63 protein-coding genes and 1 tRNA gene (1 of these 64 cut by a window edge) are annotated in these 53,670 nt (G+C 62.7%); 30 read left to right on the top strand and 34 right to left on the bottom strand.

What is annotated here, in order from left to right; genetic code table 11:
• Nucleotides 1-71: 71 nt before the first annotated feature.
• The 5 genes from BM083_RS12610 to BM083_RS12595 form a co-directional block, all read right to left on the bottom strand.
• Nucleotides 72-359, bottom strand: coding sequence for a PadR family transcriptional regulator (locus BM083_RS12610; RefSeq protein WP_089870086.1), 288 nt, complete (start codon nt 357-359; stop codon nt 72-74).
• A gap of 629 nt (nt 360-988) precedes the next feature.
• Nucleotides 989-1,163 (bottom strand) — tRNA-Trp (locus BM083_RS23330).
• 42 nt (nt 1,164-1,205) lie between these two features.
• The gene (locus tag BM083_RS12605) at nt 1,206-1,427 is read right to left on the bottom strand and encodes a DUF5795 family protein (RefSeq protein WP_089869843.1); all 222 of its coding nucleotides are present in this window, start codon (nt 1,425-1,427) and stop codon (nt 1,206-1,208) included.
• Nucleotides 1,428-1,587: 160 nt separating this feature from the next.
• The gene (locus tag BM083_RS12600) at nt 1,588-2,538 is read right to left on the bottom strand and encodes a DUF5794 domain-containing protein (protein WP_089869842.1); all 951 of its coding nucleotides are present in this window, start codon (nt 2,536-2,538) and stop codon (nt 1,588-1,590) included.
• A gap of 6 nt (nt 2,539-2,544) precedes the next feature.
• The gene (locus BM083_RS12595; RefSeq protein ID WP_089869841.1) at nt 2,545-2,739 is read right to left on the bottom strand and encodes a DUF8099 family protein; all 195 of its coding nucleotides are present in this window, start codon (nt 2,737-2,739) and stop codon (nt 2,545-2,547) included.
• A gap of 321 nt (nt 2,740-3,060) precedes the next feature.
• Between BM083_RS12595 and guaB the strand changes: the two genes are divergently transcribed.
• From guaB to BM083_RS12580, 3 genes are all read left to right on the top strand, one after another.
• Entirely contained in the window at nt 3,061-4,569 is a 1,509-nt protein-coding gene (guaB, locus tag BM083_RS12590; RefSeq protein ID WP_089869840.1) for an IMP dehydrogenase, read from the top strand.
• 206 nt (nt 4,570-4,775) lie between these two features.
• The gene (locus BM083_RS12585) at nt 4,776-5,873 is read left to right on the top strand and encodes a TrmB family transcriptional regulator (RefSeq protein ID WP_089869839.1); all 1,098 of its coding nucleotides are present in this window, start codon (nt 4,776-4,778) and stop codon (nt 5,871-5,873) included.
• A gap of 92 nt (nt 5,874-5,965) precedes the next feature.
• On the top strand, nt 5,966-6,550 hold the full coding sequence (locus BM083_RS12580; RefSeq protein ID WP_089869838.1) for a HalX domain-containing protein: 585 nt from the start codon (nt 5,966-5,968) through the stop codon (nt 6,548-6,550).
• Between the two features lie 57 nt (nt 6,551-6,607).
• On the opposite strand, the gene BM083_RS12575 is transcribed toward BM083_RS12580, so the two are convergent.
• The 3 genes from BM083_RS12575 to BM083_RS12565 all read right to left on the bottom strand — a co-directional run bounded on the left by BM083_RS12575 (nt 6,608) and on the right by BM083_RS12565 (nt 9,033).
• Nucleotides 6,608-7,009 (bottom strand): DUF7970 domain-containing protein, encoded by a 402-nt coding sequence (locus tag BM083_RS12575; RefSeq protein ID WP_089869837.1) that lies wholly within the window; start codon nt 7,007-7,009, stop codon nt 6,608-6,610.
• On the bottom strand, nt 7,006-7,860 hold the full coding sequence (locus BM083_RS12570; protein WP_089869836.1) for a ParA family protein: 855 nt from the start codon (nt 7,858-7,860) through the stop codon (nt 7,006-7,008). Before BM083_RS12570 ends, BM083_RS12575 begins: the two co-directional genes overlap by 4 nt.
• Nucleotides 7,861-8,052: 192 nt before the next feature.
• On the bottom strand, nt 8,053-9,033 hold the full coding sequence (locus BM083_RS12565; protein ID WP_089869835.1) for an ornithine cyclodeaminase family protein: 981 nt from the start codon (nt 9,031-9,033) through the stop codon (nt 8,053-8,055).
• 75 nt (nt 9,034-9,108) lie between these two features.
• Between BM083_RS12565 and BM083_RS12560 the strand changes: the two genes are divergently transcribed.
• The 3 genes from BM083_RS12560 to BM083_RS12550 all read left to right on the top strand — a co-directional run bounded on the left by BM083_RS12560 (nt 9,109) and on the right by BM083_RS12550 (nt 13,452).
• Nucleotides 9,109-10,266: an NAD(P)/FAD-dependent oxidoreductase gene (locus tag BM083_RS12560; protein WP_089869834.1), complete on the top strand. Its 1,158-nt coding sequence runs from the start codon at nt 9,109-9,111 to the stop codon at nt 10,264-10,266.
• Nucleotides 10,267-10,327: 61 nt separating this feature from the next.
• Nucleotides 10,328-11,413, top strand: coding sequence for a PAS domain-containing protein (locus BM083_RS12555; protein ID WP_177197624.1), 1,086 nt, complete (start codon nt 10,328-10,330; stop codon nt 11,411-11,413).
• Between the two features lie 338 nt (nt 11,414-11,751).
• Nucleotides 11,752-13,452, top strand: a complete 1,701-nt coding sequence (locus BM083_RS12550; RefSeq protein WP_089869832.1) for a sensor histidine kinase — start codon at nt 11,752-11,754, stop codon at nt 13,450-13,452.
• Between the two features lie 175 nt (nt 13,453-13,627).
• Here the strand turns inward: BM083_RS12550 and BM083_RS12545 are convergent, their stop codons facing one another.
• From BM083_RS12545 to fer, 5 genes are all read right to left on the bottom strand, one after another.
• Complete coding sequence (locus BM083_RS12545; protein WP_089869831.1) at nt 13,628-14,761, bottom strand: pyridoxal phosphate-dependent aminotransferase; 1,134 nt, start codon at nt 14,759-14,761, stop codon at nt 13,628-13,630.
• A complete protein-coding gene (locus tag BM083_RS12540) occupies nt 14,758-15,246 on the bottom strand; it encodes an Lrp/AsnC family transcriptional regulator (protein ID WP_009374672.1) in 489 nt (162 codons plus the stop codon). The genes BM083_RS12545 and BM083_RS12540 overlap by 4 nt, the downstream gene beginning before the upstream one ends.
• Before the next feature lie 210 nt (nt 15,247-15,456).
• Complete coding sequence (locus BM083_RS12535; protein WP_089869830.1) at nt 15,457-16,065, bottom strand: HD domain-containing protein; 609 nt, start codon at nt 16,063-16,065, stop codon at nt 15,457-15,459.
• Between the two features lie 134 nt (nt 16,066-16,199).
• Nucleotides 16,200-17,612, bottom strand: a complete 1,413-nt coding sequence (locus BM083_RS12530) for an arylsulfotransferase family protein (protein WP_089869829.1) — start codon at nt 17,610-17,612, stop codon at nt 16,200-16,202.
• A 97-nt stretch (nt 17,613-17,709) separates the two neighbouring features.
• Complete coding sequence (fer, locus tag BM083_RS23980; RefSeq protein ID WP_089869828.1) at nt 17,710-18,426, bottom strand: ferredoxin Fer; 717 nt, start codon at nt 18,424-18,426, stop codon at nt 17,710-17,712.
• 114 nt (nt 18,427-18,540) lie between these two features.
• Here fer and BM083_RS12520 point away from each other — a divergent pair, with 114 nt between their 5' ends.
• Nucleotides 18,541-19,107, top strand: coding sequence for a thioredoxin family protein (locus tag BM083_RS12520; RefSeq protein WP_089869827.1), 567 nt, complete (start codon nt 18,541-18,543; stop codon nt 19,105-19,107).
• A gap of 12 nt (nt 19,108-19,119) precedes the next feature.
• On the opposite strand, the gene BM083_RS12515 is transcribed toward BM083_RS12520, so the two are convergent.
• Together BM083_RS12515 and BM083_RS12510 are read right to left on the bottom strand one after the other, a co-directional pair.
• Nucleotides 19,120-19,560 (bottom strand): RNA-binding protein, encoded by a 441-nt coding sequence (locus BM083_RS12515; protein ID WP_009374676.1) that lies wholly within the window; start codon nt 19,558-19,560, stop codon nt 19,120-19,122.
• Nucleotides 19,561-19,636: 76 nt separating this feature from the next.
• Complete coding sequence (locus BM083_RS12510) at nt 19,637-19,852, bottom strand: DUF1918 domain-containing protein (RefSeq protein WP_089869826.1); 216 nt, start codon at nt 19,850-19,852, stop codon at nt 19,637-19,639.
• A gap of 145 nt (nt 19,853-19,997) precedes the next feature.
• Here BM083_RS12510 and BM083_RS12505 point away from each other — a divergent pair, with 145 nt between their 5' ends.
• Complete coding sequence (locus tag BM083_RS12505; RefSeq protein WP_009374678.1) at nt 19,998-20,558, top strand: NUDIX hydrolase; 561 nt, start codon at nt 19,998-20,000, stop codon at nt 20,556-20,558.
• 28 nt (nt 20,559-20,586) lie between these two features.
• Entirely contained in the window at nt 20,587-20,781 is a 195-nt protein-coding gene (locus BM083_RS12500) for a hypothetical protein (protein WP_089869825.1), read from the top strand.
• 9 nt (nt 20,782-20,790) lie between these two features.
• Here the strand turns inward: BM083_RS12500 and BM083_RS12495 are convergent, their stop codons facing one another.
• A complete protein-coding gene (locus BM083_RS12495; protein WP_089869824.1) occupies nt 20,791-21,861 on the bottom strand; it encodes a phytoene/squalene synthase family protein in 1,071 nt (356 codons plus the stop codon).
• A 112-nt stretch (nt 21,862-21,973) separates the two neighbouring features.
• On the opposite strand from BM083_RS12495, the gene BM083_RS12490 reads away from it, so the two are divergent.
• The gene (locus tag BM083_RS12490) at nt 21,974-23,116 is read left to right on the top strand and encodes an acyl-CoA dehydrogenase (RefSeq protein WP_009374681.1); all 1,143 of its coding nucleotides are present in this window, start codon (nt 21,974-21,976) and stop codon (nt 23,114-23,116) included.
• A 3-nt stretch (nt 23,117-23,119) separates the two neighbouring features.
• Here BM083_RS12490 and BM083_RS12485 read toward each other — a convergent pair whose 3' ends face one another.
• From BM083_RS12485 to BM083_RS12470, 4 genes are all read right to left on the bottom strand, one after another.
• Nucleotides 23,120-24,076, bottom strand: a complete 957-nt coding sequence (locus BM083_RS12485; RefSeq protein ID WP_089870085.1) for a M14 family metallopeptidase — start codon at nt 24,074-24,076, stop codon at nt 23,120-23,122.
• A gap of 99 nt (nt 24,077-24,175) precedes the next feature.
• Entirely contained in the window at nt 24,176-25,003 is an 828-nt protein-coding gene (locus BM083_RS12480; protein ID WP_394327615.1) for a mechanosensitive ion channel family protein, read from the bottom strand.
• Between the two features lie 77 nt (nt 25,004-25,080).
• Complete coding sequence (locus BM083_RS12475; protein WP_089869823.1) at nt 25,081-25,332, bottom strand: YhbY family RNA-binding protein; 252 nt, start codon at nt 25,330-25,332, stop codon at nt 25,081-25,083.
• 78 nt (nt 25,333-25,410) lie between these two features.
• Nucleotides 25,411-25,689: a ribonuclease P protein component 4 gene (locus BM083_RS12470; protein WP_009374686.1), complete on the bottom strand. Its 279-nt coding sequence runs from the start codon at nt 25,687-25,689 to the stop codon at nt 25,411-25,413.
• Between the two features lie 235 nt (nt 25,690-25,924).
• Here BM083_RS12470 and BM083_RS12465 point away from each other — a divergent pair, with 235 nt between their 5' ends.
• Together BM083_RS12465 and BM083_RS12460 are read left to right on the top strand one after the other, a co-directional pair.
• Nucleotides 25,925-26,998 carry a glycosyltransferase family 4 protein gene (locus BM083_RS12465; protein WP_089869822.1) on the top strand — a complete coding sequence of 358 codons (1,074 nt, stop codon included), beginning with the start codon at nt 25,925-25,927 and terminating at the stop codon, nt 26,996-26,998.
• A gap of 25 nt (nt 26,999-27,023) precedes the next feature.
• Nucleotides 27,024-28,127, top strand: a complete 1,104-nt coding sequence (locus BM083_RS12460; RefSeq protein WP_089869821.1) for a glycosyltransferase — start codon at nt 27,024-27,026, stop codon at nt 28,125-28,127.
• Nucleotides 28,128-28,133: 6 nt separating this feature from the next.
• Here the strand turns inward: BM083_RS12460 and BM083_RS22805 are convergent, their stop codons facing one another.
• A complete protein-coding gene (locus BM083_RS22805; protein WP_143085723.1) occupies nt 28,134-28,346 on the bottom strand; it encodes a hypothetical protein in 213 nt (70 codons plus the stop codon).
• Between the two features lie 112 nt (nt 28,347-28,458).
• Nucleotides 28,459-28,905, bottom strand: coding sequence for a hypothetical protein (locus BM083_RS12455; protein ID WP_089869820.1), 447 nt, complete (start codon nt 28,903-28,905; stop codon nt 28,459-28,461).
• 98 nt (nt 28,906-29,003) lie between these two features.
• Between BM083_RS12455 and BM083_RS12450 the strand changes: the two genes are divergently transcribed.
• Nucleotides 29,004-29,531, top strand: a complete 528-nt coding sequence (locus BM083_RS12450; protein WP_089869819.1) for a hypothetical protein — start codon at nt 29,004-29,006, stop codon at nt 29,529-29,531.
• Nucleotides 29,532-29,535: 4 nt separating this feature from the next.
• On the opposite strand, the gene BM083_RS12445 is transcribed toward BM083_RS12450, so the two are convergent.
• Nucleotides 29,536-30,291, bottom strand: a complete 756-nt coding sequence (locus BM083_RS12445) for a DUF2797 domain-containing protein (RefSeq protein ID WP_089869818.1) — start codon at nt 30,289-30,291, stop codon at nt 29,536-29,538.
• Between the two features lie 157 nt (nt 30,292-30,448).
• Here BM083_RS12445 and BM083_RS12440 point away from each other — a divergent pair, with 157 nt between their 5' ends.
• Nucleotides 30,449-31,639 (top strand): S8 family peptidase, encoded by a 1,191-nt coding sequence (locus BM083_RS12440; RefSeq protein WP_245756888.1) that lies wholly within the window; start codon nt 30,449-30,451, stop codon nt 31,637-31,639.
• Between the two features lie 61 nt (nt 31,640-31,700).
• Here the strand turns inward: BM083_RS12440 and BM083_RS12435 are convergent, their stop codons facing one another.
• Nucleotides 31,701-31,901 carry a hypothetical protein gene (locus BM083_RS12435; protein WP_009374695.1) on the bottom strand — a complete coding sequence of 67 codons (201 nt, stop codon included), beginning with the start codon at nt 31,899-31,901 and terminating at the stop codon, nt 31,701-31,703.
• 95 nt (nt 31,902-31,996) lie between these two features.
• Between BM083_RS12435 and BM083_RS12430 the strand changes: the two genes are divergently transcribed.
• Nucleotides 31,997-32,326 (top strand): BsuPI-related putative proteinase inhibitor, encoded by a 330-nt coding sequence (locus BM083_RS12430; protein WP_089869817.1) that lies wholly within the window; start codon nt 31,997-31,999, stop codon nt 32,324-32,326.
• Here BM083_RS12430 and BM083_RS12425 read toward each other — a convergent pair.
• Nucleotides 32,323-33,255 carry an NAD-dependent epimerase/dehydratase family protein gene (locus BM083_RS12425; protein WP_089869816.1) on the bottom strand — a complete coding sequence of 311 codons (933 nt, stop codon included), beginning with the start codon at nt 33,253-33,255 and terminating at the stop codon, nt 32,323-32,325. The two genes, BM083_RS12430 and BM083_RS12425, sit on opposite strands and share 4 nt — an antisense overlap.
• Before the next feature lie 131 nt (nt 33,256-33,386).
• On the opposite strand from BM083_RS12425, the gene BM083_RS12420 reads away from it, so the two are divergent.
• Nucleotides 33,387-34,154 carry a DICT sensory domain-containing protein gene (locus BM083_RS12420; RefSeq protein ID WP_177197622.1) on the top strand — a complete coding sequence of 256 codons (768 nt, stop codon included), beginning with the start codon at nt 33,387-33,389 and terminating at the stop codon, nt 34,152-34,154.
• Nucleotides 34,155-34,178: 24 nt separating this feature from the next.
• Nucleotides 34,179-34,721, top strand: a complete 543-nt coding sequence (locus BM083_RS12415) for a tRNA (cytidine(56)-2'-O)-methyltransferase (RefSeq protein ID WP_009374699.1) — start codon at nt 34,179-34,181, stop codon at nt 34,719-34,721.
• A 61-nt stretch (nt 34,722-34,782) separates the two neighbouring features.
• Here BM083_RS12415 and BM083_RS12410 read toward each other — a convergent pair whose 3' ends face one another.
• The 3 genes from BM083_RS12410 to BM083_RS22800 all read right to left on the bottom strand — a co-directional run bounded on the left by BM083_RS12410 (nt 34,783) and on the right by BM083_RS22800 (nt 37,379).
• On the bottom strand, nt 34,783-35,148 hold the full coding sequence (locus BM083_RS12410; RefSeq protein ID WP_089869814.1) for a hypothetical protein: 366 nt from the start codon (nt 35,146-35,148) through the stop codon (nt 34,783-34,785).
• Nucleotides 35,145-35,846 carry a hypothetical protein gene (locus tag BM083_RS12405; protein ID WP_089869813.1) on the bottom strand — a complete coding sequence of 234 codons (702 nt, stop codon included), beginning with the start codon at nt 35,844-35,846 and terminating at the stop codon, nt 35,145-35,147. The genes BM083_RS12410 and BM083_RS12405 overlap by 4 nt, the downstream gene beginning before the upstream one ends.
• 195 nt (nt 35,847-36,041) lie before the next feature.
• Nucleotides 36,042-37,379: a DUF7282 domain-containing protein gene (locus BM083_RS22800; RefSeq protein ID WP_143085722.1), complete on the bottom strand. Its 1,338-nt coding sequence runs from the start codon at nt 37,377-37,379 to the stop codon at nt 36,042-36,044.
• 270 nt (nt 37,380-37,649) lie between these two features.
• Between BM083_RS22800 and BM083_RS12395 the strand changes: the two genes are divergently transcribed.
• The 8 genes from BM083_RS12395 to BM083_RS12360 all read left to right on the top strand — a co-directional run bounded on the left by BM083_RS12395 (nt 37,650) and on the right by BM083_RS12360 (nt 44,766).
• Nucleotides 37,650-38,174 (top strand): transcription factor, encoded by a 525-nt coding sequence (locus BM083_RS12395; RefSeq protein ID WP_089869812.1) that lies wholly within the window; start codon nt 37,650-37,652, stop codon nt 38,172-38,174.
• Entirely contained in the window at nt 38,174-38,845 is a 672-nt protein-coding gene (locus BM083_RS12390; protein ID WP_089869811.1) for a DUF2110 family protein, read from the top strand. The genes BM083_RS12395 and BM083_RS12390 overlap by 1 nt, the downstream gene beginning before the upstream one ends.
• Entirely contained in the window at nt 38,842-39,642 is an 801-nt protein-coding gene (locus BM083_RS12385) for a DUF5803 family protein (protein WP_089869810.1), read from the top strand. The genes BM083_RS12390 and BM083_RS12385 overlap by 4 nt, the downstream gene beginning before the upstream one ends.
• A 61-nt stretch (nt 39,643-39,703) precedes the next feature.
• Nucleotides 39,704-40,396, top strand: coding sequence for a competence/damage-inducible protein A (locus BM083_RS12380; RefSeq protein ID WP_089869809.1), 693 nt, complete (start codon nt 39,704-39,706; stop codon nt 40,394-40,396).
• A 267-nt stretch (nt 40,397-40,663) separates the two neighbouring features.
• Nucleotides 40,664-42,157, top strand: coding sequence for an Hvo_1808 family surface protein (locus tag BM083_RS12375; protein ID WP_089869808.1), 1,494 nt, complete (start codon nt 40,664-40,666; stop codon nt 42,155-42,157).
• A gap of 49 nt (nt 42,158-42,206) precedes the next feature.
• On the top strand, nt 42,207-43,271 hold the full coding sequence (locus tag BM083_RS12370; protein WP_089869807.1) for an ATP-NAD kinase family protein: 1,065 nt from the start codon (nt 42,207-42,209) through the stop codon (nt 43,269-43,271).
• A 121-nt stretch (nt 43,272-43,392) separates the two neighbouring features.
• Nucleotides 43,393-44,424 (top strand): phosphate uptake regulator PhoU, encoded by a 1,032-nt coding sequence (locus BM083_RS12365; RefSeq protein WP_089869806.1) that lies wholly within the window; start codon nt 43,393-43,395, stop codon nt 44,422-44,424.
• Nucleotides 44,425-44,499: 75 nt separating this feature from the next.
• Nucleotides 44,500-44,766 carry a hypothetical protein gene (locus BM083_RS12360; RefSeq protein WP_089869805.1) on the top strand — a complete coding sequence of 89 codons (267 nt, stop codon included), beginning with the start codon at nt 44,500-44,502 and terminating at the stop codon, nt 44,764-44,766.
• 13 nt (nt 44,767-44,779) lie between these two features.
• Here BM083_RS12360 and BM083_RS12355 read toward each other — a convergent pair whose 3' ends face one another.
• On the bottom strand, nt 44,780-45,172 hold the full coding sequence (locus BM083_RS12355; protein WP_177197621.1) for a DUF7528 family protein: 393 nt from the start codon (nt 45,170-45,172) through the stop codon (nt 44,780-44,782).
• A 168-nt stretch (nt 45,173-45,340) separates the two neighbouring features.
• Complete coding sequence (locus BM083_RS12350) at nt 45,341-46,477, bottom strand: LEA/WHy family protein (protein ID WP_089869804.1); 1,137 nt, start codon at nt 46,475-46,477, stop codon at nt 45,341-45,343.
• A 210-nt stretch (nt 46,478-46,687) separates the two neighbouring features.
• Between BM083_RS12350 and BM083_RS12345 the strand changes: the two genes are divergently transcribed.
• Genes BM083_RS12345 through BM083_RS12330 form a run of 4 tightly spaced genes read left to right on the top strand, consistent with a single transcriptional unit; the run spans nt 46,688 to nt 48,422 of the window.
• Nucleotides 46,688-46,873, top strand: coding sequence for a DUF7525 family protein (locus BM083_RS12345; protein WP_049893509.1), 186 nt, complete (start codon nt 46,688-46,690; stop codon nt 46,871-46,873).
• 39 nt (nt 46,874-46,912) lie between these two features.
• Complete coding sequence (locus BM083_RS12340; protein ID WP_009365792.1) at nt 46,913-47,137, top strand: DUF7123 family protein; 225 nt, start codon at nt 46,913-46,915, stop codon at nt 47,135-47,137.
• 38 nt (nt 47,138-47,175) lie between these two features.
• Entirely contained in the window at nt 47,176-47,610 is a 435-nt protein-coding gene (locus BM083_RS12335) for an SRPBCC family protein (RefSeq protein WP_049893510.1), read from the top strand.
• Complete coding sequence (locus BM083_RS12330; protein ID WP_089869802.1) at nt 47,607-48,422, top strand: carbon-nitrogen family hydrolase; 816 nt, start codon at nt 47,607-47,609, stop codon at nt 48,420-48,422. Before BM083_RS12335 ends, BM083_RS12330 begins: the two co-directional genes overlap by 4 nt.
• Nucleotides 48,423-48,971: 549 nt before the next feature.
• On the opposite strand, the gene BM083_RS12325 is transcribed toward BM083_RS12330, so the two are convergent.
• The 3 genes from BM083_RS12325 to BM083_RS12315 all read right to left on the bottom strand — a co-directional run bounded on the left by BM083_RS12325 (nt 48,972) and on the right by BM083_RS12315 (nt 52,707).
• On the bottom strand, nt 48,972-50,273 hold the full coding sequence (locus tag BM083_RS12325; RefSeq protein WP_089869800.1) for a polysaccharide deacetylase family protein: 1,302 nt from the start codon (nt 50,271-50,273) through the stop codon (nt 48,972-48,974).
• 165 nt (nt 50,274-50,438) lie between these two features.
• Entirely contained in the window at nt 50,439-51,110 is a 672-nt protein-coding gene (locus tag BM083_RS12320; protein WP_089869798.1) for a hypothetical protein, read from the bottom strand.
• Nucleotides 51,111-51,174: 64 nt separating this feature from the next.
• Nucleotides 51,175-52,707 carry an aldehyde dehydrogenase family protein gene (locus BM083_RS12315; RefSeq protein WP_089869796.1) on the bottom strand — a complete coding sequence of 511 codons (1,533 nt, stop codon included), beginning with the start codon at nt 52,705-52,707 and terminating at the stop codon, nt 51,175-51,177.
• Between the two features lie 137 nt (nt 52,708-52,844).
• Here BM083_RS12315 and BM083_RS12310 point away from each other — a divergent pair, with 137 nt between their 5' ends.
• The gene (locus BM083_RS12310; RefSeq protein ID WP_089869794.1) at nt 52,845-53,252 is read left to right on the top strand and encodes a DUF4112 domain-containing protein; all 408 of its coding nucleotides are present in this window, start codon (nt 52,845-52,847) and stop codon (nt 53,250-53,252) included.
• A gap of 14 nt (nt 53,253-53,266) precedes the next feature.
• Here the strand turns inward: BM083_RS12310 and BM083_RS12305 are convergent, their stop codons facing one another.
• A protein-coding gene (locus BM083_RS12305; protein WP_089869792.1) for an RIO1 family regulatory kinase/ATPase domain-containing protein crosses the window boundary here: on the bottom strand, nt 53,267-53,670 show its 3' portion. It continues 394 nt past the right edge of the window; 404 of the gene's 798 nt are visible here — the last part of the coding sequence; its start codon lies beyond the right edge, outside the window; its stop codon occupies nt 53,267-53,269.

Below are 53,670 nucleotides of genomic sequence, written 5' to 3'. Positions count from 1 at the left end.
GTCACTCGACAATCGTGTCAGTAGATCACCGTGGCAGTACCCCAAATAATCGCGTTCGTTGGAGACTGTACTTAACTCGTCGTCATTCCCGTCTGAACTTGGTTCTCCCACTCGCGCCGCTGCTCCAACTTCTGGCGGCCGAGTGACGTCAACTCGTAGTAGTTCGTCCGCCGGTCGATCTGTCCTTTCTCGACGAAGCCACTTTCGACGAGGTGGTCGAGATTCGGATACAGCCGACCGTGTTTGATCTGTTGACCGAAGTCTCGCTCGAATCGCTCTTTGATACTCTGCCCCGATGGATGGTCGAGTCCACTGATGACGTACATTAGGTCACGCTGGAACCCTGTAAGGTCGAACAGCATACTCTTACAGTACATCACGAGAGAGCATAGTAATTGTCAATAGTATAGTATATTCGGACCCTCTTTTTATCGATAGTGACAGCTCTATCGGAGATGCAGAAAATCCGACGACGCAGGCGAGTTCTACGTTACACCAAACCACGGATTTCGTTGATAGAGCCCGCACCACCCCAAGTTCAAGAAACGCACACGGAAAACAAATAGATGGGAAAATTGATACGATTCAGGTTCAAGCGTTGAGATACGACACGTGTCCTTCTGAGAGGGGCGTCGTGTCGTTATGTCAGAGGCACCCTCCCTCGTGAGTACACGAGGTGGAGTTCAGAATTTTGTGAAGTTGGTCTGTTTTCCCCCGCGTCTGTCGAAGACGTAGACTCGCCGCCGCCGACTCTCGCGACTCTTCGTGCGACGTGAGGTTTGTGTCGATGGCGTCACTGTTCGGGCGTGTTTCTCGCCGTCGTGGTCAACGATACCCTAGCAGTACCATTCAAATCGGGCGACACAGGATTCGAGCAGTTCGTCGATGGAGACGAACCTTCTGTCTCGAATTTAATCAGACTACACGCAAAGAACAACGAAAGAAGCGAACACACCTGATGCTCACCGTGTGAGTTCACGCAAGGAAGTGGGGTCGGAGGGATTTGAACCCCCGATCGACTGATATCTCCGGTTTGCCTCGGTACTCCAGAGGGTCGTCAACGCGAACCGATGATCAGTCGGTCGCTCGGAATATCAGTCTGGAGTTCGTCACCGGGCGTTACCTCTGGAGTCAGTCGCCATGCCGGGCTTGGCCACGACCCCTTGCATCTCCACGTATGGCGAATTGCCTAAAAGGGGTTTCGGTTATCGGTCGTCGTCGGCCCAGTCGCAGTCTTGGCATTTGTAGCCCGTGACGAACTCCGTCACGCTCGGCATGTAGCCGACCGTGAGGACGTTACCACCGCACTCCGGGCAGTCTCGGTCGGCGTCTTCGATGGGTTCGGCTTCCATCGGTCGCTCTCCTTCGATTAGCTCTGCGAGTCGCTTCGGCGTGACCATCCGCCCCTGCACGACGCGATTACTCATACGGGGACGAGTTTCGCCAGCCACCTAAGCCCTCCGTCAGCGTGACGACAGCCAAACGAAGTGTCTCAGTCACTCCCCATGGCGGGCGCTCGTCGCGTGTTGGAGTGGAAAGCTGAGAGAAGGGCCGAGCAGTCAGCGGCTCACTGCGCGGTTCTCGTGGTCAGAGCCACGGTGCGCGCGCGTCTTCGTCCTCGGGGTAGAGGTAGTCGTCCTCGGTAGCCGAGTCGTCTGCCTCGTCGAAGTCGACTGCCGCGTCGGAGCTCTCGTCGTTCTGGGAGTGCTCGGCGTCGCCACCACCGTCGGTGACGGCGGCAGCGGCGTCCGCGTCGGACCGTTCGCTCACGTCAGTCGCGTCGGCGACGAGCGTCGAGTCCGACGCCGGGTCGAACGCGAACAGCGCCGTCACACCGAGCGTGACGAGGGCGATGGGTGCGTCCTTCGGGACGCCAGGCACGCCCAGCACCGAGAGTGCGAGCATGCCGAGAGCGACCGAACTGCCGAAGCGGAACAGGTCGATGTCGACTGCACCGCGCAGTCGCGGAGCGAGCAGTGCCACCGCGAGGGCGAACGCGATACCGACGCCGACGGCGGCGACGGCGTTCGGGACGTTGGTCAGGTCGGGGGTCACCACGAGTTCCATGTTCGAGGGCTTCTTCAGACTCGCGACCAGTCCGAGAGCGATGATGGCCCCGGGACTCGGGAGGTACTCACCGACCTTCGAAGAGGCCGTCTTCGCCGCGATGGCGAGGATGACGATGCCCGCGAAGCGGTGGAACATGTCGAAGTTCAACACGCCTTCGAGCGTCATGACGAACGCCGCTTCTAGCGCCGCGACGGGCAGCAGGATGGCGGCCAAGAGTAGGATGGAGAGCACCTGCTCGCGGCGCGTGCCGTCCATCTCGGCGAGGATGACGGCCATCGTGGCCGAGCCACCGAAGATGAGGAGGCCAGCCTCGACGATGTCCGTCGGCGACTGGAGTGCGCCCGCGATGATGAGCGCAGGCAGTATGCCGTCGACGAGTGGAAGCCCCATGACCGTCGCGAGGAGCTTCGTCGCGCCGCCGACTTGCTGTTCGAGGCGGAGGGCGACCGGATGTTGTGAGACACTCATTCGGGACTAGCGGCCGTCACCATCGGCCAAACGGCGATACGAACGCAACTCCCCCAAACCTGCGTCGTTGGACCCGGAGAATCCGGTGAGTCCGAGATTCGACTCCGGTTTGAGTGTTCGCCACATCGCTGTAAAGGTAAAGCCGGATACGGGGGTCATCTGACCGGCAATACGCGATGCGGCGAAACTGTCGGAGTCCATAGTACAACTGTGTTGGAGAGAAGTAATAAACGTTGTGTGGGGCATGGCCGCATGTGCCAACAGATTCTGTGCTTTCGTATTTAAAGGTGGTTCGGAAGTATAGGCTATTGATAGACAACACCGAGAGAACGTCATTGTGAGAGAGTGACTAGGGTGATTATTCCTGCAGGATTTGACGATGGCGCGGCAAGTCGTCGCTACTTCGAGTGACACTCACGAAAGTATACGCAACCGTGCATAGATGCTTGCTCGTGTCTGTGAGTTGGACGCATAGACGTGCTGACTCGCAACGTTTTTGACCTGCGAGAGTTCACGATTTATATGGCGAACGACGTTCCCGAACGAGACGAGCGAGAACCCTTTTCGGAGAAACTGCGTGTACCCGAGTCACTGACGTTCGACGACGTGCTGCTCCGCCCGATGGAGAGTCGCGTCGAACCCGACGACGCAGACGTGTCGACACGCGTCTCCACGAACGTCGAACTCAACATCCCCATCCTCTCGGCGGCGATGGACACCGTCACCGAGAGCGGCATGGCCATCGGGATGGCCCGCGAGGGTGGACTCGGCGTCCTCCACCGTAACATGACCATCGAGCAGATGGTCGACGAGATCAGTCACATCAAGCGCGCCGACGAACTCGTCATCCCCCGCGACGACGTCGTCACCGCGAGTCCCGAACAGACCGTGAGCGACGTCGACGCGATGATGGAACACGCGGGCGTCTCCGGCGCACCCGTCGTCGACGACGAGGACACCGTGTTGGGTATCATCTCTGGCACCGACATCCGCCCGTACCTCGAAGTCGGCGAGACCGACGCCGTCCGCGAAGCGATGACCGACGAGGTCATCACCGCCGGTGAGGACGTGACCGCGCGCGAGGCGCTCGAACTGATGTACGACTACAAGATAGAGCGTGTTCCCATCGTCGACGCCGAAGACCACCTCGTCGGTCTGGTCACGATGCAGGGCATCCTCCAGCGCCGCGAACACGAGAACGCCGCCCGCGACGACGACGGTGCACTCCTCTGCGGTGTCGCTGTCGGTCCGTTCGACGAAGAGCGCGCTGTCGCCGCCGACGAGGCTGGCGCGGACGTCATCTTTATCGACTGCGCGCACGCGCACAACCTGAACGTCATCGACGCCGCCCGCGCCATCGCCGAGAACGTCGCCGCCGACGTCGTCGTCGGCAACATCGGGACCCGCGAAGCGGCCGAGGAAGTCGTCGACTTCGCAGACGGCGTCAAGGTCGGTATCGGTCCAGGCTCCATCTGTACCACGCGCGTCGTCTCCGGGTCCGGTATGCCACAGATTTCGGCCGTCGCCGAAGTCGCCGACGTCGCTGGCCCCCAGGACGTTCCCGTCATCGCCGACGGTGGGATTCGCTACTCCGGCGACGCCATCAAGGCCGTCGCCGCCGGTGCCGACGCCGTGATGCTCGGGTCGTTCTTCGCCGGCACCGACGAGGCTCCCGGCCGTGTCATCACGATGAACGGCAAGAAGTACAAACAGTACCGTGGCATGGGGAGTGTCGGTGCGATGAAGTCCGGCGGTGGTGACCGCTACCTCAAGGACGAACCCGACGAAGAGGAAGACTACGTCCCCGAAGGTGTCGAAGCCGCGACGCCGTACAAGGGCAGTCTCGCCTCGGAACTCCACCAACTCGTCGGCGGGATGCAGTCCGGCATGGGCTACGTCGGTGCCGAGACGATTCCGCACTTCAAGGAGAAGTCCAAGTTCGTCCGCGTCTCTGCGGCCGGCCAGACCGAAGGCCACCCGCACGACGTGATGATTACCGACGAAGCGCCGAACTACAGTCCGAACGAGTAGTCTCGTTCGCGCGCCAGTCTCGCTGTTCTCCCCCGCTCGACTCTCGTTCTCTTTCTCTCTCGACGCTCAGACCAGACAGTAGTCACCGCCACCGACGGCGCAGGAGTCGATGGCGTAGACTCGGCCCAGCGGAGCGAAGCGACCCGTGAAAACTTCTCGGGTCGAGGGGACGCATTAATATCCGTGTAGGTCGTGGAACCGTAATAATGGACTCTGCGGAGTTACGAGGCGCTCTGGAAGACGCGGGGCTCTCGCAGTACCAAGCCGAGGCGTACAATACACTGCTGCAGTTAGGAGCGGCGAGCGCGACGGAACTCGCCGACGCGTGTTCCGTGCCGACCGCACGAATCTACGACGTGCTTCGTGACTTGGAGTCGAAGGGATACATTGAGACGTACGAACAAGAGAGTCTTCATGCGCGTGCACGCGACCCGAAAGACGTTCTCACAGACCTCCGTGGGCGAGCAGAACTGCTCGTCGACGCCGCAGACGAAATCGAAGAGCGGTGGGAAGAGCCGGAAGTCGACCGCCACAAGGTGAGCATCGTCAAGCGTTTCGACACGGTGTTCGACCACGCGACAGCGGCGATTCGCGACGCCAAGTACGAAGTACAGGTGTCGGCGACGCTGGAACAGTATCGAGAGTTGAAGCCTGCACTCGAAGCGGCCTCTCGAAACGGAGCCATCGTGAAACTCTCGATTCACACGCCGCCGACTGGTGGTCCAGACCTCCCACCGTCGTCGATGTTCGAGGGCGCTACGACGGAGGTCCGACATCGCGAGCTTCCGACGCCGTTCGTCGCGCTCGTCGACCGGACCGAGACGTGTTTCGCGCCACACGCAGAGTCGCTGAATCAGTACGGCGTACTGGTGAACGACTACACGCTGACCTACGTGTTCCACTGGTACTTCCAGACGTGTCTCTGGGAGGTGTGGGACGTCATCTACGACGGGCGAGCGGACATGCCGCCGATGTCTTACGCGGACATTCGCCGGTGTGTACGCGACATCGAACCGCTGCTCAACGACGGTGTCGAACTCACTGTCTCGGTCGAAGGGTTCGCGACAGAGACGGGCGAGAACGTCTCACTCTCGGGAACCGTCGTCGACGTCCTCTACGAGGGGATGCGGTCGACGGAGGGACCGCCGCCGCTGTCGCAGTTGGCCGGACAGGTAGCTATCTACGTCGAGACGGGCGACGGCGTCGTCACCGTGGGGGGCTGGGGGTCCGTTCTCGAAGCCGTGGAGGCGACACGCGTCACAATCGAAGCGGTCGACGGGGACCGTCGTATCGTCGAGCGGTGAGAAACGTTTAATTGAGCACCAAGGGGTATTTTGATATAGCCGCACATAGCATTGCAGTGCGTGAGTGTTGACACGGCACCACTGACCGATAAATGAGTGACGCATCCCCGCTCGTCCTCGTGGTCGAAGACGAGCCTGACCTCGCCGATTTGTACGCGACGTGGCTGAGTAGTGACTACCGAGTTCGGACCGCCTACGGCGGACACGAGGCCCTCGATGCACTCGACGACGACGTCGACGTCATCCTCCTCGACCGCCGAATGCCTGGGTTATCCGGCGACGAAGTGCTTGCAGCCGTTCGTGACCGCGGTATCGACTGTCGAGTCGCGATGGTGACGGCCGTCGAACCGGATTTCGACATCGTCGCCATGGGCTTCGACGACTATCTCGTCAAGCCTGTCACGAAGGACGCGCTTCGTGAGACCGTCTCGACGCTATGTACGCGAAACGTATACGACGAGGGTGTCCAAGAACTCTTCTCGTTGGCGTCGAAGAAGGCACTCCTAGAAGCCGAGAAGAGTAGTACCGAACTGGAGGACAGCGAGGAGTATGCAGAACTGACCGCACGTATCGAGAAACTCCAGTCGGAACTCGACGAAACCGTCGGCGGTGTCGACGACCACGACTCGTTCGTCGGGTTCTATCAGGACCTCGACCGGAACTCGTCGGAAGACTGACCATCTCGGCCCGGCGACTCGCTGCGGTATCGAGACCCGGGAATTCGAACTATCGAGTCATCGGCGGCCGTATCCCCACGTCTCCATCACGTCGACGACGTCCTCGACGTTTCGCAAGCCTGCTTTTACCACCGCTTCGCGCACGTCGAGCGACATCACGTCGTCGCCGTCGAACCGGTCGTCGAGTTCTCGTTCGAGTTCGCCGATCTGGTCGGCAGTCGACGCACGGACGTAGACTGGAAGCGCGTCGCGGTCCGCCTTCACCGTGCGTCGCGCGAAGATGAACGGCAGGTCGGCGACGCCGTCGTTCGCCGAGTCGTCCGTCTCCGTCTCGGCGTCGTCCGCGGCAGCGCCAGCCGTCTCTGCACCAGTTCCGTTCTGACTCGGGGCGTCGTCGTACTGGTCACCGCTCGACCCGTACGTGTCACCGGCCGCACCGTACCGGTCGTCTTTCGTCATCGGGCCACCTCCTCTACCTCGGACAGTGTTGCGGCGTCGACAGACCCTTCCTCGATGATGCGTGCGACGGCCTCGAACTGGTCGAGCAGGTCTTTCTCGTAGTCACGCAGGTCACGTGTGTCCGGCGAATCGGCGAAGGTGAACAGGTCCATCTGCGCCTGCCACGCCTGTTTCAGGACGTCGCGCTTGCGGATACCGAACGGCGTGACCGGTTTGCCGTCGGTCTCCAGTTGTTCGCGTACCTCTCGGTAGATGTTCGAGTCGCCGACTTCGTTGGGGACGACAGCGAGGATACCCAGTCGGAAGTCCTCGTCGAACGTTTGGAAGCCGCGTTGCATACTGTCGAGCGTGTCCTCCAAGCCGTCGATGGAGACGCTTCCCTTTCGGGTCAACTCGATGGGGATGACCACGTCGCGCGCGGCGACGAGTGCGTTGTCCACGAGGACGTTCAGCGTCGCCGGTGGGTCGATGAGGAAGTAGTCGTACTCGCCTGCGAGCGGCGTCAACGCCGACCGAAGGCGGAACTCTCGGAGGTTCGTCCCGCGGGCGGCCATCTCGCTCTCGATGTTCGCCAACCCCTCGTGGGAGGGGATGAGGTCGAACGCGCCCGCGTCGACGATGAGGTGACTCGCGTCGCGGTCCTCCGCGAGCAACAGGTCACCGAGGTGGTCGCGGTCACCGGTCTTCAACTCGCCGTAGCCGACGTGGTCGGTGAGACTCCCGAGTTGCGGGTCGAGGTCGACCACCAACACGTCGGCACCGCGTCGACCGAGCGCCGCGGCGGTGTTCGTCGCCAGCGTCGTCTTGCCGACACCACCGGACTCGCTCCACAAAGTGACTGCCCGTTTCATACCGGGGGTGTACCGTTGACCCGTACATAAAGTTCCGTCAGACATTCGCACTAGACACTACTGACAGATAGCTGTATGGACAGATATCTACAAAGATTTCTAGATAGGTGTACAGATATCTGTGCAGAAATGCGCACACGCTGAGCCATTCAGGCCGCAGAGAGAGCGGCGAGTGATCGAACAATCGCGTGGTCAGAGCGACGCCGTCGTGCCGACGTCTGCGTCCACTGCCCGTTCGAGGAGATACTCCGCCGCCGCCGCGTCGAGGACGGCCGAACCGACCGACTCGACGACGAGTATCTCCTCCGACCTCTCGCGGCCAACTCGGCCTTCGAACACCTCGGAGAGCGGGAGGAGGTCGTCGGCGTCGACCGAATCGAGCGAACCGTGAGCGAGGTCACCGACAGTGGCCGCCTCCTCGGGAACGTCGGCGAAGACGCGTGCCGCCCGTTCGACCGTCGTCGTGTCGAGTTCGCGCATCGCCGGAGTGTACGCCCCGACGGCGACGACGAGCGTCCCCGGTTGCAACGCTTCACCGTCGAAGACGGGGTCGGTACTCGTCGTCGCCGTGACGACGACCGATGCCTCGGAGACGGCCTCGGCCGGAGAGTCGACTGCCACCGCATCCAGTCCCTCCTCACGGAGTGCCGCCGCACACGACTTCCGCGAGTCACTGGGCGAATAGACGCGGACCTGCTCGACGGTCGTCGCCGCGGCGATTGCGCGTGCTTGCCACCGGGCTTGTGTACCCGCACCGACGACCCCGAGCGTAACCGGTTCGTTCGCCAAGTACTTCGCCGCGAGGCCGCCGATGCATCCCGTCCGGGCGTTGGTGATGCGTGTCCCTGCCATGTAGGCCGCAGGGAGTCCAGTCGCGGCGTCCATCAGCGCAATCGTCGCGTTCACGGTCGGTAACCCGCAGTCGACGTTACCCTCGTGGACGCTGGCGAGTTTCGTCGCGAAGTACGCCGCGCCGTGGATGTACGCGGGCATCGCCAGCGCCGTCCCGAGTGGGTCGTCGCCGTCGAGTCCGGCCCCGACCGGATAGTGTGGCCGGTCGGGGCGTTCGACCGCACCACGGCCCTGTTCGACGAACGCGCTTTCGACGACCGGGAGGAGCGATTCGAGGTCGAGGAGCGCCGAGATATCGTCGTCGGAGAGGAGTCGAAGCATACCGTCCGTACGGCCGCCGCCGGATAGAGGTTGGTGCCTGCCAACGCTTATCAAACAGACGGTGGTAGCAACCCTATGACTGTCGTCGTCGTGGGCGGTGGCATCGTCGGACTCGCGAGCGCCTACTACCTCGCAGCACGCGGAGTGGACGTCGTCGTCTGCGAGAAGGGGACGCTCGGCAATGGGAGCACCGAACGCTCGGCAGGCGGAATCCGCGCACAGTTCTCGACGGCCGTGAACGTCGACCTCTCCGTCCAGAGCATGCGTGTCTGGGACGACTTCGAGGCGGCGTTCGGCGTCGACATCGGTTACCGACAGGTGGGCTATCTCTTTCTCGCGCGGACGGAGGCCACGGCCGACGCGTTCGAGGAGGCGGTTTCGATGCAACGAGCACACGGCGTGCCGAGCGAACTTCTCACTCCCGAGGAGGCGGGCAGACACTGTCTCGAACTCCACGTCGACGCGTTTCGGGCGGCGACGTACTCGCCGACGGACGGCTTCGCCGACCCGTATCTCGCCCTCCAAGGGTTCGCGAACGCGGCCCGCGAGGCTGGTGCTGACGTGCGGACGAAGACGCCCGTAACGTCGGTTCGACGCGAAGACGGCGAGGCTGGGCGCGTCACTGGCGTCGTCGCGGGCGGCGAGGAAATCGAAGCGTCGCACGTCGTGAACGCTGCCGGTGCGTGGGCCAGTCGTCTCGCGACGCTCGCAGGCGTCGACCTTCCCATCGCACCGCGTCGTCGGCAGGCGCTCGTCGTCGACCCGGACACGCCAGTTCCCGAAGACGTGCCGCTCACCATCGACCTCGATACGGGGTCGTACTTTCGGCCCGAACGGGAGGGTGCTGCCATCGCCGGTGGACATTTCGCATCTACCGACCCCGACCAGAACCCCGACCGGTACTCGAAGTCGCTGGACCTCGACTGGGCGGCGACGGCGCTCGAACGCGCGGCCGACTGCGCGGGCTACTTCGGTCCCGACACGCGGCTTCGTCGGGGGTGGGCCGGACTCTACGCCGTCACACCCGACCACCACCCAATCGTCGAGGAGACGGTCCCAGGGTTCGTCACCGCCGCTGGCTTCTCGGGCCACGGGTTCCAACACGCCCCCGCGACGGGCCAACTCGTCGCCGAACTCGTCTGTGACGGTCGAGCGTCACTCGTCGACATCGACACACTCGGAAGCGACCGCTTCGACGGCGGCACTGGGCTAATCGAACGAAACGTGGCCTGACACACACACCCACGCTCGCGACAGTCTGTATTTATTACACATGAGTGTGTCACGGGACGTGATGAACCGCTCTCGTGTCGCTCATCGAAGTGAGGAGATTTTGGAGCACGTGACGGACGCCTACTATGCAGTCGAGTCTGACTGGTCTATCGTCTACTGGAACCACGCGATGGAACTCCTGAGTGGTGTTGCCCGCGACGATGCCTGTGGAGTCGTCCTCTGGGACGTACTCCCCGACGTCGACGCAGAGTTCGACGCGGCCCACCGACGGGCCTTCGACGGCGAACATCCACACTCGGCCGACCCGACGTACCTGTTCGGACAGTGGGTGTCACCTCGACTCGTTCCCGACGGCGACTGTCTCGGTGTGTTTCTGCACGAGGTTCGAGACGACCAGGCGGCACTGGAGACGACGACGAGAGCACTCACGGAGACGGAAGTCGCGCTGAAACGCTCACAGCAACAAGTGAACGTCCTCGAAGGCCTCCTCGTCAACGACGTTCGTAACGCGATGGTCGAGATTCGAGGAACAGCAGACCTCCTCGTGACCGAACTGGCCGACGAGACGACGCGCGGCGACGTCGAGACCATCGTCGAATGGGGTGACGACGTACTCGCACTGGTCGACGAAGTCTGGCCGCTGTTGGACGTGCTCACCGGCGTCGACGACGTCGAACCACACTCGGTACGACTAGACGACGCCGTCATCGACGCACTGACTCGCACACAAGCGGCGTTTCCCGAGACGACAATCACGGGAATCGTCCCGGAGGACGTCACCGTCGTCGCCGACGACCTCCTCACCGACGTCGTCGAGGCACTCGTCACCGACGCTGTCGCGGAATCGTACGACCCGGCCCCGGCGGTACACGTCTCCGTCGAAACCGACGAACAGACTGCGACAATCGTCGTCGACGCGACGCACGACTCCTCCGTTTCACCCTCATCCGACGACGCCGAACGGTCTCCGGAAGCTAAGTCGGGCTCTCGGCTATCACAGACGTCGAGACCGGTAGAAAACGTCGCGTTCGGCTGTCTCTTCGCCGAACTGGCGGTGGACACGTACGCCGGTGAGATGAGCGTCGAACACGACGCTCGTGGCCGTCCACAGGTCGTCCTCACGCTCCCTCTCGCGATAGACGCTTAGACGCTGTCTCGGACCGATAGTCGGGGTGTGACCGGGTGACCGAACCGTCCTGATTGCGCTAAAACTAAAGACGAGAGGTCCGGTGCACTGACTTACAGTCCGTCGTGGCCGGTAGTTCGATATCTCTCGTGAACGTGTCGCGTTTGACTCTCTCGATACAGTCGGCGTCTGATGACAACTAGCTGAACGATTGCTGGGCGAACGCTACTTCCGGTGGTGGTTTGCTATCCCCTGTCGACAGATATTTTTACACACTATCGGACCACACGGCTACTCATGAACGTCAGATTGGTCGCTCTGTCAACGCTCGTCGGCTTCTGCCCGTTCGCCTTCGAGCGATGAGTTGGCAGTTTACACCACTCGCACTGCCGACGGTGACGGCGATGCTCGTCGCCGTGTTACTCGGTGGGTACAGCTTCCAGTATATGCGGAGCAACGGTGTGACCCCACTGCTCGAAGCGTTCTTCGCCGTGAACGTCGGACTCGTGACGTGGACGCTCTTCTCGGTACTCAAACTCCTCCACACGGACCCCGCGATGAAACTCCTGTTCTACCGACTGCTCTATTTCGGTGTGGCACCGCTGGGTGCGTTTGCACTGCTCTTCGTACTCGTCCACACCGACCGTGAGAGTGAGATTCGTGTCCCAGTCGTCGCTGCACTGTTGGCCGTACCAGCGACCTATCTCCTCGTCCTGTTCACCAATCCGTATGGACTCGCTATCGAGTCGACTCGGGTCGTCGAGCGTGGCGGATTAGTCATCCTCCGCGTCGAGACGGGCCCCGCTCACTTCGTCTTGCAGTTACTCTACAACGCACTCGTCTCGCTGGTCGCCGTGGGGTTGACGCTCTCAGAGGCGTTTCGGCTCGGCCGGTCGTACATCCCGCAAGCGTTGGTGGTCACGAGCGGTGTCGCCGCTCCGTTCGTCTTTGTCGGCCTCAGCGTCGCCCGCATCCCCCCGTTCGTCTCCGACACCGTCAACTTCGTCCCGGCATCGGCTGGTGTGACTTCTCTGGCTCTCGGCCTCGCCATCGCTCGCTATCGATTTCTCGACCTCCCGCCTCTCGCGTACACGACGGCGATGGAAGCGTCTCCCGACGGTGTGCTCGTGTTGGACGCCGAGAAACGAGTCGTCCACACGAACGAGCGAGGCGCGGCGCTCTTGACCCGACTCGACGTGGACATCGGCGACACCGTGACGGGCGAACACGCCTCGTTCGACGTCGAAACACCGTCCGAAGCGTACATCCACGTCGATGCTCCCGAGTCCATCTACCTGAGCGCTCGGACACAAGTACTCGAACGTCAAGGACGGATTATCGGCTGGGTCGTCGTACTCCGCGACATCACCGAACTGCGAGAGCAGCAACGGACGATAGTCGAACGAAACGAGAAACTCACACTCCTGAACGAGATTCTCCGTCACGACATTCGTAACGACATGATGGTCATCCTCGGCAACGCCAACCTCTTGCTGGAGACGCTCGACGACGAGACAGCCACCGAGCGACTGGAGACCATCGTCAGAAACGGCGAGCACGCGTCCGAACTCACCGAGACTATCCGGACACTCATGGCGACGATGGTCACCAGTGAGGACACGACCAAACCAGTCTCTCTTCGCGACGTGCTCAATGCAGAGACAGAGACGTTGCAGGTGGACAACCGGACTGCAGTCGTCGACGTTCCCGACAGTGTACCCAACATCGACGTCGTCGCCGACGGCTTGCTCAGGGCGGTCTTTCGGAACCTCCTCACGAACGCGGTGCGGCACAATCGCGGCGATGACCCGAAGGTCTCCGTCTCGGTCGAGACACGACCGGACGACGTCCTCGTCCGCGTCTCGGACAACGGGCCGGGCATCCCCGACGACCGGAAAGAGGACGTCTTCGGTCGTGGTGAGAAAGGGCTCGAAAGCCCCGGAACGGGACTCGGTCTGTACCTCGTCGATACCGTCGTCGGGAGCTACGGCGGCGACGTCTGGGTCGAAGACAACGACCCGACCGGCGCGACGTTCGTCGTCCGCCTCCAACGTGCGTGAGAGGCGAAGAGCAGCGAGACGAGGTCACGCCTCAACCCTCCAACGGTACGGCACGCCTCCAGCGTCGTAGACGGTGTGAGCCGTCACAGACGGAGAGTCCAAAAGCGTATCGCAGAGTGTAGTTTACCAACTACAGCGACGCCATCGAAGAAGAGCGTCGAGAGGAGACGGGGCTTTAGGAGACGAACGTCTCGATACGATCCAATGCCTCTCTGAGGTCGTTCATCCCCGTCGCGTAGGAGACGCGGAGGTGTCCTTCACCCCCTTCGCCGAAGATACGGCCGGGGACGACGGCGACGTTCTGCTCTTGGAGGAGTGCCTCGGCGAACGCCTCGTCGTCGCCGCCACAGTGCGGGAAGGCGTAGAACGCTCCTTTTGCTTCGAAGCAGTCCAGCCCCATCTCGTTGAACCGCGAGAGGACGAAGCGACGACGGCGATTGTACTGAGTACGCATCTCGACGACGTCGCCCTCACAGCTACGGAGCGCCTCCAGTGCCGCGAACTGCGCCGTCGTCGGCGCGGAGAGCATCGAGTACTGGTGGATACGGTTCATCGCGCCGATGGCGTCCGCTGGACCGAGCGCGTAGCCGAGTCGGAGTCCCGTCATCGCGTAGGCTTTCGAGAAGCCGTTGAAGACGACGGTTCGCTCGCGCATGCCCGGGAGCGTCGCGATAGAGGTGTGGTCTCCGTCGTAGGTGAGCGCCGCGTAGATTTCGTCGGCGAGGACGACCAAGTCGTGTTCGCGGGCGAACTCGGCGACTTCGGTGAGGTCGTCTCGACTCATCGTCGCACCCGTCGGGTTGTTCGGGTAACAGAGGACGAGCACGTCGGCGTCGGCCGCACCCGACGCTTCGAGGTCCGCGTACGTGAGTTTGAAGTCGTTCTCCATCCGCGTGGGCACCGCGAGCGGTTCGCCGCCTGCGAAGATGATACCCGGCGCGTAAGAGATGTACGAGGGTTGGTGGACGGCGACGGTGTCACCGGGGTCGACGAGTGCGCGCATGGCGACGTCGACGGCTTCACTCGCACCGGTCGTGACGAGTATCTCCTCGTCGGGGTCGTACGACTGGTCGTATCGGGTGACGTGGTCGGCGATAGCCTGCCGGAGGTCACGTCGGCCGCGGTTGGCAGTGTAGGAGGTCTTGCCGCGTTCGAGCGAGTCGATAGCGGCCGTTCGGGCGGCCCACGGCGCGCTGAAGTCCGGTTCGCCCACGCCGAGCGAGATGACGTCGTCTTTCTCTTCGGCGAGTTCGAAGAATCGCCGGATACCCGAGGGCGGGACCTGATTCACTCTGTCTGCGAGTTTCATGGTGAGACCGAGAGTCTATCGTCGTCGTCGCGGTCACCGAACTCGATGCCCCGTTCCTTGTAGGTCTCCATGACGAAGTGCGTCACTGTCTGGGTGACTTCCGGAATCGGGGCAATCTGCTCGGAGACGAAGTTCGAGACGTCGTGCATCGACTCGCCTTCGACGTCGATGGCGAAGTCGTAGTCACCGCTGATGAGTCGCAACGAGGCGACCTGCGGGAACTTCGTGATGCGCCGGGCAATCTCTTCGTAGCCCGTTTCACGGTCGAGTTCGACGTTCAGTTCCACTTCCGCTTGCACGTGTTCGCCGTCGACGCGGTCCCAGTCGACGACGGCCTGATAGCCAAGTACCGTCCCGTCGGCTTCCAGTTCCGCGATGAGACTCTCGACTTCTGCGGCGTCGAGCCCGGTCTGTCGTGCGAGGTCGGTGGTGTCTTCGCGGGCGTTCGAGAGCAAGAGGTCGAGGAGTTCCCGTTTCGCGTCCATGTAGACTCCGTATCCGTCACGAATAAAAGGGTTTGCCACCGACGCAATACACGATATACTACGATACAGAATTGAAGAACCTGGGCGTAGTTTCAGAGGATAACCCGCCTTCATCGCTGTTCGAGTCCTAGCTTACAGCGTCGGTCAAACCGACGCAGCTTCTAGAGAGTGTGTGTTCCCAAAGAGCGACGTTACGAGGCTGTTGGAGATTCAAATCTGGCAGGGCCGACCGATTTCTCGTTCGTACGCTGTTTTGATTTGCTCGAACAGATTCTCGCCCAGTTCCGTCTGCAGGCGTGGGGCAGCCGTTGCAAAGAACTCGTCGAGGTTGTCGAACGCAGAGAAATGCTCGTTTGGCTCGGTTTCGTCGTACCGGCTCTGCGTCTCGTACTTGAGTGCTTGAAGACAGTTCTCGATCAGATCCATATCCTTCACGAAGTGAGCGGTCTCGGTGTCACGGGCCTCGTACTCTTCCCACAGTGGTAGCAGTTCGCCCTCCTCAAAAGGCCCGACAAGATCGGTCACCGCACTCCGTTCAGCAGCTTCCTTCTCCGGCCCGCTAGTGGTTTGGCGTCCGTCTTCCGCACGTGTCGGGATGTCTCCCGTTCGGGCCTCTCCGAGATCGTGGATGAGTGCCATCGTCACTGCCTTCTGACGGTCGACCTGTGCTTCCTCGGCATAGAGCAGACAAAGCGCTGCTGTCCCCCAAGAGTGGTCCGCAACAGACTCCGGTGAGCGGACCTTCCGCAGTTCCCACCCCGTCCGGCGTTCGTCCTTCAAATCGAACCATTCGAGTAGAGAGCCGAGTTGAGCGTCCATTGTGGCAACTGAATCACACTGGCAGTTTACTATGCCGAATTTGACTCATAGCGGAGAAGAGAGCTCTCCGGCATCGTCGAAATCGGCGACGAAAGAGAACCACGCATCGAGTCGGTCCCCCGAGGGTGTGAGCCTCAGCGAAGTCGCCACCGCGCTTCGACGCCACCCCACGTCACGAGGGTGAGCACACCCAGCAGGATTGCGATCAGTTCGGGAAGACCCATCCAGACCGGTGTGATGTACATCAGCCCGTTCAGATACCGACCCGGGAGGAAGTTCTTGACGCTGATCCAAAACCGGTCGCCGACAGTCCCGGTACGAGACGCGACGTTGCCGGACTGTGCGCTCGGGCCGTTCGTCGACTCGTCGCCCGTCTCTAATCGCTCGGCTTCGTAGGGGAACGCGATGTTGAGGTCCCAGACGACCGTCCCGTTCTCGTCGACTTCGAAGACGCGGTTGCCGTTCGAATCTGCGATCAACGTGTGACCGTTGGGCAGTCGGTCGGCGTCGCGGGGCCACTGCATCCGGCCGTCGCGCCAGATCCACGTCTGTTCCCACTCGCCGCCGTCGGTCCGCTGATACTCGAGGACGCGGTTGTTCTCGCTGTCCGCGACGATGACCGCCGGGCCACCGTTGCTCTCGTTGATGAAGTCGGGGTTGTGCTGCTCGTAGAGGACGTCGTAGTCGTCCTCCTCGCCGAGCGTCCACTCGGTGTCGACCGTCTTCGACTGGGGAACGACGAAGATGACGCGGTCCATGTTCCGGGGACTGACCATGATACGACCGTCGTCGAGTACCTCGACGTCGTTGATGTGCGACCAGTCTTTCGGGAACTCGTCACCCGTCTCGTCGGTCGGGAACGACTCTGACGCGTTCCAGCGCCACTCGACTTCGTCGGTCTCGGTGTTCACGACGAACACGCCGTCGAAGTAGATGTCGGCGACGACGAGGTGCGTCTCGTTGAGTCGGTCGACGTCGTGGTATCGGGTCGCCTCTTTGCCCGGAGTCGCGTGACCCCAGACCTGTTCGACGTCACCGGTCGAGAGGTTCACTCGCTCGACGCCGTTGAAGGTGCAGGCACCGGTTTGGCTGTGGACGTCGTAGTACGTGTCCCACGTCTCTTGGTCGACGCCGTACTCACGGGGGTTCCACGTCGTCGGGCACGCTTCCGGTTCGAGGTGGTCGGCGTAGGAGTACTCGACAGTCGTCTGTGTTCCCTCGACGGGGTCGACGTCCCAGTATCGAGTGTGCGAATCGTTGTAGTAGAGAACGCGCCCGTCGGAGTCGAACGCGACGAGTTCGGCGAGCGCACGCGGCCCTTCGCTGCGTTCGCCGCGCCACGAGTTCGAGTCGGTCGCGACGACAGTGATACCCTCTGCTTCGGGGGCGATGCGAGCGTCTCTGTCGACGTCGCCGTCCCCGGTCAGATGCGATTCGAAGGTCGTCTCCGACGACGACTGCGCGAACCCGTAACCGACGGCGACCACCGAGATGGCGAGCAGCGACGCGAAGACGATTCGAAGGCGACGTCGAGAACGCCGACTCATAGAACCCCGCGGTCGGCGTCGGTCGGGGCCTCACAACAGATGTTCCAGTTCATCAGAACCCGTACGTACGTAGCAGTCGGGTTTTAGCGTTCTGCCCTCAGTCGTTCGAGCGTGCCTTGTCGAACTGCTGGGCCGGGAGTCGCAGTTCGTCGAGACCGGGTAGCGACTTCACGTTGTAGAGAATCTTCAACTCCTCCGTCTTCGGGACGCTGATACAGGAGAGTCGCAAGCCGCGGTCGACCATCTCCTGTGAGAGGATGTGGTTCGAGGGCATCTCGACTTCGCCCTCGACGACGGCGATAGCACAGTTCGCACAGGCTCCGCCGCGGCAGGCGAAGGGCCACGCGTAGCCCGACTTCTCGGCGGCAGCGAGCAGATTCCGGTCGTCGGTGAACGACAGCACTCCGTAGTCTTCGGGTGAGAGGTCCGCGTCGGCAGCCTTCTCGAACAAGTCGTCGTCACCGAGGTCCCACCCGTGGTCCGAGAGCGTCTCGTAGTTGAGGTACTCGACTCGGTAGCCTTCCGCCACGTCCTCCGGTTCGGGGTCCTGGCCAGCCCCGTTGGTCGCCTCAGACGAAGAAGCGGGTTCTTCGTCGCCCGTCTCGGTCGCACGCTCGGCGTCGTCTCCGACATCGAGAGACGCGTCTCCGTTCCCGTTCTGTAGCAGTTCGTAGGCGCGTTGGACGGCCAAGAACTCGCGTGTCGACCCGCCTTGGTCGGGATGGACCGCTTTCACTCGCTCTCTGTACGCGCGGACGATTTCGTCGTCGTCCGCGTCGGCGTCGATACCGAGAATCTCGAACGGAGAAGCCACACGCGAGGTTAGGAGACGGGAGGCATAAAGGCTGATTCATCGGTAACGAGGCCCTGTTGTCTCGCCCACTCTCCAGAACGAATTAGTTCGTGACGACCCAACAGTGAGACGACCATGGTGATGATGGAATCCGATTCGGAACTGTCGCGTGGCGACGCCGCACCGACGTTCGACCTCCCCGGGACGGACGGTGAGACGTACTCGCTCGACTCCTTTGCGGACAACGAGGCGCTCCTCGTCGTCTTCACCTGTAACCACTGCCCCTACGCGAAGGCGAAGATTCCCCTCCTGAACGACATCGCCGTCGAGTACGACGACGTCGGCGTCGTCGGCATCAACTCCAACGACGCCGAGGAGTACCCCGACGACTCGTTCGAGGCGATGCAGGAGTGGGTTCGAGACGGCCGAATCCAGTACGACGCGTACCTGCGGGACGAGTCACAAGCGGTCGCCCGCGAGTACGGCGCGGTCTGTACGCCAGACCCCTTCTTGTTCGTCCGCGACGGCGACGAGTTCGTCCTCGCGTATCACGGTCGGCTGGACGACGCGCCCAACCCCGACGACGAGCCTTCGGAGTTCTACGTCCGACAGGCCATCGACGCCGTTCTCGCCGGTGACGACGTCTCACTCGACGACGTCCCCTCTCGTGGGTGCTCTATCAAGTGGAAAGACGAGAACTGACGTTCGACCCTCTCACTCGGCAGTCGCCTGCACGTCTTCGAGCGCGCTTCGGGCGTTCTCGATGGCCGCCTCGCGCTTCGCGGGATAGGCTTCGACCTTCGCCCGGAGCGTGAGACCCGCGCCTCGTTTGACCTCGCCTTTGAACGCGGCCTGCTTGTCGAGCGTCAAGAAGAACGCACAGTTGTCGTCGACGCGGTGGTCGAGTTCGGACTTTACCGTCTCGATGTCTGGGAGTTCACTGAGTCGACTGAGGATGTGTCGCACCTCGTCTGCGCGTTCGACGCGCGAGGAGAGGACGACGATACGGTCCCCGTGGTGGCCGGCGTTCTCTACCCGGTCGATTTCGGCCTCCTCGGGGAGGAACGTCCGAAGCGCCTCGGTGACGCGTTTCTCGTCTTCGGTCGCGTAGCAGAACGCACGGAGGTCGATATAGTGAAACGGAACGCTAGCCATGAGGGTGGCTACGAGAGCGCAACGAAAAAGGGCTACTGCTCGTTCCTCGGAGACCGGTCGAGACGAATCGACTCGATTACTCTTCGTCGTCGTCAGCGTCAGCGTCGGCGTCGTCAGCGGCGGCCTCCAGCTGGTCGGCGGCGATGCCGACTTCCTGTCCGTCGTCGAAGCTGACCGTGTACGTCGCTTCGCCGAACATCGACTCCATCACTTGCGTGACGGTTCCCGTCTCGCCGTCGAACTCGCTGTGCTTGTCGTTCAGGACGACCTTGTCGTCTTTCTCGAAGCTCATACCAGCGCTTCCATCGCTCCGGATAAAAGGCCGATGATTCGCCTGCGGATAGCGTCGAAGCCCTCTTTTTCCCTGGCTCTCTACTGCAGTGTATGTCGGTTATCTCTCGTCTGTATCGCTCTCGACCGCCTGACGACGACGGGCAATGACGACGTTCGACGAACTCTGGTTCCTCGCAGACGAAGCGGACCAACAGGCCGAGCAAGCGTATCACACGCTCGACGAGCGTCACGACGACTTCCTCCAACACGACCGGACCAAGCGCGTCTCGCGCCGTCGGTTTCGGACGCTCGCTACACGGGTCCGACAGAGCGGGGCACCGTTCGGCGCACACACCATCGTCTACCGTGACTCGGGAGCACTCCTCTTGGTCCGCCACGACGGTGTCGACAAGTGGGTGCTTCCGGGTGGCGGCGTCGACGGCGACGAGACGTTCCGCGAGGCTGCCGAGCGCGAACTCGCCGAGGAGGCGGGTGTCGACGCCGAGTACGATGGGTTGGCGATGGCGACCCGCGTCCACATCGAGTGTGACGGCTATCGCACGTGGGGCGTCCTCCCGGTGTTCGAAGCCCGTGCGCTGACCTACGAACCACACATCGACGACCCCGACGAGGAGATATCGGACGCGCGGTGGTTCACCGACTTACCGCCGGACACCCGTGACCGGGCTGACCTCGTCGAGTGGCGTCGCCAGCGGTCGTTGTAGCTAAACGGGCGGCGGCGCTGTCGAACGTATGGGACTCATCAGTGTCTCCTGTCCGGCCTGTGGCGCGTCGACGTATCTCTCACTGCCGACGGGTCGACGGTTCGTGACCGCAGAACCAGGAGAAGGAGACGACGGACGTGAAGATTTGTCTGAAGCGACCGCGACGTGTGACGCCTGCGAGACGTCGTTTCCGGTGATTCACGGTCCGGCCCGAGAGCCCTGAGGAGATACCTCAGTCTGCCTGCGTCTGAGCGCGGTGATAGGGTGCGCGTTGGATAGACTCGCGAAGTTCGTCGAGCGAGTCGCGACTCCCGTCGGTCATCGTCGAGACGACGGCGAACACCTCTTGACGAGACACCTTGACGCTGCGCTCGGAGAGAGCAGCTTCCGGATTGGCGAGGAGTTCACGGAGCGTCCCGACGGCGAGGAGGTACGGAATCCCCCACGCCGCGATGGTGTTTCCGTCCGTGAGGGGGACGGTTTCGAGGTAGGTCTGTGCGTCGTCGAGGAACGACCGCGCGTGCGTGGCCGTCCGCGCGACGACGTTCGCCGCCTTCGTTTCGTGTCGCGGGTCGATGATCTCGTCCTGTGGGACACCTTCGTCGGCCAACCAGTCGGCGGGGAGGTAGACGTTGTTCTCGTCTTCGTAGTCGCTGTGAACGTCTTTCGCGACGTTGACGAGTTGGAGGAGGAGACCGAACTCTTCGGCGGTGTCGTAGAGGAGACGCTGGCGCTCGTCGTCGATGTCGCCGCGCGTGACGAGGTTGGTGATGAGGTTTCCGACCGTGCCCGCGGCGTAGTAACAGTACTCCTCCAGTTCCTCGCGAGACTGGATACGAAGTCCGTCGGTGTCGGCGTAGCGCTCGACGAACATCGCCATCCCTTGGACGAGTTCACGGGCGGGCGGCGTGACCGCTTCACGGACGTCGTCGGGGAGGGCTTCGAACGTGCGAACGACTCGGGGGGCGTTGACGACGACGTCCCAGTCGGCCGTCTGCTCTTCGGGAACGAAGGGGGCGACGGCGGTAGCGAACTCGTCGATGTCGGTGTCGTCGTCGGGGTCGAGTGCCGCGTCGTACAGTCGGAGGACGCGCGCCTGTTCGGCCGGCGGGATGTGGCCTGCATCCTCGACCGTGTCGGCTATTCGACAGACGAGGTAGCCGATACAGATGTACGACGACATCGGCTCGTCGAGGACGTCGACGGTCAGTGCAAACGTGCGTGAGACGCCCTGCACTGCCTCGTGGCACCATGCGAGGTCAGTGTCGTCGCCGGGCGGTCGGTCAAGTGTGTCTCCAGACATTCAAGTACAGGGCCATTAGAATCGGGGACTAAAAAGTGTCGTGCCCAAGGACGCTGTCAATCACCATGAACCATGTAGAAAGCCTAAAGCGGTGAGGCTCGAAGGTTGGGCCATGGACTTCAGTCTCTCCACCGAACAGAAGCAGATTCGAGACATGGTCTCGGAGTTCGTCGACGAGGAGATAAAACCCGTCGCCGCCGACATCGACGCGAACGACGAGTTCCCGCAGGACCTCGTCGACGAGATGTCGAAGCTCGGACTGATGGGGATGCCTTTCCCCGAGGAGTACGGCGGTGCAGGTCTCGACTACCACTCCTACGCCATCGGTCTCGAAGAGATTTCGCGTGGTTCTGGAGGGCTTGGCACCATCGTCGCCGCCCACACGAGTTTGGCGGGAAACATGCTCTACGAGTTCGGGAACGAGGAACAGAAACAGGAGTATCTCACGCCGGTCAACGAAGGCACCGACATCGGCGCGTTCGCCCTCTCGGAGGCCGGTGCGGGCAGCGACGTGCCCGCGATGACGACGACGGCGGAGAAAGACGGCGACGAGTACGTCGTCAACGGCGGCAAACTCTGGATTTCGAACGGCTCCGTCGCCGACACGGTGACGCTCTTCGCCAAGACAGACCCCGAGGCAGGAAACAAAGGAATCTCCTCGCTCATCGTCCGCCCCGAGGAGGACGACGGGTTCATCGTCGAGGGGACGGAGCACAAACTCGGCGACAAAGGCTGTCCGACGGCCGAACTCCGCTTCGACGACATGCGCATCCCTGAGGACCGCCTGCTCGGCGAGGAGGGCGACGGCTTCGTCCACGCGCTGAAGACGCTCAACGGTGGCCGCATCACCATCGCCGCCCGCTCTATCGGTATCGCTCGCGCCGCACTCGAAGATTCGCTCCAGTACTCGCAGGACCGCGAGCAGTTCGACCAGCCCATCTCGGGGTTCCAGGCCATCCAGCACAAGTTGGCTGACATGGATACGAAGGTCCAGTGCGCCAAACTCCTCATGCACCAGGCCGCAGACAAGAAGATTCGCGGCGAGAAATTCATCAAGGAGGCCGCACAGGCGAAACTCTACGCCTCGGAGATCTCGCGCGAAGTCGCCAACGAGGGCATCCAGATTCACGGTGGCTACGGCTACACGAAAGACTTCCCCGTCGAGCGCTACTACCGCGACGCGAAACTGAACGAGATCTACGAGGGAACGTCGGAGATTCTGCGCAACACCATCGCCGCGCAGTTGCTGGACTGACGACTAGCTGTTCGTCTCTGTTGTTTTCGTCGTACTCGTCGCATTCGCCGTACTCGTCGTATTCGTCGCACTCGTCGACTGTGCCGTCTGTTCGCCTTCCATCGCCCTTACGCCCCAGTGGTCGAGCATCCATCGTGTGTACGCCGTCGTCCACTCGATTCGTGTCTCCTCCGGCAGGTCGGCCTCCGTCACCTCGAAGATGGCCGTCGGAATCTCCAAATCCGCCCGCGCTTTGTCGGCAATCATCGCGAGGTTCTTGCTCATCGTCGTCGTGACGAACTCGTACTTCGGTTTCCGAGAGGCGGGGACGTAGTTCTCGTTGAGGAACGCCGTCGCCTGTTCGGCGTCCGGGCCCATCGTCCCTTGCTGGGAGTGAAAGACGTTCTGTCCGACGTAGCCCGTGTCGTCGGCTTGGAACCCCTTCGAACTGTGGAGGTCGACGAGCACGTCCGGGTCGTGCTCGACGATGGCGTCCCAGATGGCGGTGGCGAGTTCGTTCTTCGGCGGCTTCCCGCGTTCGAACTGGCGGTTCAGGTCTGTCCCTTCCGGATACTCGCGGCTTCGGTTCTCGACACCCTGGATATTGGCCTTCGGCAGGACTACGAGTGTCCCGGCGTCGATATCCCACTCGGTGGCGGCGGTGGCCGTCTTCCACCCGCTGACCTCGTCGCCGTGGACGCCGCCGACGAGGAAGAACGTCGGGCCCGCTTTCGGCGCGTCGATGACGTACAGGTCCGTCGCCTCCGCCGTCCCTTCTCGGAGCGTCGACGTCGTGACCGTCTGCGTCGGTGTCGCAGTCGCCGTCTCGGTCGCTTCCGGCGTCGCTGTCGTCGTTCCCGATTCGTTCGCCGCGTCGCTGGACGCGTTCTGCGTCGTCTCGCCGTCGCTGCCGGCACAGCCAGCGACGAGTGTTCCTGCTGCTGTCGCACCGAGCGTCTGGAGGAGTGTCCGTCTGTTCATTGGGGAGTCTCGTTTCGGGGCTTCTCACGCGGAGAAAAATAGACTGTCGGATGCTGTCTGCGAAAAACGACGTCTCAGCGACACGACGGCGAGGTCGTGTCAGTTCGACTGCGCCGTTCGGAGCGCGTCGCCGGCGAACTCGACCTGTCCCGAGAGGTCGCGCTGCGGGAACGGAATCTCGATGTCTTCGGCGTCGAACCGCTCTTTGACACTCTTGACGTACTCCGCGCGCGTCTTGACGAAGTCGGCGCGACTGGGGTTCGAGATCCAGAAGCGCGACTGGAGGCCGACGTAGGAGTCGGCGAGTTCGTTCAGTCGGACCGACGGTTCGGGTTCGTCGAGGATGTCCGGATGTCGCTCGGCCTCCTCGACGATGATGTCGGTCGCTTTGTCGATGTCGTCGCCGTAGCCGATACCGAAGACGAACTTGAGTCGCAGTTTGTTCTTGGCGACCGGGTTCTTGACGACGCCGTCGGTGAGTTGGGAGTTCGGCACCGTCAGCAGTTCGTTGTCGAACGTCCGGACGCGGGTGACGCGGAAGCTGATGTCCTCGACGATGCCGGAGTTGCCGTCCCACTCGATCCAATCGCCGATGCGGAACGGCCGGTCGGTGAAGATGAACACGCCCGCGACGAAGTTGGCGATGACGTCCTGCATCGCGAAACCGATAGCGAGCGTCGCGGCGGCGGCCACCGTCGCCAGCGCGGTCAAGATGTTTCCGAACCCGGCGAAGGCAAATGCAGCAGAGATGGCGACGAAGACGACCAAGACGCCGGTAATCTTCCGAATCGGCTTCTTGCCGTGTTCGTCGAGGCCGCGAGAGTCGAGGACGCGGTCGACGAGTGGGACGATAACCGCACGCCCGGCGATGTAGACGACCGCGAACGCGACGAGGAACGAGAATGCGGGACCGATGACGCCCGCCATGCTCTCTCCGACGCCGAAATCGATCAACCACTGCGTAATCGGGTCGGCTCCTGACGCCTGCAACGTCTGCAACAGCATCATCGCTTGTGCAGCACCGCCGTGTTACCGCGCGTCTCGACGACCGTCGCGTTGACGTCTTCAGCCAACTGCTCGGTCAGTTCTTCGACCGTCCCCTCCGCACGCGCCGCGCGGTGGAACTTCACTTTGACCAGCTTTCGCTCTTTGAGTTGGTCGAACAGTTCGTCCGTCACTGCACTGAGTCCGCTCTTGCCGACCCACACCGTCACGTCGAGGTCGTGGGCCTCCTTGCGGAGTTCGTTTACGTCCATGTATACCCGCGCTTGGGAGTGCGGCGGTTTCAAGCTTGAGATTACGAGGCGTCGGCTATGTGCCGCCGTCTCACGGCGTTACGACTGATACGGATATCGTTTCAACTCGCCGCAGTCGCAGGTGACGACGACGTGGCCGTCCTGTGTGCGGACGCGAGCGTTGACGCCGGGGCGGAGATAGACGTCACAGCGCGGACACGAAAACCGTTTGAACTCCCGAGGCAGTCCACAGCGGTTGCGCTCGGCGATTCGACGGGCGAGACGGACGTACTCCCGCGAGCGGTCGAACTCTCGCGCCGCGACGGCCTGCTTCGCCAGCGTGTGCAACCGGTCGATGCGCTCCTCGGCGATGCTCATTGGTTTCGTCTACGTCGATGGGTGCGACGAGCGGTGATAGTCGTTCCGAACTGGACGACGCGATGGACGCTGGTTCGTGCTGCTTCGTACTGCTCCATATCCATCTGGACAGATACCTAGACATATGTCTGTATATCTACCCACACATCTGGGTGTCGAGCCACTCGGCTGTGTGACTGAACTCTCTACACCCGTGCCGACACGCTCAAGAAAACCACCCGAGAAGCCCCGACTAATGCGGGTTCTCAACTATCTCGAACTGTCGTCTCGACTCCGTGGCGGGATGGTCACGGCGACGAAACAGCAGCGAGCGGCCCTCGCTAAGACCGACGTCGAAGTCGTCACGTCGCCGTGGAAAGGGGACCACCCGATTGCGGCCGTGGAGTACGAACTCCGTGGACGAGGCGGGTTCCGCGAGTACGACGTCGCCCACTGCAACCTCGTCGGTCCGGGGTCACTCGCCGTCGCCCGGCACGCGAAGCGCAACGACATCCCGCTCGTCCTCCACGCCCACGTCACCGGAGAAGACTTCGCCGAGAGCTTCCGCGGGTCGAACTACATCGCCGGGCCGCTCAAGCAGTATCTGAAGTGGTTCTACTCACAGGCCGACCTGGTGCTCTGTCCCAGTGAGTACACGAAGGGCGTCCTCGACTCCTACCCCGTCGACGCGCCGGTTCGTCCCGTCTCGAACGGCGTCGACACCGGGTCGCTGGCGGGGTACGAGACGTTCCGCGAGGAGACGCGCGAACGGTTCGACCTCGACGGCGTCGTCGTCTTCGCCGTCGGCGAGGTGTTCGAGCGGAAGGGTCTCACGATGTTCTGTGAGTTGGCACAGGAGACCGACTACGACTTCGCGTGGTTCGGGAGTTACGAGGAGGGGCCGCAGGCGTCGACCACGGTCAAGCAGTGGACGGAGAACCCGCCGGCGAACGTCACCTTCACCGGATGGATGGACGACAAACGGGCCGCATTCGGCGCGGGCGACGTCTACCTGTTTCCGGCGAAAGTCGAGAACCAGGGAATTGCCGTCTTGGAAGCGATGGCCTGCGGGAAGGCCGTCGTCCTCCGCGACATCCCCGTCTTCCGGGAGTTCTACACTGACGGCGAGGACTGCCTGATGTGCTCGACGCACGAGGAGTTCCGCGAGGCGGTCGACCGACTCGCTGCCGACCCCGACCTGCGGAAGCGACTCGGAGAGAACGCTCAGGAGACGGCCGCCGAGCACAGTCTAGAGCGTGTCGGCGAACGGCTGGTCGAGGCGTACGAGGACGTGTCGGTGAGCGTAGAGAACGAAGTCACAAGCGATTAAGTACCGGTCGGTGAAATTCGGAGCAATGGACGCGGTGGCAGCCTTCACGGACACGTACCTGCCGACGGTCAACGGTGTCACCTACACGGTGAAGACGTGGCGGGACACGTGGCTCGCTCGCGGCGGTCGGATGGACGTGGTCTATCCCGGGTCGGACGACTACGGCCCGGACGACGGCGAGTTCCCCGTTCGCAGTCTCCCCTTTCCGTTCTACGAGGGGTTTCGTCTCGGGATGCCGCGTATCCCTGACGACGTCGAGAACGTCGACGTCGTCCACGCACACACCCCCTTCGCACTCGGTCTCAGTGGTCTGCGACTCGCGCGACGGGAAGACCTCCCGTTCGTCACGTCGTATCACACACCGACCGGCGAGTACGCGGCCTACCTCACCTCCATCACCTCGGTGGAAGACCGTCTCGAAGGGCTCAGTGAGCGCTACGAACGGTGGTTCTTCGACCACGCCGACACCATCATCACCCCGAGTGCGGTGTCGAAGCGGTATCTGCTCGACACCGTCGGCGTCGACGCCGACGTGACGGTCATCTCGAACGGCGTCGATATCGACCGCTTCTCGCCGGTAGACGCGGTGTCGTTCCGCGAGAAGTACGACCTCTCCGGGCCGCTCGTCGGCTACACCGGTCGCCACGGCTTCGAGAAGTGTCTCGGCGACGTCGTCGACGCCGTCGCTGAGGCGGATATCGACGCGACGCTCGTCTTCGGTGGCGACGGCCCCGCCCGCGAGAGCCTCGAACAGCGAGCGGAGAACCGCGGTGTCGACGCCCGGTTCCTCGGATTTCTGCCACGGGAGGAGCTCTCGGCGTTCTACTCCTCGCTCGACGCTTTTCTCTTTCCGAGTCCGGTCGAGACGCAGGGACTCGTCGCGCTCGAAGCGAACGCCTGTGGAACACCCGTCGTCGGCGTCGACAGCGGTGCACTCGCCGACACCGTCGACGACGGCGTCACCGGCTACCACTTCGCCGCTGGCGACGTCGAGGGGTTCGCAGCGGCACTCCGCCGCACACTCGCCGAACGCGAGCGACTGCGAGCGAACTGTCTGGACCGCCGCGAGCAGATTAGTGTCGACCACGCCGTGGACGAACTCGCCGACATCTACGAGCGGGTTCGCTGACGGCAGTCAGCGCTCGCGCTCCGAGTCGGACTCCAGTCGGTCGAGTCGGTCCAGCGTCACCTTTCTGAATCGGAGGAAGAGCAACAGTACGAGGAGCAACGCCAGCGGTGGGAACGCCGTCACGAGGACGAACAACGCGACACCTGCGAAGGCGACGAAGAGCAGGTAAATCGGAGCCATCGCGTGCCGGTGTGACCAGTTGGGTTCAGAGGAGGGCATCGTCGAGAGTACGGTCCCCTATGTCATAAGTTCGACTCGAATACTGTGCGCTCGACGTCGTCTGGTCGTCGGAGCGCCGCCGAAAAGAAGGGAGATAGCAGTCAGCGGACGTTCAGTTGTCGTCTTCGAGCGCCTGCGCGATACGCTGAAGCTGTCGCGTCGCGTCGCGGACTTCGTCTCGCAGTTGGCGAACTTCGCGGACGAGTTCTTCGTTGCCGGCGCCGCTCTCTTCGCGTCCACCGGGACCACGCGGATCGGCACCGCCCGGACCACCGGGACCGCCGCCCATGCCGCCCGCGCCGGGGCCGCCGCCGCCCATCATGCCGCTCATCATCTGTGCGAAGGGGTTGCCGCCGCCGCCCATACCGCCGGGGCCGCCGCCACCCATCATCTCTTCGGGGCTCGGTCGCTCACCGTCGCCCTCCTCTCGCTCTTGGGCACGTCGTTCACGAATCTCCTCGACGCGCTCGCGGAAGGACTTCTCCTCGTCGCTCGCAGACTCGGTCTCCGGTTCTGCCTCCGGTTCCGTCGCTTCGTCGGTAGGTTCGTCTTCGGCCATGCTCGCCACTTGACGAGCCAACGGGAAATGATTGTTGTTTATTCGACTGCCACGTGGCCACAGCGCTCTTGGCGACTCTCGGCGTCGGCATGGAGTAGATGCTCTACTTTTGGGTCGCGAAACTCGTTCTCTGGCTCGTTTTCTGGATACTTCGGTACGTTCCCATCGTCGGTGCGAAACTCTCGGGTGCCTACGAAGACCGTGTCTTCCGTCCAATCGTCGAAGAGGTCTCAGTCACCGACGTCCAGGCGACGCTCGTCGACGACCCACCGAGTCTCGTCGTGGAGTACGACCTCGAAAACGAGAGTTGGGTCGACCTCGGACTCGCGGGGATGAACGTTCGCGTCGGTCTCCGTGAGAGCGGCGGAACCGTCCACAACGCCGTCTGGACGCCCGCGTTTCAGGAGCGACCGCGGAACATCGCCGCCGACCCCCTCCCGAGCGAAGGCACCACCGCCGTCAACTTCGAGTACCTCGCTGGGGCCGCCATCGACGACGGGACGACCATCCACCTCGACGGTAATCTCGTCTTCGAGTACTCCTTTACTCTCCGTGACCGGCGCTTCCGATTCGGCGAGCGGACGTTCCCGCTACCGGACCGGACGATTACCGTCGAGAAGGAGTGATATCTCAGCCGAACGCGCCGAGACTCGACTGGACGTCGCGCTCGGTTCTCCCTTCTGTGATCTCGTAACCGACGAGGTCACGCACGTCGACGGCGTAGGTGCTTCCCGCGTGGTCGAGGACGAGGAGTCTCCCCTTCGTCCCTCTCACTGTCCCCGTCGCGATGGTCTCGGCCATCGGTCGGTCGGTGAGATTCAGGTCGTAGTCGAACGTGAACGTCTCGATGGGGTCGAACTCGGCGAGGAAGTCGGTCCACGCCTCGTCGTCGACGTGCTGGTGGAGTCCCCGTCGTTTCGTCGGAACGCGAACGCGGTCGGTCACGTCGTCGGCGTCGGCGATACCCGCCTCGATTTCACGGGCGACGCGGCCGTTCTCTACCGTCCTGATGTGAGCAGCTCGGTCTGCGCCCTGCTCGCGCAGGCGGGTGTCGAGTCGCCACTGTTTGGTCACGCCCACTTTGAACACGTCGGGGGCGAACGCGGCGAGATAGACCGCGTGGTCGTCGTAGCAGTCCATCTCGTCTTTGAGACAGGTACCGGTACACCGCGCACAGACCCACGTGTACTGGTGGTCTGCACAGTACGGCGCACGGTCGGCGTCACACGCGAGATGCGTGTCCTCGTGAATCGTCCCCGCGCAGTAGCGCTCGCCGAGCGTGTACGCGAGTTCGGTTCCGGCGTCGAGCGACACGTAGTCGAGTTCGTCGCCGTCGCTCAAGAGCAGTCCTGCCTCGGCACTCGTGTCGTACCCGACGATCTGCACGACCTGAGGGTGACTCTCGCGAGGTAAAGATGTGTCTCTCCCTCTCGACTCGCTCGCACAGGCCCCGAACTGCTAATATCAATTTAGATATAAATTATGTTAAATGAACGAACGTTTAGAAAGATTTAATCGAGAGAGGAGGATTGACACTTGTGCTATGGTGCACAATACCAAAGGTACGTCTCGACGTGACATACTCAAAGCTGCAGGCACTGCTGCGGCGACGACCGGGCTGATGGGGATGGCCTCCGCATCGGAGGGCAACACCGTCGAAGTCAACGTCGGGTTCACGGGCAAGAGCGGTCGCCGCGCGGCGGCGAGTGCGGCCGCGAACGTCACACGCGAGTTCGCGTTCGACGCGATGACAATCGAAGTCAACGAGAACGCGATTCAGGGGCTACAGAGACGCGGTGACGTACGCTACGTCGAAGCGAACGGCACGATGCACGCGCTCGCGCCGAAGGGCGGTAACGGCGGCAGTGGCGGCACGATGGCCGCCCAACAACTCCCGTGGGGCGTCGACCGGGTCGACGCGGAGGTGGCACACGCGAACGGATACACGGGTGCCGGCGCCGACATCGCCATCCTCGATACGGGTATCGACTCGAACCACCCGGACCTCGTCGACAACCTCGGCACGGGCAAGGCGTTCACGAAAGCGAAGGGGAACTTCGCCGAGAACTGGGACGACGACAACGACCACGGCACGCACTGCGCCGGAAGTGCGGGCGCAGTCAACAACGGTGAGGGTGTCGTCGGTGTCTCTACCGAAGCGACGCTCCACGCCGTGAAGGTTCTCGGCAAGCGCGGGAGTGGGAGCTTCTCCGATATCGCCGCCGGTGTCGAGTGGACCGCCGACCAGGGCTACGACGTCGGCTCGATGAGCCTCGGTGCCAGTTCCGGTTCACAGACGCTCGCAGACGCCTGTCAGTACGCCGTCGACAAGGGAACCTTCCTCGTCGGTGCGGCGGGTAACTCCGGGCCGTGTACCGACTGCGTCGGCTATCCCGCTGCCTACGACACGGTGATGGCCGTCGGCTCGACGACCAGCAGCGACGGTCTCTCGTCGTTCTCCTCGACCGGACCGGAAGTCGAAATCGCCGCTCCCGGGAGCAACATCTACTCGACGATTCCGGGCGGTAGCTATGACACGTTCTCCGGCACGTCGATGGCGACGCCGCACGTCGCCGGTGCGGCCGGTCTCCTCGCGGCCACCGGGTCGTCGAACACGCAGATTCGGAGCCAACTCACGTCGACGGCCGAAGACATCGGCCTCGCCAGCAACGAGAGCGGGTCCGGTCTCCTCGACGCGGCCGCCGCTGTCGGCGTCGACTCCAGCGACAACTGAAGAAAAGAACAGAATTCGGCGGCGCTGTCGTCGCCTCGACGCCGCCTCGCGTCGCTCCGTTCTACGCGTCGTCGGCAGCGTAGACGTCGCACGACCCGCAGTCCGGACATCGGATGCGCGTCATCCGCGACTTCGGCCGTTCGAACGTCGTCTCACAGCGACCGCACTCGTACGCGAACGACTCCTCGCTCGTGTACTTACGGCTCGGTTCGTCTGGCCGCGTCAGTTCGAGTCGTGACGTGACTGCACTGAGCAGTCCCATCAGTAGTCACCTCGACGGCGGTTACCGATGGAAGGTTTTAGTCTTTGGGCCACAGCGTCCCGAGTTCTTTTGGACCACTCGCGAGTGGATACGGTATGGTTACAGCGACACTCGACGCCGACGCTGGCGAAGGGGCGGTCCAGTTCACACTCACCGTCGAGAACGACGGCGACGAACCGCTCGAACTCTCCTTTCCCGACGGGCAGCGCGCGGAGTTCCTCGCACAGGCCGACGGCGAGACGGTCTGGCGGTGGAGTGACGACCAGATGTTCATGCAGATGCTCGGGTCGGAGACTATCGAACCCGGCGGGACGGCCACGTACGAAGGTGTCTGGGAGGGCCCGAAACCGGGAACCTACGACTGTCGCGGCGAAGTCGTCGCCGAAGGCCACGGTATCGCCGCCGAGACGACGGTCTCTGTCTAAGCGGTCAACTCGTCGATGAGGTCATGGGCCGCCTTCCGGACAGCGTCGTCCGAAGACGTGGTCGGTTCCCACCCGAGCGCCGAGAGTTTCTCGATGGAGAGACGCATCTTCGGCACGTCGCCCTTCCACCCGCGGTCGCCGCCGGTGTAACTGTACTCGGGGTCGAGGTCCATCTCGTCTGCGACGATGTCGGCGATGGTCGTCACCGAGGTAGTCGTCCGCGTGCCGAGGTTGTACGTGTTGAGGTCCTTCTGGCCGTGTTCGACGACGTGACACATCGCGTCGACGCAGTCGGAGACGTGGAGGTAGGACTTCTCCTGTCGGCCGTCGCCGAGAATCTCCAACTCCTCGGGGTTCTCGACGAGTTTCTCGATGAAGTCGGGGACGACGTTACCGCGCTGGTGCGGGCCGACGATGTTGGCGAAGCGGAACACCCACGCGGTGAACTCGTCAGCGTGGGCGTAGGTGGAGATGAGACCCTCGTCTGCGAGTTTCGAAGCTCCGTAGACGCTGATGGGTTCGAGGGGGGCGTAGTCTTCGGGCGTCGGCATCGGCGCTTCGCCGTAGATGGTCGACGACGAGGTGAACGCGACGTTGTGCACATCGACCTCGTCCATCCGTTCGAGGACGTTGTACGTCATCTCGGTGTTCTCCTCGAACAGTTGGCGGGGGTTGGCGTAGTTGGTGTCTGTGTAGGCAGCGAAGTGGAAGACGACGTCTACGTCGGCGGTGATGGCGTCGGCCACGTCCTCGGCGTCGGTCATGTCGGCCTCGACGAACTCGACGCCGTCGGGGACGCGCTCTCGGTCGCCTTTCGAGAGGTCGTCGGCGACGACGACGTCGTTGTCGGCCGCGAGACGCTTCGCGAGATGCGACCCGACGAGACCCGCACCACCCGTCACGACGACTCGCTTGTCGGTGAGGTTCATGTCAGCGACTGCGACAGGCGTAAGTAAGTGTATTCTGGTTCTTCCGACGGTCGCCGCCTCTGTAACCAGAAAACGTTGATATGGCTCTCGCACCTATCTCAGTTATCTGGACGGACGTGTCCGGACATACGATGTCTCTGAAAGCGCTCATCCACGAGATGGAAGACAGGCGGAAGACGATAACCGTCTTCGCACACGAACCGCAGTTCGGCGTGGGTAGCTACTTCGGCGCGCGCCACGTCTCCGTCGAGTACGAACGCCTCCCGACAGCGGACACAGACGAGTTCGTCACCGTCAGCGCCGGCGACGACTTCCTCGGAAGCGTCGCACTCAGTTCGCTTCGTGCACTCGACGAGCCGCGTATCCACGAACCGGGGTCCGACGAACTCGTCTCGGCGGACCTCCGCTATCTGTTCAGCCTACTCGACGACACTCTCTTCTCGTCGTTCGACCGCCGACAGATGGTAGCGACGTCTCGTGAAATCGAAGACAGAGCCATCAGAGCGGGGCGCGGAACGCTCTACGCGGGGTTCCAGCGTCTCTCGGCACTCCGCGACCAACTGGAGACGTACCACGATATCGACCGGACGCCCGGACTCGACATCCACGTCTACGGCCAGCCCGATTGGGAGCCACCGACGAGTTCCGGTATCGTCGTCCACAGGCTCCTCGACGACGAGGTCAGAGACTGCTGGTTCGTCGTCTTCGACGGTGGCGGTGACGACCTCTCGAAGTGTGCACTCGTCGCCGAGGAGCGTTCTCCCGGCCAGTTCTACGGCTTCTGGACGTACGACCCGGCGCTGGTCGACAGAATCGTCGAACACGTCGAGAACGCGTTCACGCACACGCCGGATGCACAGGTCGACCACCACCCCGACAACGGAAACGAAACCCCCTAAGTCGCCGAGCGTCTCGCATCGGCCATGCAGGACGAACCCGAAGTCGCGGTCCTCCGGTACGGTCACCGGCCGGGTCGCGACGACCGGATGACCACCCACGTCGGCCTGACCGCCCGGGCACTCGGTGCCGACCGAGTCATCTTCCCCGACAACGCCGGACAGTCAGAGGAGACGGTCGAAGACATCACGGGTCGCTTCGGTGGCCCGTTCGACGTCGAACTGACCGGCGCGCTGAACGCCACGATTCGCGACTGGGACGGCGTCGTCGTCCACCTGACGATGTACGGTGAGCGCGTCCAAGACGTCGAAGCCGACATCCGCGAGGCCCACCAGACAGAACCGCTCCTCGTCGTCGTCGGCGGCGAGAAGGTTCCTTTCGAGGTCTACGAAGGCGCAGACTGGAACGTCGGCGTCACGAACCAACCGCACTCGGAAGTCGCCGGACTCGCCGTCTTTCTGGACCGCCTGTTCGACGGCCGCGAGTTGGAGCGAGAGTGGGAGGACGCAGACCGGAACGTGATTCCGATGGCGACGGGGAAGAAAGTCGTCGACCCCGACGCGGAGTAGTAGAGCGGCGACGACCGACGCGTTCGACTTTCCGTTCTGTCGTTCTTCTTCGAACATCCACCTACTGCCGCCAGTATCGCCACAGTTCGGGTACGGAATCACGGAAGAACCAGCCAGCGACGAGCGCTGCGAGAACCACGGTCGGGGACGAATCGAAGTACACACCGTAGACGGCGAACGCGGTCAGTCCGAGGGCCGTGACGAAGTCGACGGTCGGTGCTGGGAGGCCGATGACAGCGACGCCGAGACGGACCGCGCCGATGAGTGGAAAGGCGACGACAGCGGGCACGACGTCTTCGAGCGACGCGCCGAGAACGACGGCCACACCAGTGATGACCAAGCCAATAGCGACGTACGCGACGAGGTCACGCGCCGACTCGTTGACGTCTGGCGGATCGAACTGGTCGTCGCTCGGCGACGGACTCATCGACGCAGTGCCAGAATCTCTCGGAACGGAAGCGAGAGACGTCGAATCGCACTGCCAGCAGTCGCGTCGACGAACGCCCGCGGGCCGACGCTGGACTCGTCGAACGCCCAGCGCGTCTCGCCGTCGACAGTCTCGGCGACTGGATGCGCCGACCCGGTGGACTCCAAGCGGTCGAGTGCCGTCTGGACCCGCGACTCGGTGAGGTCGCACGCCGCCGCGAGTTCCGCGCGAGTCTGCGGTCGCTCGCGCAACTGGTTGGCGACGACGCGGAACAACTGCATCTCGAAGAAGAACTCGTCGGAGTCGACGTCGTCGAACTCTTCGCTCCTCTCCGACGCGGAGCGACCGCTCGCGAGTGCGGCGAGGCCGTCGGCGACCAGCCATCCGCCGACGGCGAGACCGACGACGGTGACACCGAGCGTCTCGCCTTCGACGATGGCGTCGGGGACGAACACGGCGACTGCCGCGATGACGAAGCCACACACGATGGCGAGGTATCGGTCGTCCACGTTCGGCGCGTCCGCGAGTGCGCCGAACGCGACGAGCGTGGTGAGCAGTGCGGCGAAGCGACCGACGACGGACCACGGTTCGTCCCCGACGAACCGGAGGAAGACGACGAGGAGGACCAACGCGGCGACCGCTTGCACCGTCGCCCGTTCGCGAACTGTCCGGACGAACGTACCGGGGAGGGAGGGCATACGAACGTCTCGTCACGCAACCGTCATATCAGTTGCGCTGCTCCCGTTGGTGACGTCGCTGACGGGGTGAGTGTCTCGACAAAAATCGAAGGGGGCGTGGAGGGATGGATGAGCACCGCTCCGGCGCGGAGAGCGGCCGGAGGGGGATGGGAGAGGGTTGGGGGTGCCGTTCGTCTGCTGCTGAGCTCTCGACTTCTAACAGCCGTCTTCGACCGTAATCTTGCCCGGGTTCACGACGGGCTTGCCGTCCATCGTGTACGGGCCGTCTTCCTGGCCCTCGGACGTGATGAAGTCGTAGGTGTCGGTGTCGTTGCTGTCGAAGTGTGGCATGGCGACGAGCGTCTCGTCGGCGTCGAGCATGTTCTTGTCGAAGTCGCCGCCGGGGACGCCCTGGAACAGGTCGACTTCGATGTCCTCGTGGGTACCAGCGTCGAGGTACTCGGAGACGCCGATGACGCTCTCGAACACCTCGCCGTCCTGCAGGCGACTGTCGTGGATGGCGACGAACCCGCCCTCCGAGAGCGTCGCCTCGGGGAGCATGACCGACATGCCGTCGGATTTCTGGTCCGGGAAACAGACGTCGGCCATCGGCTGTTCGGTCGCTTCGACGGTAATCGCCGCGTCGTCGACGACAGCCTTCCCGTCTGCGGTGTACGGTCCGTCGTCCTCCCCGCCGGAGGAGACGAAGTCGTAGGTGTCGGTGTCGTTCGTGTCGAGATGCGGCATCGCGATGAGCGTCTGGTCTTCTTCCAGCATCATCTCGGCGTCGAAGTCGGCACCGTTCACGTTGAACAGCGTGACCGAGACGTCTTCGTGCGTGCCGGCTTCGAGGTACGGCGAGACGCCGACGACGCTCTCCAGTACCTTCCCGTCGAGGAGGCTACTGTCGTGGATGGCGACGAACCCGCCTTCCGAGAGTGTCGTCGAGGCGATGTCGACCATCTGTCCGCCAGTCGTCTGGTCGTCGAACGTGACGGACGCCATCGGCATGGACTCGACGGTAACCGCCGCGTCGTCGACGACGGCACCGCCGTCTGCGGTGTACGGTCCGTCGTCCTCCCCACCGGAGGCGACGAACTCGTACGTCTCGTTACCGTTGGTCTCGCGGTGCGGCATTGCGATGAGTGGCTGGTCTTCGTCCAGCATCCCCATCTCGAACTCCGCGCCCTCCACGTCGAACAGGGTGACTTCGACGTTCTCGTGTGTGCCCGCATCGAGGTACGCCGAGACACCGACGACGCTTTCGAGGGCTTTCCCCTCCTGCAGGCGCGCGTCGTGAATCGCCACGTAGCCTCCCTCGGGGAGCGTCGTGGACTGGACGGTGACTGTCTTTCCACCGGTAGTCTGGTCGTCGAACGTGACCGTCGCCGTGTCCGAGGACTGCTGGGCGACTGCCGTTCCGCCGAGCGTCGCGGCGGCACCGGTCGCAGCGGCGACGGTCAGGAACCGCCGCCGCGACGACGCGCCGAACGTCGAGTTGGTTGTTGTTCCGTCGGTACGGCCGGTCTCGTCTACAAATTCGTCTTCAGGCATTGGGGTGACACCGGTATGGGAACCGATACCCGAAACGAGGGGAGAGAGACTAAAGTGGATTTTGGCAAATGTGTCCTAATTCTCACCCAAATTGGTACATTTGTAAATTTTTAGGCCCAAGTATGAGCAGAGAGGAATATTTTGGTGATGAGGGACGTCGGTATACACTGTTCGAAACGAATTGTCGGTGAATCGGTCACTCTCCGGAACCATCACTCCCGGTGACCGTATTCGGTGCTTTTAAACTGTTTTGCGGCGGACCTAGAGGTAATGGCTTTTGAGGACCTGCTGAACGACCCTGTCATCCAGAAGTACCTCCACGAGTTGGTTGGCCCCACGGGGATGCCGGTCGCCGCCGCGCCGCCGGACGGCGAAGTGACCGACGAGGAACTGGCGGAGGACCTGGACCTCGAACTGAACGACGTGCGTCGCGCACTCTTCATCCTGTACGAGAACGACCTCGCGACGTACCGCCGCGTCCGCGACGAGGACTCCGGATGGCTCACCTATCTGTGGACCTTCGAGTACGAGAACATCCCGGAGAATCTCAAAGAGGAGATGCACCGACTGCTCGAAGCGATAGAACAGCGCGAGGAGTACGAGCGGACGCACGAGTTCTACCTCTGTGAAGTCTGTTCCATTCGCTTCGAGTTCGGTGAGGCGATGGACTTCGGCTTCGAGTGTCCCGAGTGCGGTTCGCCGCTCGAATCGATGGAGAACAACCACCTCGTCGACGCGATGACACGACGCGTCGACAACCTACGAGACGAACTCAACGTGGACGCTACAAGCTAATGGTCGTACTCGCAACCAAATGTTACATCGGCGGCGACGCTCGTGGTCGGGCGCTCGACAGCCTCGGATCGATGGTGCAGAACGACATCGGTGACCTCGACGTCGAGTACGACATCGGCGTCCGCGACGACGACTTCATCAGCGTCACCGTCACTGGCGAGGACGCCAACGTGGCCCGGAACGTCCTCCGCGGCGAGTGGGGCGAAGTCGTCCCGCAACACCGAGACGGTGAGACGTACGTCGGAACGCTCGACGCGTGGGACGACGACGGCTTCTACCTCGACGTCGGCCACGGCAACCGCGTCTTCATCCCGACCGAGGAGCTGGGACTCGGACAAGGGTCGCCGACGCAGATTCGCGAACGGTTCGGCATCGTCCAGCACACACCGCTGAAGTTCGTCGCCGGCGACCCGGCCCGGTTGGCCGACGAGACACGGGACATGCTCTACGACTGGACGCGTGGCGAAGGCCGCGTCAACGTCAACAGCGCCACCCGTGGCGAGGTACGAGCGACGGTCAACCGCGCAGGACACGCCCACGACATCGTCACCGTCGAACGAATCGGCCTACTGGAGCAGAGCATCATGTGTCGCGAAGGGACCGACCCGCCGGGTCTCCTCTCCAGTATCGGAGAATACCTCCCGGCAGAGATTCGTTGCGTCATCACATGAACACCCGTCTGGTCCTCGGAACGGCGTCGCTCGTCTTTCTCCTCCTCTCGGCTGGCTGTCTCGGTGCCATCATGGGCCCGCAAGACGTCTCCAACGACCGGTTGAACGAACCGCCGGCCGCCGAGTACACCTGGGACAGCGACCGCGACGCTCACATCGCCGTCGTCGAGAACGCGACGTTCTCGGCCGTCTACGACCTCAACTCGACGGAGGTCCAACTCTTCCGTCGGGACGGACTCGGTGGTCGGAACGCCATCCGTGTCAGCGCCCTGCAGTACCAGTACGACAACGGCACCGTCATCAACGCGACGCAGTTGAAGGCGCGTGGCGGGACCATCAAGCAGACGCGCGAGGCGGTCACCGTCACTCTCCCCGAGGAGACGAGCGCCGCACCCGGAAAGTTGGCGTTCACGTCGACGTCGACACCCAAGCGGTTCTCGTTGCCGACGTTCGTGAAGGGGTCGTACGAAGTCGTGTTGCCGCCGGACCGTCGCATCGACTTCTTCCTCTTCGGGCAGGTTCGCCCGAACTACACCGACCGGAGCGTCGACGACCAGAGTCGAACGCACATCGTGTGGGACGACATCCAGACCGACTCGATGCTCGTCCAGTTCTATCTCCAGCGTGACCTGACCATCTTCGGTGGTATCGCCGCCGGACTCGTCCTCGTCGCACTCGGTGGCCTGTTCTACTACAAACGCCAGATAGAGGCGCTCGAAGAGCAACGCCGCGACTTGGGGCTCAACGTCGACATCGAACAGGACGACGGCGACGACCCGCCGCCGGGCATGCGCTGAGCGGCGACTCGAAATCGCCCGCGACCAGCGACCTTTTGCGCACGACGCTCGTGGACCACGTATGCGAGTAGCGGTAGTCACCGTCGGCGACGAGTTGCTGGCCGGTGACACAGAAAACACGAACGCGACGTGGCTCTGTGAACAGTTGACCGAGCGAGGCGTCCGCGTCGAGCGAGTGACGACCGTTCCCGACCGACTGGCGGACATCGCGCGCGTCGTCAACGAGTACAACGCCGAGTACGACGCCGTCCTCGTCACCGGTGGACTCGGCCCGACGCACGACGACCTGACGATGGACGCCGTCGCCGCGGCGTTCGGACGTGGGGTGGCGGAACATCCGGACGTCGTCGCGTGGTTCGACGACCACGACGGCTACTCCGGAACAGACCTCGCCGAGGGGACGACACATCTCCCGACGGGGTCTCGAATGCTCCCGAACGAGGAGGGCGTCGCACCGGGATGCGTCGTCGACAGCGTCTACGTCCTCCCGGGCGTCCCGAGCGAGATGAAGGCGATGTTCGACCAAGTCGCCGACGAGTTCGCTGGCGAGCAGACGTACACGGCCACGGTGACCACGTCGGAACCCGAGAGCACGCTCCTCGACCGAATGCGCGGTGTCCAAGCCGAGTTCGACGTCCAGTTGGGGAGCTACCCCGGCGAGAACGTTCGACTGAAAGTGACCGCGACGGACCCGGAGACGGCGAAGTCGGCGGCCGCGTGGCTCCGCGAACGGGTGGACCTCGTCGAGGAGTAGCCGAAGGCTCTCAGCGGTACAGGTACGCTAGCCAGCCGACAGTGACGAGGAGGCTGACGACCAAGACGACGGCACCGGTCTCTGCAATCGGTAGCGCTTCTCCGGAAGTTGCGAGCGGAATCATACCTCTGGCTTCCAGTCGGGCCCGCTTAAAGATTCGACATCCGGGAAGTCACGACGTTCGACGACGATGGAGCACCTGACAACACGTTAGACCCCCTGTCTGTCCAGAATTCGTCTTATGGCTCTTGCCGACGTAGCTGCTGTATGACTCGCACGCTGACGGTAGTCGCCGTCGCGTTCGCCCTCCTCGTCGCTGGGTGTTCGTCGTTCGGTGGCGATGCACCCGCCACAGATCCGACGCCGACGCCGGAACCGATATCGACACCGACGCCGACGCCCGATTTGACGCCGAATTCGACGACGACGACGACGGTGACCCGGTCGAGCGACGACCCCTACGCCGACCCGACGAGCGACACCATCGGATGGGAAGACGGCTACTGGTACGACGAACCTATCGACGTCGACCAGTCGGACGGCCTTACCGACGCCGAACGACGAGCCTACGTGGGACGTTCGAAAGCCCGCGTCGAAGAACTGCGGCGACAGGAGTTCGTCCGAGACGTGCGGGTGGAGGTGCTGACCCGCGAGGAGTTTGCCGCGCGCGAGCCTGTCGGTACGGACGAAGACGACGGCGGACCAGAGTACGACCGCTGGAACGAGCAAGTGTGGGAGGCACTGTTCATCGTCGACGAGCGAGACGAGATTTCGACGGCGTTCGATTCGCTCGGCGAGTCGCTCGTCCTCGGGCAGTACTTCCCCGGCGAAGATGCACTGCTCGTCGTCTCCGACACGCCCGAGCGTCCCGTCATCGACAACGCGACGCTGATTCACGAACTCGTCCACGCGCTGCAAGACCAGCAGTACAACCTGAGCGCGCCGCGGTACGACCCGCCGACGCAGGACGGCCAGTTGGCACGAAACGGGTTGACGGAGGGTGAAGCCGAGTACGTCACCGACCGCTACGTCGAGCAGTGTGTAACCGAGTGGGACTGTGTCGCGACGCCGGCGTCGAACAGGCCGACGCCCGACTACAGTCGTCTCAACCTCGGTGTCGTGCTCGTCGTCGTCCAACCCTACGGCGACGGCACGGCTTACGTCCACTCGGTCGTCGAACGGGACGGATGGGAGGCCGTCGACGCCGCTCACGAGAACCTGCCGCAGTCGACGGAGCGCATCATACACCACGCTGACGACGCGATTCCGACACTGACCGTCCCCGACACGGCCCGAAACGGATGGGAACGCTACGATATCAACGGTGACGGTGCCGACACGGCCGGCGAAGCGTCTATGTACGTTATGTTCTGGTACCAAGGCTACCAGTACGGAAACGAAGTCGTCGACCGCTCGACCGTGGTCGAGCGCGACGGCGGTCGATACGACACGTACAACTACACGAGTCCGCCCTCGCAGGGGTGGGGCAACGACAAGATTGTCCCCTACAAGAAGGGCGAACAAGACGGCTACGTCTGGGTGTCGACGTGGGACACCGAGGAAGACGCCCGCGAGTTCTCCGAGGCGTATCTCCGCGTGCTCGACGGCCACGGAGCCGAGTCGGTTGGCGAGTCGACGTGGGTGATAGCAGACGGCGGATTCGCCGACGCCTTCTACGTCGTCCGAGACGGGAGGCAGGTCATCGTCGTCAACGGACCGACCGTCGACGACCTCTCGGACATCAGCGAGTACGCTCGGTGAGAGTACTCCTTCCGGACGGCTTTTCTCGGTCGCTTTCGAGTGTCGAGACATGCGTATCGGTGTCGTCGTCAACCCCATCGCGGGCATGGGCGGTCGAGTCGGACTGAAGGGGACAGACGGGAAGGTTGCCGAGGCCCGCGAACGAGGCGCAGAACCCCGCGCACCGGAGCGTGCGCGACGTGCGCTCGAACGACTCGCAGCACTGGCTCCCGACACCGAACTACTCACCTACGCCGACCCGATGGGCGAGTCCGAAGTCCGCGAGGCAGGGTTCGACCCGACCGTCGTCGGCCGACCGGGAGACGAGGAGACGAGCGTGGGCGACACGCAGGCGGCCGTCGAAGCCTTCCTCGACGCCGACGTGGACCTCGTACTCTTCGTCGGCGGCGACGGCACGGCCGCAGACGTCGCCGAGGTACTGGACGATGCGGACACCGACACGCCGATGCTCGGCGTTCCTGCTGGTGTGAAAGTCTACTCCTCGGTGTTCGGCGTCTCGCCCGAAGACGCCGGCGAGATTGCGGCGACGTTCGACCGGACGGAGCGCCGCGAGGTGATGGACATCGACGAGGACGACTACCGCGCTGGTGAAGTTCACCCGGAACTTCGAGGCATCGCGTTCGTCCCCGTCGCCGACGACCTGCAGTCCTCGAAGCAACTTGGCGGCGGAACCGTCGAAGCACTGGCCGCGGGCGTCGCCGACAGCATCGAATCGGGCGTGACGTACGTCCTCGGACCGGGCAGTACCGTCGGTGCAGTCAAAGATGCTCTCGGATTCGAGGGGTCGGCGCTCGGTGTCGACGTGTGGCGCGACGGCGAGGTGTTGGTCCGCGACGCCACCGAACAGGAGATTCTGTCGAACCTCGGCGACCGAAACGTCATCGTCGTCACGCCTATCGGCGGACAGGGGTTCGTCTTTGGGCGCGGAAACCCGCAACTCTCACCGGACGTTATCCGACAGTGCGAGGTCGAAGTCGTCGCTTCACGCGCAAAACTCGACGACCTCGGGGTGCTTCGTGTCGACACCGACGACCCGGACCTCGACGAGGAGCTTCGAGGATGGACGAAAGTTCGCGTGGGCCGCTTCGAGCGCCGGATGATGGAAATCGTGTGATCTATCGACTACCTTGGAGGGATATTAGGATTTGAGCGCTGTATCAATCTTACACGAATATCATACGACGTATAATGGGCATATAGTCAAGATTAAGGTCACTGGTGCGGTATGCAGTGGCATGGAAACGCGGAAAGTCCAGCGACTCGGGCCGTCGACGCTGGCGATGACGCTTCCGGCAGAATGGGCGAAGGAGCACGGCGTGAACAAGGGCGACGAAGTGTCGATTCGGATGGGCGGAAAGGGGACGCTCACCGTCCTCCCCGAATCGGCGAACACCGAGGACTCCGAGGCGGTCCTCCACGCCGACAACCTCGACGCCGGCGCACTCGAACGTGCCATCGTCGCACAGTACGTCCTCGGACGGCGAGTTATCCACGTCGAGAAACGCGAGGGCGCACTCGACAGCGAGCACATCAACGCCGTCTACAAAGCCGAGACGCAGTTGATGGGTCTCGGTGTCATCGAGGAGACGCCCGAACGCATCGCTATCCGGTGTTCTGTCGACCCGGAAGACTTCACGCTCGACAACCTCCTCAGTCGTCTGGAGAACACGGGCAGTACCATGCGCGGCGAGGCAGTCAAAGCGCTCGCCCACGGGAACCCTGACCTCGCACAGCGCGCACTCAACCGCGAGCGACAGGCGAACAAGATCTTCGTCCTTCTGCTCCGGCTCATCTTCACCGCCTACCAGAACCCGAATCTCTGTCGCGCCGTCGGCCTCGAATCGGGCTTCCCGCTCATCGGCTATCGCTCGGTCGCGAAGAACCTCGAACTCACCGCAGACAACGCCGAAGACATCGCCGAAATCGTCCTGAACACCGAAGGCCACACTCTCGACGTCGACCCGTCGACGATGCGGCGCATCCGGGAGTACACCGACCAAGTGGACGAAATTACCGTGAAGGCCGTCGAAGCCGTCGTCGAACGGAACTACGACAAGACCATCGAGGTCCGCCGCCTCTTTCACGACATCAGCGACCGCGAACAGGACATCCTCAACGACCTCCCGGAGATGGACAACAAAGACCTCCTTCGCGTGCGAGAAGTGCTCGTGAGTCTCCAACAGACCGCGCAGTACGCCATGCGAAACGCCGAAATCGCGGCGAACCTCGCGCTCAACGAGGAGAACGAACACGTCACGATTACGTAGACGCTGGCGCTGTCGACGACCGATGTCGTGCAGATTCGGCGACAGATTCTTTTCACCGCTATTCGTCGACGAGATATGAACCGCGCGAAACTCGCCACGGGTCTGTCCGGACTCGCTGGCACCGCATTCCTCGTGTACGGTCTCGCAGTAACGAGGCGCGAAGGACTGACACTGGGCGCGGTACTCGTGCTTCTCGGTGGTCTCCTCTACGTCAGTATCGCCGCGCGCAACGCTATCCGCGGTGAGTTCGAGACGTGGGCCATCGAGAACGATTCCGCACTCTGGGTCTACGGCTTCGCCGTTCTCATCCTCGCCGTCGGCGTCGCTCTCCAGTTCGTCTGAATCTCCCAACCACTCAGTCGGCGGTCATCTCGACGACTGCCTTCTCGACGATTTTCGTCGCTCGCAACGGGTTTCGTCGCTCGATGTCGCAGTCGAACGCAGGATGTTCACAGAAGTGCCGAATCAGCATGTGTCGGCGCGATCCCGTGATTCCGGTTCGACCGACGTCGTCGGCGTCGAACGCGTCGGGCAACCGGTCGTACAGACGGCGCAACGCCTCGAAGTTCTCGAACACCTTCGCGTTGCCCGTCGAGTCGGCACCGCGCCGCGAGACGACGTAACTGCCATCTTCACGGTACTCACCGGCCGTTCGGAAGAACTCCCGTTTCTCCGTTAGCGCCGTGCCGATGGCGCGTTGTAACTCGGCGGCGTCCGTTCGAGACAGTTCGCACGAGCGGTCACCCATCTGGACGACGATGGACTCGTCGTCGCTCGAGACGGTGACTTCGGTTTCATTACCTGAGAAGAACTCGACCAGGAGACTGGGTACTCCGTGACATACTCGGTGTGATGCACGACGCTGGTAAAACGTTGTCGGCAGATGTCGGATTTCTCGGTCGTTTGTCAGTCCGCGCTACCGACCGAGTGCGAGGAGTCCGTCGTCTTCTGTCGTCGTCTCACCGCTCTCGGGTGTCGGCGTCGCACTCGCGGTGTCGGTCGGTGTCGCTGTCGGCGTCGTCGAGTCTGATCCACCGTCCGTGGACGTCGTAGTTACGGTCGGTTCCGGCGTCGACGCACTCTCGTTGCTCTCACTGGTCACGTTCGTCTGTCCAGTTGCCTCGACTTTCGTTCCGAACATGTCCGTCTCGATGGTCTCGGTGTAGGTCATCTCGTCGAGTGGGATGCGGATAGTCTCGCCCGTGACCCGAACCTTCGCGTAGAAGTCGATTTCGAGGTCGGTTCGCTGGTTTCGCTCTAAGTGCGTCACCCACCACTCGTCGAGTCGTTCGTTCTCGACGAGCGTACGCGTCTCGACCGTCCGCTGTCCGCCTGCGGGGATGACGTACCCCTGTGCCGACGTTCCGTTGCCGACGGTGACGTCGTTCATCGTGATGGTGTACCCGATTTCGGAGACGGGAACGGGGAACGCCTTCGGATTGTACATCGTGAAGTCCATATCGATGGGCGTCACCGACTCGTTGACCTCGCCCCACTGTGCGCTCGTCTCGTTGACGTAGAGCACCGGGTCGGAGACGACGGGTGCGTCGGCGTTCACCGGCCGCGTCTCAGTGGAGTTGAACGCCGAGATGAGGTCCGTCTCGACCGTTCGTTCGACCTTCGGTGCGCCGAAGGAGTAGTCCAGAAGCGACGAGTGGACGCTCGCGTCGACGGTGAGCGTCGTCGACTCGCCGTTTCGGATGTGGCTCACCCACCACGCGGGAATCCGTTCGTTGTCCATCGTCGTCGAGAACGGTAGCGTCGAGTTTCCGCGGTCGATGTCGACGCCGGATTTGACGCCGTGTGCCATCTCGACACCGTTCATCGAGACGGCGTAGTCGGCCGAGAGACCGCCGAGCGCGACGCCGAGGGGGTTCGGATTCGAGACGTGGAGGTCGCTCTCGATGACCGTCGACGTCTCGTTGACGCCACCGAAGCGGTTCTCGACGCCCGAGACGGAGGGTGTCCCGACGGCGCCAAGTGCGACAGCGCCCCCGAGAGTACCGACGAGCAAGACTACCACGATTACCCCGACTTTCAACTTTCCGAACATACCAGTCCGTGTCCGTTCATCACATATATTCGGTTCGCTCGGTGCAAGCGATAGCGAATCGAGCGAATCGAGGGAACCAGGTCGAAGTGAAGCAACTCGAAGTGAACCAAACTGGGCTAAATCGAACCGGAACGAGAGCGTCTCGGCCCTACTGTCGGGTGTGTGTGGGAGTGTCGAATGAACTAAGTGCTGGCCATCGAACCCAGAGGTATGGAAGTGCACGCGGTCCAATCGGACAAAGGAATCGGGTTTGCGGTGCTGTTCTCGCTCGTCGCAATCGGTGGTGCTGCCGTCCTTCTCTTGGCACCGGGACAAGTCACGAAGGCGTGGGGATTCGCACTCGCGATGGTCGCCGCCTCCATCGCTATCGTCGGCACGCACCTCTACTGGGGATAGCGACAATCGTTAATATCTACAGTCCCTAGAAGGTGGCGAATGACGAAATACACTGAAGAAGAACAACGGATCGTCGCGTACCTCAGCGACGCCGTCGCGGGCGGAGAGCAATACTTCCGAGCGAAGAATATCGCCGAAGCCATCGGTCTCTCCGCGAAACAGGTGGGGTCACGTCTCCCGCGCCTCGCCGAGAAGTCCGAGGACGTCGAAATCGAGAAGTGGGGTCGCGCCCGCTCGACGACGTGGCGCGTCAGCCCGAGTTAACACCTCGTTTTTTTAGCGTCTCGCCCCAAGTCCCTTCCATGACTGTCCGGGTGCAGCGGACGTTCGAGTTCGACGCCGACCCCGAACGCGTGTGGGAGTTCATCGCAGACCCTGCAAAGCGTGCGGAAGCAATCAGCGTCGTCGAAGAGTACGAGATCGACCCGCACAACGAGCGGAAAGCAAAATGGCACATCAAACTCCCGATTCCGCTTCTCAACTCCACTGTCGGCGTCGAGACGGAAGACGTGACACGTGAAGAGCCACGCTACGTGAAGTTCACGGGGAAGTCACGTGCGCTCCGCGTGACGGGTGAACACACGATAGAGGAGGTAGCGGGAGGCTGTAAACTCCACAACGAGTTCGTCGTCGACGGCCGTCTGCCGGGCGTCGAGAAGTTCTTCAAGCGTAACCTCGACCGCGAACTCGACAACCTCGAAGATGCCCTCCGGCGTGACCTTGGACTGACGGTATGATTCTGACGCTAGCTCAACTCGACCAGACGGCGGGCGACGTCGACGGCAACCTCAAACGTGCCGAACGTGCCGTCGCCGACGCTGCCGAGCGTGGGGCTGACCTCGTTGCGCTCCCCGAACTGTTCACCGTCGGCTACTTCGCCTTCGATTCGTACGCCCGAGAGGCCGAAGGGTTGCACGGCCCGACGTTCTCTCGTCTCGGCGAGTTGGCCGACGAGTACAACGTCGGCCTCCTCGCCGGTAGCCACGTCGAAGATTTGGAAGCGAGCGCCGATGCAGGCTACGACGTCCCCGACGACGACGGACTCGCCAACACGGCTGTCTTCTTCGACCGGAGCGGTGACCAGGCCGCCGTCTACCGGAAACACCACTTGTTCGGCTACGAATCGGCCGAGTCACGTCTGTTGACGCCGGGTAACGTGCTCGAGACGGTCCCCTTCGAAGGGTTCGAAGTCGGCATGACGACGTGCTACGACCTTCGGTTTCCGGAGCTCTATCGCTCGCTGGCGGAGGCGGGAGCGACGCTCGTGTTGGTCCCGAGTGCGTGGCCCTACCCGCGCGTCGAACACTGGCAGACGTTGACGCGTGCACGGGCCATCGAGAACCTCTGTTACGTCGCGAGCATCAACGGCGCGGCGGAGTTCGACGAGACACGACTCCTCGGGCGGTCGACCGTCTTCGACCCGTGGGGGACGCCACTCGCGAGTGCCGGTGACGAACCGACGCTCGTCACGGCCGAGATAGACGCGGACCGTGTCGCCGAAGTTCGAGCGGAGTTTCCCGCGTGGGCCGACCGACGCGACTCGCTGTAGTCGCGAGAGCGGCCTTCGACCGGAGACGACCACGGCTCCGAATGTACCGACAGAGGTCCGTCGCCGATGCCGGTGGTTTTATCCGTACTCCGAACAAAGCGAAATTGCCGGAAGCCGACGCTTTTCTCGTCGCTGCCGGCAGCAACCGCCGCACCGTACTGCAGTGCAGGGGTCCACTGTAGTGCATTCACGGAGGCGGCTCCGCCAGCCGCCACACATCGCCGGACGGTTCATCCGCCGCACCGGTGACACGCCATGGCCATGGCACATCCGCCCCTGATCCCGGCAGGGGCGTACTTCACTTCGTTTCAGTTTCACCCACTCACTCGCGAGTCAACCGAGTCGCTGTGACGCAACTCGGTCCGACGTGCCCCAATTTCGGTTGTACTTGAGCGTGAGACGGACCAGTCGTCTCGACGAGAGAGCGAGAGCACTCGCTCTGTAGGACGAGAAGAGAGAGAAAGGAGGTGCGGGAGGTAGAAGAGAGAGAACGTTCCAGAGTTCGAGAGTTTCAGAGGTCGAAGAGCGGAGACGAACTCTCGTGTCTCGTTAGATGCCGTCGAGGAACTGCGACGGCGTCACGACGTCCATATCCTTCTTGGCGATGTGGTTGATGACGTTCTCGAAGTCGTCTGTCGACACTCGGTAGTCCGGTCCGTCGCCGATACCGTGCCAGCCTATCGAGACCATCTGGTTGAACTCCTCGGCGAGGTTTAGCACGCGGCGGGTACCGCGCGGGTCGCGACCCATGATACGCGACATCGTGAACATGTTGCTCGGATGCTGGGCGTTGTTCGGACAGGCACCGAACATCATACCCGTCTCGTGGAACTCACTGACGATTTCGAGCGTCTTCGGACCGACGCGGTGGTACGGGGCGACGAAGTGGCGTGCCCCTTTCGGGAATCCTTTGAGGTCGAGGTAGTTGTACGTCTGCTGAATCATCTGTCGCTGTTTCGCCTCCGAGTACTCGGGTAACGGTTTCGGCGTCTGCGGGTGGGCCATCATGTCCCAACCGGCGTCGCGCATCTCGCGCATCTGGCCCGTCGTGAGGTTCCCCTCGCTGTTGATGGCGTCCGGGATGACGGCGACACCGCCGGCCCAACCCTTCTCCTGAAGCATATCGAACGCGACTTCGTACTGGGAAGTGACGGCGTCGTCGAAGACCATCATGACCTTCCCCTTCTTGGGCTTCGGAATCTTCCGCAGGTCGTCGATCCAGAAGTTGATGGGCGTACCGTCTTCTGAGAGGACGAGCAGACGGAGCTCTTGAATTGCCTCCATCACCGGTTCGCCTTTCTTCCCCGTGTAGCCGAGGTCGATGCGGACCCAGTCGTTCAGTTCCGTCGGGATGAACCGCTTACTGACGAGCATGTCGCTCCGTGCCGGAGCGATGAACTCCATCGAGATTTTCCCGTTGGCGGGTTTGTCGAGTTTGACGGCGAGCGACAGGTCGTGCTTCGAGAGGTCGAGACCGTCCGGAAACGCCTTGAAGATGCCCGCCGCGCCGCCGTTCTTGTTCGAAAGGTGGAGCGATTGGCTGCCGGCGTACACTTCGTTAGTGTCGGTCTTCACGTCGCCACGAATCGTCCCCCAGCGGGCCTCCTCGTAGTTCTCGAAGTCCTCGACGAGTTCGCCGCGAGAGAAGGCGGCATCGGACTGGGAGGGCGTTGTCGTCCCTTCGGGCGTACTCGTCGCGTTTGCTGTCGACGTCGCAGTCGGTGTTCCGGTCGTAGTCGTGTTCGACGGCGCCGACGTGTCGGAGCCCCCGGTACAGCCGGCAACACCGACTGTACCGACTGCACCGATACTCGCGAGGAACCGCCGACGGGTCGAGTTTCGCTTCGTCATGCTATCTCCCTCTTCGGACAGGATGCCCTTTCCTATGGTCCGACTAAACAGCGTGTTGACCTCCTAAACACCGAATTTCAAAACTGATACCGTGGCAGTGTACCACATATATGGCCCACCTAAACACTCGAATTCGACAGTTCCGACGGTCTGTCTGCAGAGCGGTTACGCGACGTCTGGCGTGTCAGAGACGTCCGTGTTGCTCGTTCGAAACAGGAAGTACGCGCCGACGAGAAGCCACGCGACGACCGGCGGGCCGATGAACATCGCCGCACCCAACGGTGCGAACACGCCGTAGAAGATTGCTCCGTTGCCGACAGAGGGTCCCGCTGCAGCGAGGTTGAACGCGGCACCCTTCATCATGGGGTCGTCGGCGATACGCCAGAGACCGATACCCATCGGGAGTGCCCCGAGGATGGTTCCGAGGCCGCCGAGGCCGAACACGATTCCCGCCGCAGGGACCAGTGACGGTGCGACGGCGACGAACAGGAGTTGGACGAGTGCGGCGACGACGCTCAGCGCGAACCCACCGACCGTCGAGAGCACGCCGAACTGCCAGTAACGGTCCGTCGCCGTCGGATACGCTAGTGCGGTTCCGAGGGCAGCCACACAGAGCAGTGCCATCGCCGCGACGAGCGTCCCACCGCTGATGGTGGCGACGACGGTCCGGATGTCGATGAGAATCTCGTCGCCGCCTTCTCCGAGGTCGACGATAGCCTGCCAGAGAATCGCCGCCCCGAACAGCAGGGCACCGAGAATTGCCGTGACACCGGTCACGCGCCGCCTCGTCTGTGGGGAGAGGCGTCGCTGGAGTCCTACCAGAGTCTGCTGGAGCATCAGTATCGACCGTGACTACGGACGCGACGAAAATAAGTCCATCCGCTGGGAGTCGCCAGTCGACTCAGTCGTCTTTCGTCTTGATGTCCGCAGAGAGACCCTGGGCCATCTGGATGTCCTTCGAGTTGTTGAGCGTCCACGCGGTGCGCTCGGTCACGGCTTCGATGATCTCACGCGCGGAGGGGTAGCCGTTGCCGGACTTCTTGACGCCGCCGAACGGCAGATGAACCTCTGCACCGATACACGGGAGGTTCCCGTAGGCGAGGCCGACTTCCGCGTTGTCGCGGAAGTAGTTGATCTGACGGTAGTTCTCGGAGATGATGGCGCCGGCGAGGCCGTAGTCGGTGTCGTTCTGGATGGCGACGCCCTCCTCGATGTCACCGGAGTACTTCAAGAGCGCGACGTGCGGGCCGAAGACCTCTTCGTGGGTACAACGCAGGTCGTCCCACGCCTCTGCCTCGTAGACGAACGGACCGACCCAGTGACCCTCCTCGTGACCCTCGGGAATCTCGTCGTCGTCTAGCTCTGTGCGGTCGACGAGTACGTTCACGTCTTCGTCTTTCGCAAGTTGGTTGTACTTCGTGACCTTCTCTTTGTGGCCTGCCTCGATGAGCGGTCCCATGAAGGTGTCTTCTTCGAGCGGGTTGCCGACGGAGACACTCTGTGCGAGTTCGACGAAACGCTCTTTGAACTCGTCGTAGACGTCCTCGTGGACGACGAGGCGTTCGGAGGAGACACAGCGCTGACCGGTCGTCTTGAACGACGACATGAGCGCCGAGTGGACCGCGATGTCGAGGTCTGCTTCCTCGGTGACGACGATGTTGTTCTTCCCGCCCATCTCACAGGCGGCGAGTTTGCCTGGTTGCTGGGCGACTTTCTCGGCGACTTCGTGGCCGACTTCGGCACTGCCCGTGAAGAGGACGGTGTCGACGCGTTCGTCCTCGACGATGGAGGCACCAGCGTCGCCGAAGCCTTGGACCATGTTGAACACGCCGTCCGGGATGCCAGCGTCTTCGAACATCTCGGCGATGATCTGCCCGCACCACGGCGTCTGTTCGGCGGGTTTCCAGACGACGGTGTTGCCCTCGACGAGCGCGACGGCCATGTGCCAGAAGGGGATGGCGACCGGGAAGTTCCACGGGGTGATACAGCCGATGACACCGCGCGGCTTACGGCGCATGTAGGCGTCCTTTGCGGGGATTTCGGAGGGGACGACGTCGCCCTTCGGGTGGCGGGCGTCGGCAGCGGCCCACTCGACCATGTGGTACGCTTCGATGACGTCGGCGCGACCCTCCGAAATCTCCTTTCCGCACTCCTTGGTGACGACTTCGGCGAGTTCGTCGGTACGCTCTCGGAGTTCGTGGTAGATGTCCCAGAGGTACTCTGCGCGGTCGATATGCGAGAGTTCGCGCCACTCTTCTTCGGCGTCGTCGGCCTCGGCGAGGGCGGCGTCGATGTCGCTCTCGGTGCCGCGGCGGAACTCACCGAGCACGTCGCCCGTCGCTGGGTTCGTACTCTCGAACGTCTCTGTCCCGTCGCCGTCCGTCCACTCGCCACCGATGTAGTGGCGGTACGTCTCGGTCGATTGGTCGCTCATGGTGTGGTAAGATTTGCGCCAGCGGTCGTGAAAAATCCCCCAGATTGGGAGGCAACGACACCCCTGTCGACGACCCACACGAGCAGGGATATACAGCCACCACGTACATCCGTCGGCGGCGGAAACGTAGGGACACGATGAATACCAACGAAGAACGCTTCGACGAGTCAGACCTCTCCGATGCGTCCGAACTCTTCGATGCGGCAGACGACGCGGCGCTCGACCGGGCACGGGCACTTGCGTCGCTTCTCGACGACGGTGTCGAACTCCCGATCGTCGGGAAAGTCGGACTCGACCCTGCACTGGGACTGCTCCCAGTCTCCGGCGACATCGTCAGCGGCGTACTCTCGCTGTACATCCCGCTAGAGGCCGCTCGACTCGGCGTCCCGATGACGAAGATCGTGAAGATGCTGGGGAACGTCGGTGTCGACGTCGCCGTCGGATCGGTTCCGGTCCTCGGGACGCTCTTCGACATCTTCTGGCGAGCGAACCGACGGAACGTCAACCTGCTCGAAGAGCATCTCGACGCAGAGAAGACAGAGTAGACAGAGTCGACTCGTTACGACGCTCGTTTTTCGATCTCGCCTTTTAATCCCGCCGCGTCGAAGTCGTGGTCCGGTCTGATGTTGACGAAGTCCATGAACTCCCGAGCAGCGAGGAGTTCGTCGATGGTGTAGGCGGAGAGTGCGGCGTCGACACTGGCGGGGACGCCGATGAGTGGTTCGAGCGCCCCGAGCGCGCACGCGAGGTCGTACGACCGGGCGTCTTCACGGCCGTCTTCGCGGACGTTCGTCGCGTCGATGAAGTAGAGTTCGTCGTCGAGGATGAGTACGTTCTCCGCGCGCAAGTCGCCGTGTGCGAGGCCGTGTTCGTGCATGCGGTGGAGGTTCGCAAAGAGGTCCGGCGCGAGCGCCACCTCGGCCTCGCGGTCCAGTTGGTCGAGCGACCGAAACGACGGGAGGA

The sequence above is a fragment of the Halogranum rubrum genome, from assembly GCF_900114455.1.
Classification (GTDB): domain Archaea; phylum Halobacteriota; class Halobacteria; order Halobacteriales; family Haloferacaceae; genus Halogranum; species Halogranum rubrum.
The sequence above is the reverse complement of the archived record's forward strand: the minus strand, read 5'-3'. Positions and strand labels throughout refer to the sequence as shown.

Bases quoted from the DNA above. Each gene is read 5' to 3' on its own strand.
- BM083_RS12605 (WP_089869843.1), bottom strand. From the start codon at position 1,427: ATGAGTAATCGCGTCGTGCAGGGGCGGATGGTCACGCCGAAGCGACTC.
- BM083_RS12600 (WP_089869842.1), bottom strand. From the start codon at position 2,538: ATGAGTGTCTCACAACATCCGGTCGCCCTCCGCCTCGAACAGCAAGTC.
- BM083_RS12595 (WP_089869841.1), bottom strand. From the start codon at position 2,739: ATGGACTCCGACAGTTTCGCCGCATCGCGTATTGCCGGTCAGATGACC.
- guaB (WP_089869840.1), top strand. From the start codon at position 3,061: ATGGCGAACGACGTTCCCGAACGAGACGAGCGAGAACCCTTTTCGGAG.
- BM083_RS12585 (WP_089869839.1), top strand. From the start codon at position 4,776: ATGGACTCTGCGGAGTTACGAGGCGCTCTGGAAGACGCGGGGCTCTCG.
- BM083_RS12580 (WP_089869838.1), top strand. From the start codon at position 5,966: ATGAGTGACGCATCCCCGCTCGTCCTCGTGGTCGAAGACGAGCCTGAC.
- BM083_RS12575 (WP_089869837.1), bottom strand. From the start codon at position 7,009: ATGACGAAAGACGACCGGTACGGTGCGGCCGGTGACACGTACGGGTCG.
- BM083_RS12570 (WP_089869836.1), bottom strand. From the start codon at position 7,860: ATGAAACGGGCAGTCACTTTGTGGAGCGAGTCCGGTGGTGTCGGCAAG.
- BM083_RS12565 (WP_089869835.1), bottom strand. From the start codon at position 9,033: ATGCTTCGACTCCTCTCCGACGACGATATCTCGGCGCTCCTCGACCTC.
- BM083_RS12560 (WP_089869834.1), top strand. From the start codon at position 9,109: ATGACTGTCGTCGTCGTGGGCGGTGGCATCGTCGGACTCGCGAGCGCC.
- BM083_RS12555 (WP_177197624.1), top strand. From the start codon at position 10,328: ATGAACCGCTCTCGTGTCGCTCATCGAAGTGAGGAGATTTTGGAGCAC.
- BM083_RS12550 (WP_089869832.1), top strand. From the start codon at position 11,752: ATGAGTTGGCAGTTTACACCACTCGCACTGCCGACGGTGACGGCGATG.
- BM083_RS12545 (WP_089869831.1), bottom strand. From the start codon at position 14,761: ATGAAACTCGCAGACAGAGTGAATCAGGTCCCGCCCTCGGGTATCCGG.
- BM083_RS12540 (WP_009374672.1), bottom strand. From the start codon at position 15,246: ATGGACGCGAAACGGGAACTCCTCGACCTCTTGCTCTCGAACGCCCGC.
- BM083_RS12535 (WP_089869830.1), bottom strand. From the start codon at position 16,065: ATGGACGCTCAACTCGGCTCTCTACTCGAATGGTTCGATTTGAAGGAC.
- BM083_RS12530 (WP_089869829.1), bottom strand. From the start codon at position 17,612: ATGAGTCGGCGTTCTCGACGTCGCCTTCGAATCGTCTTCGCGTCGCTG.
- BM083_RS12520 (WP_089869827.1), top strand. From the start codon at position 18,541: ATGGTGATGATGGAATCCGATTCGGAACTGTCGCGTGGCGACGCCGCA.
- BM083_RS12515 (WP_009374676.1), bottom strand. From the start codon at position 19,560: ATGGCTAGCGTTCCGTTTCACTATATCGACCTCCGTGCGTTCTGCTAC.
- BM083_RS12510 (WP_089869826.1), bottom strand. From the start codon at position 19,852: ATGAGCTTCGAGAAAGACGACAAGGTCGTCCTGAACGACAAGCACAGC.
- BM083_RS12505 (WP_009374678.1), top strand. From the start codon at position 19,998: ATGACGACGTTCGACGAACTCTGGTTCCTCGCAGACGAAGCGGACCAA.
- BM083_RS12500 (WP_089869825.1), top strand. From the start codon at position 20,587: ATGGGACTCATCAGTGTCTCCTGTCCGGCCTGTGGCGCGTCGACGTAT.
- BM083_RS12495 (WP_089869824.1), bottom strand. From the start codon at position 21,861: ATGTCTGGAGACACACTTGACCGACCGCCCGGCGACGACACTGACCTC.
- BM083_RS12490 (WP_009374681.1), top strand. From the start codon at position 21,974: ATGGACTTCAGTCTCTCCACCGAACAGAAGCAGATTCGAGACATGGTC.
- BM083_RS12485 (WP_089870085.1), bottom strand. From the start codon at position 24,076: ATGAACAGACGGACACTCCTCCAGACGCTCGGTGCGACAGCAGCAGGA.
- BM083_RS12480 (WP_394327615.1), bottom strand. From the start codon at position 25,003: ATGGCGGGCGTCATCGGTCCCGCATTCTCGTTCCTCGTCGCGTTCGCG.
- BM083_RS12475 (WP_089869823.1), bottom strand. From the start codon at position 25,332: ATGGACGTAAACGAACTCCGCAAGGAGGCCCACGACCTCGACGTGACG.
- BM083_RS12470 (WP_009374686.1), bottom strand. From the start codon at position 25,689: ATGAGCATCGCCGAGGAGCGCATCGACCGGTTGCACACGCTGGCGAAG.
- BM083_RS12465 (WP_089869822.1), top strand. From the start codon at position 25,925: ATGCGGGTTCTCAACTATCTCGAACTGTCGTCTCGACTCCGTGGCGGG.
- BM083_RS12460 (WP_089869821.1), top strand. From the start codon at position 27,024: ATGGACGCGGTGGCAGCCTTCACGGACACGTACCTGCCGACGGTCAAC.
- BM083_RS22805 (WP_143085723.1), bottom strand. From the start codon at position 28,346: ATGCCCTCCTCTGAACCCAACTGGTCACACCGGCACGCGATGGCTCCG.
- BM083_RS12455 (WP_089869820.1), bottom strand. From the start codon at position 28,905: ATGGCCGAAGACGAACCTACCGACGAAGCGACGGAACCGGAGGCAGAA.
- BM083_RS12450 (WP_089869819.1), top strand. From the start codon at position 29,004: ATGCTCTACTTTTGGGTCGCGAAACTCGTTCTCTGGCTCGTTTTCTGG.
- BM083_RS12440 (WP_245756888.1), top strand. From the start codon at position 30,449: ATGGTGCACAATACCAAAGGTACGTCTCGACGTGACATACTCAAAGCT.
- BM083_RS12435 (WP_009374695.1), bottom strand. From the start codon at position 31,901: ATGGGACTGCTCAGTGCAGTCACGTCACGACTCGAACTGACGCGGCCA.
- BM083_RS12430 (WP_089869817.1), top strand. From the start codon at position 31,997: ATGGTTACAGCGACACTCGACGCCGACGCTGGCGAAGGGGCGGTCCAG.
- BM083_RS12425 (WP_089869816.1), bottom strand. From the start codon at position 33,255: ATGAACCTCACCGACAAGCGAGTCGTCGTGACGGGTGGTGCGGGTCTC.
- BM083_RS12420 (WP_177197622.1), top strand. From the start codon at position 33,387: ATGTCTCTGAAAGCGCTCATCCACGAGATGGAAGACAGGCGGAAGACG.
- BM083_RS12415 (WP_009374699.1), top strand. From the start codon at position 34,179: ATGCAGGACGAACCCGAAGTCGCGGTCCTCCGGTACGGTCACCGGCCG.
- BM083_RS12410 (WP_089869814.1), bottom strand. From the start codon at position 35,148: ATGAGTCCGTCGCCGAGCGACGACCAGTTCGATCCGCCAGACGTCAAC.
- BM083_RS12405 (WP_089869813.1), bottom strand. From the start codon at position 35,846: ATGCCCTCCCTCCCCGGTACGTTCGTCCGGACAGTTCGCGAACGGGCG.
- BM083_RS22800 (WP_143085722.1), bottom strand. From the start codon at position 37,379: ATGCCTGAAGACGAATTTGTAGACGAGACCGGCCGTACCGACGGAACA.
- BM083_RS12395 (WP_089869812.1), top strand. From the start codon at position 37,650: ATGGCTTTTGAGGACCTGCTGAACGACCCTGTCATCCAGAAGTACCTC.
- BM083_RS12390 (WP_089869811.1), top strand. From the start codon at position 38,174: ATGGTCGTACTCGCAACCAAATGTTACATCGGCGGCGACGCTCGTGGT.
- BM083_RS12385 (WP_089869810.1), top strand. From the start codon at position 38,842: ATGAACACCCGTCTGGTCCTCGGAACGGCGTCGCTCGTCTTTCTCCTC.
- BM083_RS12380 (WP_089869809.1), top strand. From the start codon at position 39,704: ATGCGAGTAGCGGTAGTCACCGTCGGCGACGAGTTGCTGGCCGGTGAC.
- BM083_RS12375 (WP_089869808.1), top strand. From the start codon at position 40,664: ATGACTCGCACGCTGACGGTAGTCGCCGTCGCGTTCGCCCTCCTCGTC.
- BM083_RS12370 (WP_089869807.1), top strand. From the start codon at position 42,207: ATGCGTATCGGTGTCGTCGTCAACCCCATCGCGGGCATGGGCGGTCGA.
- BM083_RS12365 (WP_089869806.1), top strand. From the start codon at position 43,393: ATGGAAACGCGGAAAGTCCAGCGACTCGGGCCGTCGACGCTGGCGATG.
- BM083_RS12360 (WP_089869805.1), top strand. From the start codon at position 44,500: ATGAACCGCGCGAAACTCGCCACGGGTCTGTCCGGACTCGCTGGCACC.
- BM083_RS12355 (WP_177197621.1), bottom strand. From the start codon at position 45,172: ATGGGTGACCGCTCGTGCGAACTGTCTCGAACGGACGCCGCCGAGTTA.
- BM083_RS12350 (WP_089869804.1), bottom strand. From the start codon at position 46,477: ATGTTCGGAAAGTTGAAAGTCGGGGTAATCGTGGTAGTCTTGCTCGTC.
- BM083_RS12345 (WP_049893509.1), top strand. From the start codon at position 46,688: ATGGAAGTGCACGCGGTCCAATCGGACAAAGGAATCGGGTTTGCGGTG.
- BM083_RS12340 (WP_009365792.1), top strand. From the start codon at position 46,913: ATGACGAAATACACTGAAGAAGAACAACGGATCGTCGCGTACCTCAGC.
- BM083_RS12335 (WP_049893510.1), top strand. From the start codon at position 47,176: ATGACTGTCCGGGTGCAGCGGACGTTCGAGTTCGACGCCGACCCCGAA.
- BM083_RS12330 (WP_089869802.1), top strand. From the start codon at position 47,607: ATGATTCTGACGCTAGCTCAACTCGACCAGACGGCGGGCGACGTCGAC.
- BM083_RS12325 (WP_089869800.1), bottom strand. From the start codon at position 50,273: ATGACGAAGCGAAACTCGACCCGTCGGCGGTTCCTCGCGAGTATCGGT.
- BM083_RS12320 (WP_089869798.1), bottom strand. From the start codon at position 51,110: ATGCTCCAGCAGACTCTGGTAGGACTCCAGCGACGCCTCTCCCCACAG.
- BM083_RS12315 (WP_089869796.1), bottom strand. From the start codon at position 52,707: ATGAGCGACCAATCGACCGAGACGTACCGCCACTACATCGGTGGCGAG.
- BM083_RS12310 (WP_089869794.1), top strand. From the start codon at position 52,845: ATGAATACCAACGAAGAACGCTTCGACGAGTCAGACCTCTCCGATGCG.